Below are 52,126 nucleotides of genomic sequence, written 5' to 3'. Positions count from 1 at the left end.
TAGGTTGGGGAGCCAGTGCGTTGCGGGGGTCCCAAGAGTTGTAGCACCTGGCGTTTGAGGAACGTAGACGCGCCCTGCGCGGCTGATCGCAGAGTAACCCAACATTATCAAGGCTTTGTTGGGTTTCGCTTGCACTCAACCCAACCTACATTTCTTCTTAACTGAACTGTATTGGCGTATAAGTAAGTCGGTGAGAATAAATCAAACTATGTTAACAACGTCAAATTATTGCAATCAGTTCGTAGTAAGGACTTTAGTCCTTTCTTGAGGACTAAAGTCCACCCTGCGGGTAGACACAAAGTGGCTTCTGTTCCCCGAAGGGGTTCCCGTAGGGTAAGTAGCCGCTCTTACGAGCGTCTACACTACAAACTTTTGTTATTTGCACTGTCTTACTTATTCTTGAACTCATACTTCCCAAGTGGAGAATGAGATTAACAGCTGACATCCTCAAAACTGAAAAAATTTATTAACCCTGTCAAGGTGTAAGTCTCAAAGATAAGTTTTTCTTGGTGTCTTGGTGTCTTGGTGGTGAAAAAAATCATTTTTGAAACACTAAGACACTAAGACACTAAGAAGGAAATAGTTTTGTTTACTCAGACTTCTGAAGTCGGTGTATTCTTTGCCATAGCAAAGCAGCACTATCCCCATCTCCTTGATGTTCCTTAAGTAATGCCAAATGAGTAAGTGCCTCTTCAGAAGTTGGTTGTAGGTAAAGAGCTTTTTGGAAAGACTGAGCAGCCTGCTGATTCTGCCCCATCGCTTGCTGCACCTCACCGAGGGTGACATACGCCTCCGCACTGTCCGGAGTTTCACTGAGATAGTTATTGCACAATTGAGCCGCCTGAGCCAAATTACCTTGATTAGCTAAGGTTTTGGCTGTGGCTAATAAGTTCGGCTGGGAATCTTTTGGTAAATTTTCAGTATTGATTTTGATAGACTGTGGCTGCTTGATAGTCTGTTCCCCTATAGGGTTTAAAAACCCCCTGTTCCCCGATCCCCGTACTCTATGAGAAGCCGCTGACGCGTCTACGCGAAGCGTCTCCTCTGGAGAATCCCCGATCCCTTTTAAAGGTGTTTTTTGGAGAGTTGGGCGGTGTTTTTCCCAGGTAGGTTTGCGATCGCGTAGCGGCTCCTTCGGAGCATCGCTTGCTTGTATTACTGACTTGCGATAGGCAAATGCTCGTGGGTGACAAACTGGGATAAATCGCGTGTTGAGGAGTAACCCAGCTTCCGCATGTCCTAAAAACAGCAATCCCTCTGGGGTGACTAACCGTTCTAAAACTCGAAGCGTGCGCTTTTTTGTCGCAGGATCAAAGTAGATTAACAGGTTGCGACAAAAGACAATATCATAGGGCGATGTACCAGCCAGAAAATGAGGATCAGCCAGGTTCCCATATATGAAATTAACCATCTGTCTGATTTGCTCGCAGAGATGGTATCCTGTCTCTGTTGGCTGAAAATAGCGCTCTTGAAAACAGACGGTATTGCCGCGAAACGAGTTCTTGCCATAGATTGCTCGTTGGGCAGCGAGCAGAGAGTTTTTGCTAATATCAACAGCATCAATGTGAATCTTTGTAGCTGTTAACCCTGCTTCTAAAAGCGCGATCGCAATCGAATAAGGTTCCTCCCCGGTAGAACACGGGATACTCAGAACCCGCAATACACCCTTGGGTTGAGTTGGCAACCACTCAGAAAGCACATAACTCTTGAGAAAATTAAACGATTCCCGCTCTCGAAAAAACCAAGTTTCAGGAACAATCACGCTTTCGATCAGCGCCTCCCATTCCTGAGTTGATTCCTGCAAATTTCCCAAATAACTTTCGATCTCTGTGATTTTACAATGAGCCATCCGTTGAGCGATCGCTCTGGCAATCATCCCAGAGCTAATTGAACTGGCATCGAAACCTATCTTGCTTTTCAGTAAAACTTCGATAATAGATTGTGTCATTTACACACCTAAACCCCCACACCCTTACACCCCTAGTTTTTGTAAAAGATGAACTTGCTCAACATCTGATAACAAGGCATCTACGTGTACACACTGAATAATGCCTTGCTCGTCTACGATCATCTTACCCAAATAAGGTGCTGCGTCTATTTGGATATTTGGATCAACCAACTCAGTTTCAGACTTGTGTAAGGTTTCTACAACCCGTTCCGCCATCAAACCCAAAAGATAAGGTGTTTGGGATGGTGAGCTATCAGCCTGTTGCTTTACCTTGTAGTTAATCAGGATAATACGAGTACTCAAATGCTCAGAGCAGCGTTTCCCCCGAATCAACTGACACAAGTCAATGATTGGCACAATCCGCCCTCGGTAGTTAAAAACACCAGCAAAGTACTCAGGTGTATAGGGAAGGGTTTTGAGGACTACGAGCGGAAGCACTTCTACAACCTGCTGACTTTCCAAGGCATAGCGTTCATTGTCAATATGTAGCAACAAAAATAACATGACTTTACCTCTACAACGCAGCCTCAACAGCCTTTACCAGATTTTGATGTTGCTATATTAACAAAGCTTACTGAGAAACAGAAGAGAAAGCTCACGCACTAGACTCTAGTACTCCACCACACTAATTTTGATAGGTTTGTAGTGTAGACGCTCGTAAGAGCGGCTACTTTCAGAAGCCACTTTGTGTCTACCCGCAGGGTGGACTTTAGTCCTCATTTAAGCACGCGTATTGCTTACTACGAACTCCCTTAGCCTATCAAAATCTTTGTGGCAAACTAGTAGGTTGGTTGAGGAACGTAGACGAACTCTGCGCGGCTTCAAGATAGAGTAACCCAACATTTTCAAGGCTTTGTTGGGTTTCGCTATCGCTCTACCCAACCTACTATTATCTTTAACTGCGCCTTTGCGCCTCTGCGCGAAACTAAAACTCAGCGCTTTCTGGCGTTCTTGGGAAAGGAATCACATCGCGGATATTTCCCATCCCTGTCATAAATTGCACGAGTCTTTCAAATCCCAATCCAAAACCAGCATGAGGAACAGTACCGTAACGGCGTAAATCCAGATACCACCACAAATCCTCTAGTTTCATTCCTTGCGCGAGTACCCGCCTTTCTAACACTTCTAAACGTTCTTCCCGTTGAGAACCACCGACAATTTCACCAATTTTCGGCGCGAGAATATCCATTGCAGCGACGGTTTTTTCATCGTCGTTTAAGCGCATATAAAAGGCTTTAATTTGGGCTGGATAATCAGTTACAATGACTGGTTTTTTGAACAATTGTTCACAAAGATAACGTTCGTGTTCTGATTGTAAATCTAAACCCCAATTAACAGGATAATCAAACTGCACATCGGCTTTTTCTAAAAGTTTGATGGCTTCTGTATAGGTGATACGTTCAAATTGATTGTTGATAATATTATCTGCGATCGCTAAGACAGTATTATCAATGCGCTGGTTAAAAAATTCCATGTCTTCTGGGCATTTTTCCAGCACATATTTAAAAATATATTTGAGAAATTCTTCAGCTAAATCCATATCCCCATGGATATCACAAAAAGCCATTTCTGGCTCAACCATCCAAAATTCTGCTAAGTGACGAGAAGTGTTGGAATTTTCCGCACGGAAGGTGGGACCAAAAGTGTAGACGTTGCTAAACGCCATCGCCATGATTTCAGCTTCTAGTTGACCGCTAACTGTTAAATATGTTGGTCTAGAAAAGAAGTCTTTAGTATAATCTACTGTTTGATTTTCTGTGCGGGGAATATTTTTTAAATCTAAACTCGTGACACTAAAAAGTTCTCCTGCACCTTCGCAGTCACTAGCGGTAATAATGGGAGTGTGTACCCACATAAAACCGCGCTCTTGAAAGAATTGGTGAATAGCTGTAGCACAAGCATTACGGACACGGAAAACTGCACCAAAGGAATTAGTACGCGATCGCAAATGTCCAATTGTTCGTAAAAACTCAAAGGAATGGCGTTTCTTTTGCAGAGGATAAGTTTCGGGATCAGCTTCTCCGTAAACTTTGACGCTATCTGCTTTTAATTCCACACGTTGTCCTTTAGCAGGAGAAGCAACTAACACTCCAGCCACTTCCACGGAAGCACCTGTATTTAATTTTTTTAAAATATTTTCATAATCTGGTAAATCTTGATTAATTACCACTTGCAAATTTGCCAGAGATGAACCATCATTTACTTCTATAAAAGCAAAACCTTTTAATTCACGCTTAGTACGCACCCAGCCTTTAACTTCTAGTGAATCATCAGGCTGACCATTTCGTAATATTTCTACTATTCTTTGATTTGACATGTTTGTATCCGAACATAAAATCTAGAGTTTGACATTTTTAGAATTGTAGACTCTAAATTTTAATTTAAAAGATTTAGTTCTTAAATAAATCCCTGATCCCCGATCCCCGATCCCCGATCCCCGATCCCCGATCCCCGATCCCCGATCCCCGATCCCCGATCCCCGATCCCCGATCCCCGATCCCCGATCCCCGATCCCTACCCAGCACACGACTTAAATAACCAACCTATGATAACGCCTAATCCACCAAAGCGTATCGCTTGCCAAAAAGGCTCTCTAAAACTGCGCCAAGAAAACAGCTGACTCTCTAAGCACACTTCTAAAACTTCTAACTGCTGTTGAATTTGGCGTAACTCAGCTTCTATCTCTGGTGTTGGTTTTTTATCTTGACTGAGTTTATAAAGTTTATATTGTAATTGTTTTTGTTGACGGCGATCGCGTAGCACCTGTTGGTAACGTTCTTTTAAAGCCACAAGCGATCGCTCGACTTCTAACAGTTCTTGTTCAAAATCAAGTTCTTGATTATCCTCTTGTGGTGGTTCTGACGGTTTTTGAGGCTGCTTCATTAAAGTAGTAGAGTAAAGGTAAATGCGACAATACCTTGGAGTGTATGTCTCAATCTACACAGCCGCTTAAAAACAGTCAACTGAGTGAATTTACTACTGTAGAATTAGCTCAATCTCTCATGGAGAGATTGAGTATTTCTCCTAATGATTGGCATCGCCTCAAGTCTAACCGTAACGCTCGTGCTAGTGAACAACTAGCAGCAGCTCTTGTCTTCCTCCTTAAGGAAGAACCACAAGAAGCTTTAACAAGGTTAGAACAAGCGACAGGTTGGTTAGATCGCTCTATTTCTGCACCACCTTGTCCTACACACGGAAAAGGGTAATTGGTAATTAGTAATTGGTAATTGGTTTGCCTATTACCACTTACTAATCACCTATTCATTCTCTAATTTCGCAATAACGGTATACGCGGTCGAGCTTGCTCTAATTGCTTACAAAGTCTTAACTCAGTACCTTTGGTGTTCCACTCTACTTCGTCAAAAACAAGATGCAAAATAGATAAACCACGACCGTTTTCTGATTCATCTGGTGGTAGATACTCTGTTGGATCTATATCACAATTACAAGAAGGAGTAAAACCTCCCCCTTGGTCTGAGATGATCCACCAATATTTATTATCTATTAAGGAAAAACGTACTACTACCTTTTTACTAGGATCTAGATTATTGCCATGTTTAGCCGCATTAACTAGAGCTTCTTGGAGTCCTAGTCGTAATTCGGCTTGCATAGGCGTGGGAATTTCTGCCAGAAGTAAATCTAATATTGGACAGAGATATAGAGTTGAGGCAAAACTAATAGTACCCCAACTACGTCCTACTGGACGAAGTGAAATGGTGATCACAAGAGAAACCCCGCAGCTTCAGAGTTAGCTAGACATCAGTTTGCTGTCACAGGCACCCTGATAATTTGTGAGGTGGTCGTGTTGCCTTCAAACCTAACGTCTTTGGAACTAAATTTTGAAAATGCTAGGGAGCATTGGCTCTCCTAATGATTTTGGGCTGTCTCACATAAAACGGCTTAAGTAAACCTGCCCAAGCAGTTAGCAATTCAAAAAGTGCTGTGCATACGTAAAAGAGCATATTTATACTCTTTCATCTGCCGAACTTTAGTTTAGACGACCCAATTCATATTTGAGAATAGCCCATGCGGCTTCTATATTTTTGCACAATTAGAACTATATTTTTAGCTTAATTCAAGTTTAGCATTTTTACTATCTGCTAGACTACAAAATTCCAATTTGAGTTTTTTTTAAAAGATTTATATATATTTAACGCAACTGAAATGATGCGATGTTATGGATATCTGTGAATGGATTCATCGCACCTGTGCAACATAGCTATCGCACAAGAAAGGCTGCTGCTTCTACATGGGCGGTTTGAGGGAAAAAATCTGCTGGTTGTACACGTGTAAGAGTATATACACCATTTTCGCAAAATAATTTCAAATCACGCGCGAGAGTTGCTACTTTACAACTGACATAAACGATACGTTCTGGTTGAAATTCTAGTAAAGTTTCGACAACTTGGCGATCGCATCCTTTACGCGGTGGATCTAGTAAAACAATATCCGGTTTAATTTCCAGTTGCGGCAGTAATTTCTCGACTGCGCCTGTCATAAAAGTAACATTAGTAATTTGATTATATTTAGCATTGTCAATAGCCTGTTCTACCGCCTCCGGTTGTATTTCCAACCCAATTGCTTGACGAACTTGTTTTGCTAAGGGCAAAGTTAACGTACCAATACCACAATAGGTATCAAGTAGTATCTCAGTTCCTTGTAAGTGCAGTTCTGATTGAATAACCTGTAACAAATTTTCTGCTGTCTCCGTAGAAACCTGGAAAAACGTATCTGGACGTACACGAAATTCTAAACCTGCAAATTCTTCTCGCAGGTAAGCAATACCAGAAATACAACGAGTTTCAGATCCAAAAATAGTATTTGTGCGTTTTGGGTTATGATTTAAACAAACTCCTACTAGAGTAGGATAGTGCTTTAGCCATTCTTGTGCCTGATCTTTGATACCTGGTAAATTCCAATCTTTGACTACTAAAGTCAATAATATTTCTCCTGTCCGACGACCAATGCGTAAACCAAGATGACGAATTATTCCTGTGTGGTGTTGTTCGTTATAAATTGGCCAATTTCGCTTTTGAATATCTTGTTTAATTTTTGCCAATAAAGAATTTAATCGTGAATCTTGTACTGGGCATTGATTTAAATTAATCAATTGATGGCTACCTTTTTGGTAGTAGCCTGTTTGGACATTTCCAGTTGCAGATACACCCATAGGATAGGTGGCTTTATTGCGATAACCTAAAGCAGAAGCCGCTCTTAAAACCCTATCTACAGGTGGTTCCACAAAACCACCAATACGTTCTAAAGCTTGAATAACTTGATTGCGTTTTGCTTCTAGCTGATATTCATAATCTATATGTTGCCACTGACAACCACCACATTTATCAGCCACAATGCAGCTTGGTCGAATCCGGTAACTAGAAGGTTGTAATATTTGTTGCAGCTTGGCGTGAGCATGAGTAGATTTGACGTGTACTAGACGGACAAGAGCGCGATCGCCTGGTACAGTATCTGGTACAAACACCACCCGTTGGTGCGATCGTCCCACACCATCGCCCGTATCAGTTGTGTCTGTTATGTTAACTTCTATTAATTCACCTTGTTTCCAAGAAATATTAGTCATTTGTCAATAGTCAATGGTCAATGGTCAATGGTCAATAGTCAATGGTCAAGAGTTAATGGTTATTGGTCATTAGTTTTTCTGCGCGTCTATTTGTCCTCCTTGTCCTCCTTGTCCTCCTTGTCTCTCGTGTCCCTAATTCCTGATACCCAGTTCCTAATCCCCGATCCCCCTTCACTTGTGGACACAAGACTCGTTAAACTAGCAAATAATAAATCTCGTGATTCAATATCATGACTGTAGTAAGCCAAGTTATATTCAAAGCTGACGACGAACTGCGTTATCCTAGCAGTGGCGAACTCAAAAGCATCAAAGATTTTTTGCAAACTGGTGAACAGCGGGTACGTATTGTTAGTACCCTAGCTGAAAATGAAAAAAAGATAGTTCAGGAAGCTACCAAACAGCTTTGGCAAAAGCGTCCTGATTTTATCTCGCCAGGGGGGAATGCTTACGGAGAACGCCAGCGTGCTTTATGTATCCGTGACTTTGGCTGGTATTTACGCCTGATCACTTATGGCATACTTGCAGGCGACAAAGAACCAATTGAAACGATTGGTTTGATTGGTGTGCGAGAAATGTACAATTCCTTGGGTGTTCCTGTACCTGGAATGGTAGAAGCCATCAACTGTCTGAAAAAAGCCTCCCTTGATTTACTGAATGCAGACGATTCTTTGGAAGCAGCACCTTACTTTGATTACATCATCCAAGCGATGTCCTAATTCAAAGTGAGTACTCACGCTGTCTCAAGGTGTAATTCCACCTTAGTTGGTCTAAGTGGAAGATAGCACCTGCATATTGATCATCATTTCTTAATATCATCATACTCCCCACACTTGCTAGTGGCTCTGGCAAAATCTCTGTCAAGTTACCAACAAGTTGTGGGGATATTTTATTTGTCTTGGTTGGTGGTTGGTAGTTGTTTGTTTTTGGGAACAATCAACCAATAAAAATTCACAAATAAAAAGCCGACTGCCTTTTTAAAGACAGTCAGCAATTAGTGTGTTCCCTATTAATGACTCGGCTAGAGTTCAGTTGTCATTTATTATCTCTGTTTGGCAATTGCAGGAATAGGATCTTAATCATGAACGCTTGTGATTGTCATCACCAATTTATCTCAGTAAATTTGTATATGGCAAAACTTCTTGCCATCAAAACTGAAAATAAGTTTTGTATTATGACGATAATGAGGCTGCTTATTACATGATGAGATAGTATCAATCTTGCTGATATAAGCGGTATTTAGTGCTTCTGTTATGTTCTGAATTTGGGATAAGTATCCGGAATATTTTTCATTGAGGGAACACCCCCGAATGAAATTAGAGGGATTCGCCCAATTTATAGTAGCGGTGTTGTCTGGGTAATTGGTAATTAGAAGAACTGGAAGATTTTTCCCATTACCGATTACCGATTACCCAAAACCCTTATGATTTATAATAGGGAACAGAAATTATACTGAGTTTTTTAAGCGCAGAGCGCAGGCTACGCCAACAAAAATCAAATAGGAGTCTTATAGTCAAAATGGTTATCCTGCAAAAAGTGTCTTTGATACAAGCGATCGCTGTCATATTGTGATGATGTCGATACTTGCAAATAATAAATAGCAAGTGAAACAACCTGTTTGAATTCAGAACTGAGTTTTGACGAAGCCTTAAATAATGCGATGTTTACACAACAAACTCAGAGTTCAAGTTTTACTGGTTTGTGAATGTAGTAAATATATATATTATGAAATCGTCTTTATTTTTGGTATTCGTGAAAATACTGAAGTATTACTGATTGCCAGAACTCTAGCTAAAAAATTACGTATTTTTGCTATTGACCAATAAAAATAATTGTCTTTCCACACTAGCAACTAAAACTAACATAAGCAGTTAATACCAATTCTTCGTGAAGCTGCATAGAATTTTACCCCTCCCCCAACCCCTCCCCGCAAGCGGGGAGGGGTGGCGAAGCCGGGGTGGGGTCTTTGTATGCGTTTTCATATAGAATTGGTATAACCAGAAGATCAATAGCAAATTGACGCAGATTTGAGCATCTGTTGAGGATTTGCCCGTTTCCTATTCCCTGTTAAGAGTTCCCTATTTTCAATTGATTACGGGAATGGGACAGAAAATCGATACAATAATCATCTGTCCCCTTGGTGCATACTTCCATGACCACCGCTTGCGAACCTCCTTTTTCTCCTGAAGAAATTGCATCTGAAGGTCTTAAACTTGAAGAATACCAAGAAATAGTCCGACGACTAGGGCGTCATCCCAACAAAGCTGAACTAGGTATGTTTGGGGTTATGTGGTCGGAGCATTGCTGTTATAAAAATTCTCGCCCTTTACTGAAACAATTTCCTACCACAGGCGATCGCATCCTAGTTGGTCCTGGTGAAAATGCCGGAGTTGTAGACTTAGGTGATGGACTACGACTGGCTTTTAAAATAGAATCTCACAACCACCCTAGTGCAGTTGAACCCTTTCAAGGAGCCGCTACTGGTGTTGGAGGAATTCTGCGTGATATATTTACAATGGGTGCGCGTCCCGTAGCCATTTTAAATTCCCTCCGCTTTGGTTCTTTAGAAGACCCCAAAACACAAAGGCTATTTAGTGGTGTTGTTGCAGGAATAGCCCATTATGGTAATTGTGTGGGAGTACCCACCGTTGGCGGCGAAGTTTACTTTGACCCTGCTTACTCTGGCAATCCCTTAGTCAATGTCATGGCTCTGGGATTAATGGAAACCTCCGAAATTGTCAAATCTGGGGCATCTGGTATTGGTAATCCTGTTTTATATGTCGGTTCCACCACCGGACGCGATGGTATGGGGGGCGCAAGTTTTGCTAGTGCTGAACTCAGTGATGGATCAATGGATAATCGCCCGGCGGTGCAAGTCGGTGATCCCTTTTTGGAAAAATCTTTAATTGAAGCTTGTCTGGAAGCTTTTAAAACAGGTATAGTTGTTGCTGCCCAAGATATGGGTGCTGCTGGGATCACCTGTTCCACCTCAGAAATGGCAGCCAAAGGTGGTGTAGGGATTGAATTTGATTTAGATAAAGTACCTGTGCGCGAAATCGGGATGGTTCCCTATGAATATCTGCTTTCCGAATCTCAAGAGAGAATGCTATTTGTCGCCCAAAAAGGACGGGAACAAGAGTTAATTGATATTTTCCATCGTTGGGGACTTCATGCGGTTGTTGCTGGTACAGTTATTGCTGAACCAGTTGTGCGGATTCTATTTGAAGGTAAAATCGCAGCCGAAATTCCTGCGACAGCTTTAGCAGAAAATACACCTTTGTATGAGAGGGAATTACTCGCAGAACTACCGGAATATGTGCGTCAAGCCTGGGAATGGACACCAGATGCTTTACCTCCATGTACAACTGCTGGCATAGAAATTAAAGGAAAAGTTCATATTTGGAATGATATTTTGTTGCTTTTGCTCGATAATCCCACAATTGCTTCTAAAAGCTGGGTCTATCGCCAGTATGATCATCAAGTACAGAACAATACGGTAATGTTACCTGGTGGTGCTGATGCTGCGGTGATTCGTTTGCGTCCATTAGAAGAAATCCCCAATCTAAAATCCATAGACGCGTCAGCGGCTACCTACGGAAGCCACTCCGTGTCGAAGCGCAGGGTAATCCAAAATCCAAAATCGGGTGTTGCTGCTACAGTCGATTGTAATCCCCGCTACGTTTATCTTGATCCTTACGAAGGTGCAAAAGCGGTAGTCGCAGAAGCAGCACGCAATCTAAGCTGTGTGGGTGCAGAACCTCTAGCGGTGACAGATAACCTCAATTTTGGTAGTCCGGAAAAACCGATTGGTTATTGGCAATTAGCAGAAGCTTGTCGTGGTTTGGCTGAAGGTTGTCGGGAATTGGCAACCCCGGTAACTGGGGGTAATGTTTCGTTATACAATGAAACTCTTGATTCTCAAGGTAATCCCCAGCCTATTTATCCTACTCCGGTTGTGGGTATGGTGGGATTGATTCCTGATCTCAGTAAAATTTGCGGTCAAGCTTGGCAAACAGCAGACGATGTCATTTATTTGTTAGGTGGATTGTCTTCTGATTTAACTTTAGGTGGCTCAGAATACTTAGCTAGTATTCATGGTACTGTTGCAGGGAAACCACCACGAGCAGATTTTGACTGGGAACGACAGGTACAAAAAGCTTGTCGCGAGGGAATTCGCCAAGGTTGGGTACGTTCAGCTCATGATTGTGCTGAAGGTGGTTTGGTTATAGCTCTGGCTGAAAGTTGTATCACAGGTAAAATGGGTGCAGAAATTAGCTTAAACTTACCTGCAAATGATTCGCAGCGTCTAGACGAAGTATTGTTTGGCGAAGGTGGTGGACGGATTGTAGTTTCTGTAGCACCAGAACAACAAGAAATTTGGGAATCTTACTTACAGCAAAACCTGGAGCAAAAATGGCACAAACTAGGTAAAGTTGGGAATTCCGAAATCGGCTTGCGGGTTTTAACCTCTGATGGTCAAGCTTTAATCAACGCTAGGATTGAGGAAATGGGCGATCGCTACTCCAAGGCGATCGCAAAACGTTTAGCCATTTATACCAATACCCAAGAACGTTAAATAATCTAAAGATGAAGCGAATTTCATACTTTGGGCAGTTTACATTTCGCCCTTGATTAGCTTTTGCGAAAATAATAATTACGCTACTGTTTTAATAGATGGTTAACCATTTATTAATGTTTTTGCATCCATCTATTTACATAATCCTAGTCACTTGACACCCTCATCAGGAGCAAAGCTAGCATGATTCCCACCCATCCCATCACTGCGGATGACCAGCCTCTACCAATCAATAATCAAATGATTCATCAGGACACTCGATCAGATAAGCCAGAAGAAGCTTGCGGTGTTTTCGGCATCTATGCACCAGAAGAAGATGTAGCCAAACTCACTTATTTTGGATTATATGCTCTTCAACACCGGGGACAAGAATCGGCTGGCATTGCTACTTTTGATGGAGAACAAGTACATCTGCACAAAGATATGGGTTTAGTATCCCAGGTCTTTAACGAAGGAATTTTAAGCAACTTGCCTGGTCAGATGGGTGTTGGTCATACTCGTTATTCCACCACAGGTTCGAGCCGAAAAGTTAATGCCCAGCCTGCTGTGGTCGATACTAGTTTAGGGAAAATTGCGCTAGCACATAATGGAAATTTAGTCAATACAATTCAGTTACGTGAACAGTTGCTAGAGAATAACTGTAACTTGGTGACAACAACTGATTCCGAAATGATTGCTTTTGCGATCGCTCAAGAAATAGATGCAGGTCAAAATTGGCTAGAGGGCAGCATTAAAGCTTTTAATCGCCTGAGTGGAGCTTTTAGTCTCGCAATTGTTACACCTGCTGGTTTAATGGGTGTTCGTGATCCGAATGGTATTCGCCCTTTAGTAATTGGTACTTTGAGAAGCGATCCAGTGCGTTATGTGCTTGCTTCTGAAACTTGCGGTTTAGATATTATTGGTGCCGAATACTTACGGGATGTGGAACCAGGTGAATTAGTCTGGATTACAGAAGAGGGTTTGGCTTCCTACCACTGGAGTCCACAACAGCAACGCAAGCTGTGTATCTTTGAAATGATTTACTTTGCTCGCCCCGATAGTGTCATGCACAATGAAAGCTTGTACACTTACCGAATGCGGTTAGGGCGACAATTAGCAAAAGAATCACTTATTGACGCAGATATTGTCATTGGTGTTCCTGACTCTGGAATTCCTGCTGCCATTGGCTTTTCTCAAGCCTCCGGTATCTCCTACGCCGAAGGACTGATTAAGAATCGCTACGTCGGACGCACATTTATTCAGCCTACTCAAACCATGCGCGAGTCGGGCATCCGCATGAAACTTAACCCCCTCAAAGATGTACTCAATGGTAAACGAGTTATCATTGTCGATGACTCGATTGTCCGGGGAACCACTAGCCGCAAACTTGTCAAAACCTTGCGTGAAGCTGGGGCTACAGAAGTACATATGCGAATTTCTTCACCACCAGTGACTCACCCTTGTTTCTACGGCATTGATACCGATAGTCAAGAGCAACTAATTGCAGCCACAAAATCAGTAGCGGAAATTACCAAGCAATTAGAAGTAGATAGCCTAGCCTATCTGAGTTGGGAGGGAATGCTGATAGCAACGGGAGAAGATCCACAAAGCTTTTGTTCTGCTTGTTTCACAGGAGATTACCCCGTCGGTATACCAGAATCACTCAAAGCTTCTAAGTTAATGTTAGAGAAAGTGGTGATGTAATAAATTAGGTCAAAAATGTTTGAAGCACCTCAAGCTTAGAGGTGCTTTTTTAATCAATAATATCTGGATCTATCCCTAACTCGCGTAACTTCTCCGCCAGCTTTTCAACACGCTGCTTTGCTTGTTTAATTTGTTCTTCTGGCGTAGGATATCGTTTAGCTTCTTCGTCATACCAATACAACCATTCTCGCGTTACCCCGCTATAGCTTCCACGTTCGCAACCAATTCCTAAGCCAATTTCTGGTAGCCAAACAGGATTTTCTGCTTGCAATTCATACTTCCCATTTATTAACTTGTGTACTTCCAAACGTGGTTTGCGGCGACGACGAGAAGAATAAATTACGTAGTAAAGCACACCCAAAGCTGCATAATCATCCAACTTGGTAGTATATTCCTTGCGATAATTTTGAGAAACTACCTCTAGCACCAAAATCGGGACTACATTTTCATCCCAAAGCACGTAACTTGGACGTAATTCCTCATCATAAAATCGCTCTACGCCCAAACTTAAAAACCCATCTGGCACAATAGGAGGTTTATCAGGGTGATAATAAATACCCATATCTACCCCGAAAAACCAGTCCATGCGTTCTGCCCAGAGTAATAATAATATAGCTTTGAGTAAGCCTGGTATCAATTCTTGCAGTTCGTTATCCACAGGGGTTTCGTCAGAATCCGGTAGTTCTTCGGCAGAGGGTAAATAACTCGGCAGATTATACTCTAACATGGCTGTTTTTTCCCAAAGCTCATAAAAATTATAGCGATTCCCAGCTTACTACTTTGCCTACAACAGTCAAAAATCCAACTTTTTTGAAGACGCTATCTTTTGCCTGTCAACAACTCCAGGCATCATATAAGTTGAAGTATTAAAAGAGCAACTTTAAAATGACTATTTACTTTTACAAAGCTTACGAGCCTTATGGCTGTTTTTCTAACTTTTCTCCCCACGAGATTAAAATTGACGGTATTTATTGGCGGACAGTAGAGCATTATTATCAAGCTCAAAAATTTGTGGGAACACTAGATGCAGTCATTATACCCGTCATTCATGGGGTTGAGACGCCAGAAGAAGCAGCAGCATTAGGACGGTGTTGTACCCGCAAGGTACGTTTAGATTGGGAGATAGTTAAGACTAACATCATGCGAGAAGCTGTACTCAAAAAGTTTCTCACCCATGCTGATATTAGAGAAGTTCTGCTCACTACGGGCGATCAATTACTGGTAGAAAATTCTCCAAAAGATTATTTTTGGGGCTGTGGTGCAGATCAAACGGGTGAAAACCATCTAGGTAAAATCCTGATGAGTGTAAGAGAAGAAATTCGTGAACTTCCTACACTTACCTTACGGTAGAGTGTAGACTTCCTAATTTATTGGGGATAGCCTCAGTCGTCTTGACATCTCCCCCGGTTGAAACACGGGGGATTCTAAACTGATGTTGCTACGGGGTCTAGAAGACCCACTCCGCAACGTTTACGATATGATTTGGTTAATCCCTTAAACAAATCAACTCGTCTTGGGAGTGTCAATGCTCCCCTACCCAACTTGGCTAGATTTAAACCTAGCTGTGTGGCTACTTTTCTCGCAATATTAGCCGCGCCATTGCAATCAGCATTGATGACGTGACCATCACGACTTTTGTACAATCCACGTTTTACTCTTTTACCTGACGGTTTCCATCTTGTGGGTTTTTCACCATGCTTGTGGAGGCTATCGCCATCTAAGTAAGACGCTTTTGAGGTGTATGCTTCCTCAGTGATTGTTAACTTTATTCCGTACTCTGGACAAAGTTGTTTCAAGCGTTCAATCAATCTCCCTGTGGGGATGACCACAAAGTTTTGATTGCCGCGCTTGCCCATATTAGAACCATTCTTTTGTCCATCGTTCCAACCAATAACAAGGTTTCCTATGCGGTCATTAAGACATTGGTTGACAATGAATCGTGCTGCTTTGTTAACAGCGTCGCGCATCTGATTATTGCGTTTGCACTGCACTCTATCAAGGTTGCTGTCCCAGTAAAAATCTGATTTTCCTTGTTTGTACTTCGCAATTAAACGACAATAACCTTGGTTCATTGATTTAAGTTTGCGACCATCAATGATTAGGCTTTTACCACAAGTTGAAACACCTGTTAACCAGTTAGTGCCACCGTGGTCAAAACTCCATGCTTGGGTGTAATCAAGCTTGGGATTGTTGTCAATTGGTTCTTTGCCATCATCAATAACCCAATCAATCCAAAACTCACCAAGATAAGGACGTATTGTTACTTCCTTAACCCAATCTGAATCAATGAATTCAGGCAATTGTAGGGCAATTTCAGTTAGCAGATGTGGCTTAGTATCACGACTAATTGATGGGTAGAAGCAACCACCTTTGTAGTTGAGTGCTTGACGCGGAAACGTTACGGCAGCAAGACCACCGCGTTTTCTGTACTTTGGCAATGATGGTCTATCAACTTCACCTTTGTAATAAGCATTAACTAGTCCGTTATAGCTAGTGATTGATTCTCCAACCGTCTTAAGAGTTTGCTGTGCTGACTGTGCAGCCATCGCTTTGTAATGTGGATTCTCTTTAAGAACTTTGTCTAGTTCTGGGTAAGTCGTACTGCATTTATACGTCTTCCAACCGTAACGTAATTCATCACCACGCCAGTAAGTTGTAAACGCATCATCCGTCTGTTCAAGTCTGCTGTAATGAGTTTGGCGAGTGTGATAAATCGCTGAATTAATAAGACTATTAGCGTGTTCACACTGATCAACCCAAAATACCTTTTCTTCATCGGTAAACGTTGCTTTAAGGGGTATCGTTTTGTACAACTTGTCATCACCTTCTGTTGTTGATTATAATTGCTGCTATAAGTAAAGTCAACAATATTTCGGAAGATGGCAAAACTTTCTAAGGAAGACCACGAGTACAGGCGTACTGAAAATTCAGTATCTTCAATTAATTACCATTTTGTGTTTGTACCAAAACGCCGTAAACCAGTATTAACAGGGGATGTAGCGCGTAGATTACAAGAGATTATCTTTGAACTTGTCACTGAGCATGGGTGGAAGTTAATTGCTTTGGAAATTCAAACCGACCATGTACATTTATTTCTCAATACACCCACCCACGAATCACCCGCAGATATTGCAAGATGGGTGAAGGGTCGAGCATCACACCACTTAAGAAAAGAATTCCCAGAATTAAAAAAACTACCTGCTTTGTGGACTCCGACTTACTTTGTAGCGTCAACAGGTCAGGTCAGTACTGAGGTAGTTAAAAAGTATATTGAAAATCAACGTGGGAAGTAAGAAAAACGCCCGACTAAAGTCCTTCGGGTTGCGTTTCATCCCCTCCTTGAAAGGTAGGGGTTCTCACGCTCCCGTATTATTCTGATAGTTTTTTACCTTCAAGTCTCTGACAAAAGGTGAGACTTGTCCTGCATTTGTGTAGTATTTTTGGTGAAAGCCCGTCTTTATACATTCATCCAATGAAACAGTTTTTCTGCCAATTATTTAATTGGAAAAAACATATCCAATGGCTGATTCTGCCAGTGGTGATAATTCTAGTATCTGCATTTTTTGCTACACCTGCTTTTGCCACAGGTGTATATGAAATGCCAAATTTCACACCCAATACTTGGGTTGTAGACCAAGCTGAAGTTATTAGTCGTATCAATGAAGGCAAGATTAGTAGTGCTTCAGAGGATTTGGCAAAGAACACCAGGAACGAAGTAAGATTTGTCACGGTACGCCGCTTAGATTATGGTGAAACCCCGGAAAGCTTTACAAAAGCATTGTTTGAAAAATGGTTTCCGACAGCAGATGCCCAAGCCAATCAAACTTTATTAATGATTGATACCGTTACCAACGGTGCTGCAATGATTAGTGGCGATCGCGTCCGGTCTTTATTGACAGACGAAATTGCCAAAAGTGTAGTAGATGAAACCCTGATGGCGCCTTTGCGATCAGGTGACAAATATAATCAAGCGTTTTTAGATGCTAGTGATCGCCTAATCACTGTACTTTCTGGTGAACCCGATCCCGGCCCACCCCAAATAGTGGAAAAAGTACAGGTAGAAGGCACTTTTGGGAAAACAGAAGCAGCCGAAAAAGGTAATGCGATCGCCTGGGTTGTGGGACTTTTAATTGCTGCAACTGTCATCCCAATGGCGACTTACTACATTTATCTGGCTGTTCAACCATCTTCTTCTGATAGTTAGTAATTGTTTGTTCGTAGTTGTTTGTTGTTTGAAATACCACCAACAAACAACTAATCTTGAACATACTCTTGCCCTGTCACCAAAGCAATCTCAGCACGAACAAATTCTCGACCTAAATAAGCTGCGTGGTCTAGCTGAGTCACGGGACAGGGCTTTGTTTTTTCAAATATTTCCACAGATAATTCTTTTGCTGTCCTACCTGTAAATATTGTTGTGTGAGTTCGTGCTACTTTTCCTCGTGCAGGAATTACTTTTCCTGTTTCTGGATCTACTGCTAAACCATGCTCATCAATTACATTTGTGAAATGCTTGGCACAAATCAGCCCTGTTTCTTGCTCTAAGTAAATAATGAAATATCCACCAGGATCAAGATCAATATGACGCTGAGAAAGCTTATTATCTATTTGCGCTATATCTTCCAACTTCAAACCCATACTTACCGTAAAACGTAAACTTGATTCAGGAGTTTTTCATCCTTTCTCAAGTTTAATTCTGATCTAGCTCAAAATATTCCAGGACTTACGCAAAATAATGAAAAAACGTAGACGCACAAGCGGCTACTTTCAGAAGCCACTTCGTGTCTACCCGAAGGGTACCACAAAGGACACGAAGAACACAAAGGAAGAATAGTTTCACAGAGCTATTGCGTAAGTCCTATATTATTATGAAAGTTATTTTGAAATATCAATTATTTTTTGAGAAAATGGTATTTCTGCATTAATTGCCTCAATTTCTTGCTGTTCGAGTTCATTTACTTCATCAATATAAGAACACAAAATTTTTTGCAAACGGTTATTGTAAAAACGATGTAAACTGTGGTTAGGCTGTGCAGGAAAACCACGACGTTTTTTATGGCGTCCACCTGCACCGGGATCAAAGATTTGGATATCGTTAGCGATCGCCCATTCAATCGGGGCATAATAACAAGCATCAAAATGTAAACAATCTATTTCTTGAAAACTACCCCAGTAGCGCCCATACATTCTATCGCCCTTGAATAAACAAAAAGACATCCCCATTGGTTGCTGCTGATTTTGTTCATTATATGCAGCGAAAAATAAAACGCGATCGCGATAATTCTCGTGTAACTGCTCAAAAAATCGCTTTGTTAAATATTTGCTACCCCACCAGCCAAATTTATCGCAAGTATCTGCATAAAATTCGTACATTAACCCAAAAAAAGACTTGGGAATTTCCTCCCCACTCAAGGGTTGTAATCGTAAACCAGCTTTTTCTACTGCTTTACGTTCGCGCTTGATATTACGACGTTGGTTAGCATTAAATACTGCCAAATAATCATCAAAAGTTTGAAAGCCAAGATTTTCCCAAATATAGCTGTGGTGTAGCCAGGTAGTAAAACCACAGCGTTCTAAAACAGGACGCCATTGGGGATCTACATATAGAAAATGACAACCAGAAATATGGTGTTTTGAGCAAAAAGCGTCAATTTCATGTACCATAATTGCTGTGATCTCATCTTCATCTTCCCCAGGCGCTATTAAAAATCGATAGCCTTCCGCAGGAGTAAATGGTGTCATTCCCAACATTTTGGGGTAATATTCCACACCAATACGTTGTGCCAAATCAGCCCATTGGTGATCAAACACAAATTCACCATAACTATGTCCTTTCAAGTAAAGTGGTGCAACACCAACTAGTGTCCTATCTCGCCACAAAGTCAGGTGATTTGGTAGCCAACCTGTATTAGCTGTAGCACTACCTGAAGTTTCCAAATTGTTCAGCCAATTCCACTCTAAAAACGGTGTTGTCAGTGGTAGTGCTAAAGCATCCCAGGCTGATTCGGGAATTTCGGCAATTTTGTTAATCCAAGCAACAGAGTAGCGAGGTCTTAATTGTTCCACCATCGCGAGCTTCCGATACAAAAGTTAATAATCATTTTACCTATTATGGTGGGGCAACGGGGAAGGTGGGGCCCCCTCTGGGGATAAGGGGCAACGGGGATCGGGGATTGTGGGGAGACAAATGACAAATGACCAACAACTAATCACTAACAATTCGATAATGAAGAAAAACTTCTTGGTCTATCCTATCAACTTGTATAAGTTGCAAACGAGGAGCTAGTTGTGATGGAAATCCTTTACCTTCAACTGGTGTCGGCGCCGCAGCACCACCTAAAATCAAGGGACAAATAGTCAGCCAAAGTTCATCTATGAAATCTAATTCCAGCATCGAGGCGACTAGTTCACCACCACCAAGTATTGCTAATTGTGCTATTCCCAATTTTGATAGATGCTCCAGAGCTGCTGCAACATCAATTTTTCCCTCTTCTGTTTCAAAGACCATAATCTGATCAAATTCAGGTCGTTTCTGCCAAAAAACTGCCCCTGTGCTTGTGGTGAGTAACCAACGTTGAATTGGCTGTTGAAAAAAGCGAATTTCCGGATTTAGGTTGGCTGAGTGTGTAGTTACAATATGTACTGGTTGAAGGGGTTTACCCCCTTGTATCCGATTTTGCAGTAATTGTGGGCTTGTTACGGTTAGTGTCGTACCGTAGGCGCGGAGAGTACCAGCACCAAATAAGACTGCATCAGCAGCAGCAATTCTGTTTTCCAGATGTGCTTTATCACTCTTAGAGCCAAAACGAGCAGGCGATCGCGTAACATCGGCTATTTTGCCATCTGCACTCATGGCTAAAACCACAGTAGTATAAGGTCGATATTGCACCATTGTTTTGATTTGTATATTTTGTCTATATTTTGACTTGGGATTCTCAAAAAATAATGCTGGCAAACTCCTGTTTACAACTAATTTCACAACTTTATTTGCATCTGGTCAAAGTTGTAATTATAACTAGTTGCTTTCAGGGTTTGTATAATATATATTTTTTTGCTATCCAGCTATCTAATGGTTTAAAATTTTTGTCATCAACCAATATTTATCGTTTAAAAATAGTAGTAAATATAATTGCATTTGGTTGCTGTTGTGGTTTGCAAATGCCAAGTGAGAGTGCCGATGGCTAACCAGCGTCAATCCTCCTTTCGGCGGATTTTAGTATCAAAGATTTTGCTTCTGTCTGTTCCAGTTTTATTGATAGGTGAAATAGTTGCCTATCAAAAAGCACGTTACAGCCTTTTAGAAACTGCTCGTCAAAATTTAACAGCAAGTGCCGTTCTCAAAGGAGAAAAAATTGCAGATACAATCTCTGCTTTAAAAGCTAATTTACTTACTGCTGCTCAAACACAGGTGATTCAATCAGGTACACTTGCCCAAAAAGAAGAGTTTATCAATCAACTAGCGCAACAGCAAGCACGGCAAATTGAATGCATACAATTAGTAGATTCTAATAGCAATCAAATAAGTGCTAGTACGTGTGGTCAGGAACCTCTTAATCAGTCCAATCCTGATTTTTCTAGCGACGGATTAGAAGTAAAGCTGTTGTTACCAGGAACTTTAAACACAACCGGTAATAGAGATGAACAAAGTAAACTGAAATTATTGCTATCAGCGCCAGTCTATGATCGGGCTGGTCAATGGCGCCATAACTTAGTTTTCAAATCAGCATTATTACGCGAAAAAATCAAGAATAAACCAGGTTTACTAACAGGCTCTACAGTTGTTATTGCTGAAAACGGCATAATTTTAGCACATCCAATCGCCAGTCGAATTGGTAGTAATATTGCCCAGCACATAGATGCTTCACGTCTGCAAATGATAGTGAAAAATGCCATTGCTGGTAAACAAGATACTCTGCATCTATTTTTTGATAAACAGGGAGAAGAATTACTTGCTGGTTACACTGCTATTGACAGCCCAATCATTCAAGGAAAACAGCAAAAATGGGTGATTTTAGCGGTTACTGGTCTAGATAATGCTTTGTATGATTTAGGGCAAATCAAATTAATTTTGATCGTTTTGACAGTTGGCTTAATTGCTGCTAGTGTGTTGGCATCTTTGTATTTAGCTCGTTGTCTAGCGCTTCCGGTTGAAGAATTGCGTGACTATGCTCTCAATCTCCACAGTTACCACAGCACAGTACCAGTCCCGCACAACTTAAAAATTCGAGAGTTCAATCAACTAGCGCAAGCCCTAGATCAAATGCTAGAACGGCTCAAAGCTTGGGCGGAAGAAGTAGAAATAGCTTGGAAAGAAGCAAAAAACGCCAACCAGAGTAAAAGCCAATTTTTAGCAGCAACTTCCCATGAATTGAGAAATCCATTACACATTATTATTAACTGTATTCGCCTAGTTCGAGATGATTTGTGTGATAACCGCGAAGAAGAGCTAGAGTTCCTCAAGCGTGCTGATGAGACAGCAATTCACCTACTAGGCATCATTAATGAATTGCTTGATATTTCCAAAATAGAAGCTGGTAAACTCTCTGTATCTTTAGAACCAATTGAACTTCAGAAATTACTCAAAGAGGTCATTAATTTGCAATCTGTGAATATTCAACAAAAAGGATTGCAGTTAAATATTCCTCAACAGATGAGTGAGTTAATTGTGGTGAATGCTGATCCTGCCAAATTGAAGCAGGTACTAATTAATATTATTGGTAATGCCACTAAATTTACTGATGAAGGTAGCATCACAATTACAACAGAAATTGAACAAATTGATAGTAAATCCCAGGTAATTGTTGGTGTTCAAGATACAGGCGTGGGGATTGATCCCACCCAGCAACAAAAGCTATTTCGCCCATTTGTCATGGTGGATGATGCTACTACACGCAAATTTGGCGGCACAGGTCTGGGGCTAGCTATTTCACGGAACTTAATTGAACTAATGGGAGGTAGGATCACCCTTGAAAGTAGAGGTATCAATCAAGGTACAACAGTGAGTATTATTTTACCGTTGATAGATACCCGCCAGGAGACAACAGAAAATGAGGACAATGGGAAAGTCGGAGAACTAAACTCTGTTAGCCAAAAGCCAGAACTTAGTAAAGATTTGTGTTCAGTACAACAGGTTTGCCATCCTGGTTAAGTGATTCTGTCAGAGCAGCGAGAATATTTACTAACTGTGTCCCTACCCAACCAGATGAAACTGGACAAGGACTATTATTGTGGACACAGCTAACAAAGCGATCGCACACTCGTTTTAATGGTTCATTTTTTTCGATTTGCAGCACTTGTTGGCTTTGATTTATAGGAATATAATTACTCCCTTGCACTTCTAACTCCCCATGGAGCAGCGTTAAAGGTGATACAGCTGACATTTCATCAAAAATCAAACTACCTCGACTACCCACAACCACTAAACGTCGCTGCTTATCAGCATTCAGCCAACACAAATGAATATAAGCTTGAAAACCATTAGCGTAAGTTAGTGTCACCCAAACCAGATCGGCAAGTCTTTTAGATAAAGACAAGGGAGACAAGGGAGACAAGGGAGAAATACCTCCTTGTCCCCCATGTCCCCCATGTAGCCACACCCTACCCGAAGCCTTTACACTCACTGGTTGTTGACCTAACCAAGCATTGAATATTGCAATATCATGAACAGCTAAATCCCATAGTGCATCAACATCTTGGCGAACTGGCCCCAAATGGGTGCGACAAGCATAACCGTAGCGCAAATCCCCTAATTCTCCTGCTTGAACAAAAGTTTGCCCTCGTTCCACTGCTGGATGAAATAGATAAGTATGATCAACCATAAGTTGTCGTTGCTGTTTTTGGGCTAGCTGGCAAAGTTTATGGCATTCTGTTGGATCTAAAGTTAAAGGTTTTTCTGCCAAAACATGGTATCCCCAATCTAAAGCATCATGAATCAAGGAGTAATGTGTGCTGGCAGGAGTAGCAATGACTACTGCATCTAAATCTATGATTTGTTTAATTTCTAACCACTCAGTTGTAAATAAGACATGATTATTTGTAGTGTTATTGGAAAAATATTGGCGTTTTATCTTTGCTAAACACTCTGGATTCGGGTCTACCACGGCTGCAACCATAACTTGGGGATGCTCCAGAAAATTCCGCAGCAAATGTACACCCCAACGCCCCACTCCAACGACAGCGATTTTAATTTGATTTGTCATTAGTCATTAGAGACGCGATGTTCCTCGCGTCTGTACAAGAGTCAAGAGTAGAGACACGATGTTCCTTATGTCTCTACTCAATCCTCTGTAGGATTTATAACAATTGTCATTGTTAAATACCCTGAATATATAAATTTTGTCTGTGAACAAATTCAGTGTTCTTCCTGTGTACTTAAAGTTAAATAAGCAACTTTTGCGGCGGCTTGTTCGGCAGCTTTAATCGAACGTCCTTTACCTTCACCAAGTTTTTGTCCGTGTAGCCACACTTGAGCGATGAAACGTTCTTGATTATTATGAGGCTGACTAATTTCTACAACTCGGTATTCTGGTAAAACCTTAAAATGCGCTTGAGTCCATTCTTGGAGAGCAGCTTTATAGTTTAGTCTGGCTGGATCAAGGCGAATTTCTGCTGCTAGTTCTTTGAAGTGAGGGTCTAGCCAAGGACGAATTAAATCAAGATTGTTAGTACTAAGGTAAAGCGCTCCTAGAACTGCTTCAAAAGCATCTGCTAATCTCGATTGTTGACCAACTTTATCAGCAGTGGCACTGCCAGCCACAAGTAAATATAGTTCAAAACCGTAAGAGCGTGCTAACTGGGCTAAAATGCGATCGCTCACTAATACCGAACGAATTGCCGCAAAATCTCCTACCGGACAATTGGGATAATTTTCCCACAACACAATTGCTGACACCAACCGCACTACAGCATCACCAACAAATTCCAGATGTTCATAATTTGCTGAATCAGATACGGTCGGATGAGTCAGTGCTAAGTCCAGCAGTTCCCATTTAATTGGTCCTTCTACTGCCAAACCTAATTTTCTGACTAGACTTTCAAGTTGTCGTTGTCGGCGTGGATAAGCGAGGGTCATCCGATTTTGGATTTTAGATTTTAGATTTTAGATTTTAGATTTATCAGGCACAGGCATTACACTAAGTCCCACATTGAGTGCCGTTACAGTTGTGGAATCTAGAACCTTATACTCTCAAAAAAGTATAGGTCAATAATCATTAGTCCTGTTTTTTGTACAAATAAAGTACAACTTTAGTGTATACGGTCTTTAAAACATATAGCTTTATTTGATTCCATATAGGTTCATTATCTGTGTATTTTGGGAAAACTTCACAATAATAACCCCTCTATCTAGAGGGGCATAATTACTTATTGACCACTACCATGCTTCATAGTCAGTTTTTATTTAGCTAGTAATCTTTGACACTGCTCAAGCATGAGTTTTACACTCCACAAATCTAGAAGCTTCTGTTGATATCTTCTAGAATATTCATCTTTTAACCATTCGTTGTTTTTAGTAGCACGTATCAATGCTTTTTGAGTAACCGTAGGTTGACCGAGTAAATCAAGTGCAACATTAATTGCATGATACGCTTCTATTCCCGGTGAATGTATTCCGACTCCATCCCTCATTTGCTCAATAGCTTTGTATGGAAATGCAGCAAGCATATTTACCCAAGCTTCTTTTTTTCCCCAGTTACCTAGTGGCTGAATACCGTACTTTCTCCCCAGTTGCTGTAATTGTGGCAAGCTAAGGTTTTTGAGCGATTCTCTTGATAACATAATGATTGTCTGTTGATTTAAATTGACAGATTTGGGGACTAATAAGTTACCAGCCAAATAGTCCCCATTTAATTTATATATTGGTTAACTAGCTAATAAGTCAATATTTATGTAGTTATCTTAATGGCACGTAAAGGTGGTAATCCTGATTTAAAAAAATATGGTTTTACTCCTGAAGGAGAAGAATCATTAAATAAGATGCTCGCGGTGAAAGTGACCGAAACAATGTTTAACAAAGTAAAAAGCTTGCCTAACTCTGCTGAATTTATCAGACAAGCAATTCAAGAAGCATTAGATAAACTCGAACAACAATAAAATTAAATCTGTAAGTAAATCAGCGGAGATAAACCCAACCATGTTACGAAAAGTAAACAAGCCTAAAACCCTTACCAAGGACGAATAAGCAATGACAAATGACAAATGACAAATGACAAATGACAAAAAAAGAATGGAATGTAGCTTGTGATTGCTATCATTCCATCTTGGGAAAGAGTTGGTAGTAAGCCGGGTTCTGTTCTCTTAAATCAAGAGGGCGGTTATCTATCTGGGACGACTGTTACCAGACGCCTCTAGCGGCTCTTATTGTGAAACTGGTAAAAGACCAACCATAGTTCCATTCGCCTTGCTTCCAACCGGGGTTTACCGAGCCAACACCTCTCGATGTTGCTGGTGCGCTCTTAGTAGGGTAGGAACACAGCGCGTTACCGTATAGCACGTTTCTCCATTCCCCCCTCCAAACCGGACGTGCAAGTTTCCAAGCATCCGGCTTTCCATTTACTAGTCTGACTCAACCGTAGGTTTTCTTCTTATGACATGGGATACAAAGTGTTTGTAAGTTTTCCAGCCTATTAGCGTTTTCGGCTAACTTAAATTGACTAAACGGTTTAACGTGGTCAATTTGTGCTGTTTTACTTGTAACTTTGCACCCACAGGCTTGACAGATATAGTTATCTGTTTCCAGAACAATAGGTATTAAATCTGCCATACCTTTACGAGTTTCATGACCTGTCCAATACGTATCCTCTGGGAGATTTTCTCTTTGGATAACGGTATTTTCTAGGTATGGGTTCTGTTTGTAGAAAGCCTTGTTGTACCTCTGGGATTTTAATTGCTTCATCAGGGTGTATTTGCCTGTACCAAGCGTACCGTTTATTTTGTAGCGTCTGATTGTTTCTGGAATACTTAGTTTTTCTTTTCTGGCTATCCAGTGAGCTAAATTCCAAAATAAGTGATATTCCACTTCATTGAAAACGCTAGAGGCTCCGGTAGCATATTGGTAATAGCGACACCATCCACCGTAGATTCTATTTAGGGCAAGGATTTTAGTGGAAATTGAGTCATTGTAGGTACTCTTATCTGTGGCTGCCTTGATTTTGTCAAGAACATTCTTGATAGAATCCTTGGGGATTTCGACTTTAGTTGTCATCTTTCCCTTTTGACCTATTTCTCTGTTAATCCAGAACCCTAGAAAATTAAAACCGTCATTGAGGTGAGTGATTTTAGTTTTTGAGGGTGATAATTTTAGCTTCAGATTTGTCTGGAGAAAATTAGATAATTCCTCTTTCATATCTTCAGCTTGTTGTCTAGTTCCGTTGCACAATACAACCCAATCATCTGCATATCTGATATAGGCAAAATTGCTATGTCCTGACCTTCTCCTTACCTTCTTTTCCTTGGTGGATAATCCGGTATATTTCTCCATGTACTTATCAAGTTCATGAAGATAAATATTTGCCAGGAGTGGGCTAATAATGCCGCCCTGCGGTGTTCCCAATTGTGTGTCGCGGAAGGTTTTATTTTCCATGACACCTGCTTTCAGGAATTTCCAAATTAATTGGAGGATTTTCTCGTCTTTAATTCGATGTTTCAGAAGTTTCATCAACTTCTTATGGTTAATTGCATCGAAGTAGGACGATATATCGCCTTCAATTACCCAGAACATTCTCTTATTTTCTTGGGCGTACCACAGGATACATTTGATAGCATCCATTGTGCATCGATTCGGACGGAATCCGAAGGAATTTCGACTGAAATCTGCCTCATAAATTGGTTCTAAAACCATCCTCAAGGCTTCTTGTACAATCCTGTCCCGTATAGCAGGAATACCCAAGGGGCGTTTCTTGCTGTTAGGTTTAGGGATGTACACCCGACGTGCTGGTTGTGGTTCAAAGGCACACGACTTTAGTTCTTCGATTATTTCCTGGAGATTTTTCTCCAAATTTTCATCGAAGCTTGACATATTAATTCCATCGCAACCAGCAGTAACGCTGCCCGTGTTGGATTTAACTTTGTCGTGTGCCTTCATCAACCATTCCTTGTCATAGAGAAGGTGGTAAATGTCAAAGAATTTAAGTTCTTTGTCATTTGTAGCCCATTGGCTAAGTTTCCTCTGCATTTCACTGACATCCACGTGGAGATTCCTCCCTGTTTACATTCAGTTACATCAGCATTGGTCTTCTAGTAAACTGGTTCCCTTCGCCATGTGGCAGGCTTTCCCTGCCTCGGACTACTACGGAACCTCCGCCATTCACAGGAGTTTCATCGGTAGACTGTTTGCCTATTCTCCTGGAACTTCCCACGTTCACAGTGTGTGACTCAAGCAAGACGACTTAGGTGGTGCCTTATAGATTGACCAATCCCACTCTTTGTGGTATCCCGAACAGAAATAGGGTAGCCAGTTTTACCTATTTCAACCTTTGAGTTAGTAGCTCCATCTGACTAACTTTGGTAATCCCTAGCAGCGCGGTATGGCTTTTGGGATTTGTTCGCTATCCTACCTGGGGTAGCGGATAGGGGCTGCAATTTCCCGTAGGTCTTTTGGCACTTCCTTTTTTGTCACCATATCGTCTCTCAGCCTTGCCCCTCGTCTTGCCTTCCCAAGTTCGGCTCAAGGGTACTTGTTCAAGGTAGCTGTTTCACCTCCAGTTAACATCCACTGGACGCTGCACCTCTTAGGCTCATCGTCTGACTGGACAGACTATGGAACTTTTCACCTCCTTTTCGGTAATCGTTCATTCACACACTGCGCCTCGTGGCGCACCCGCACCTTTGCACCCTTACCTTTTCAGTTATCAGTTATCAGTTATCAGATATTAACTGTTCACTGATAACTGTTCACTGTTCACTGAAAGAAGGCGGTATTTTTCTGTGGCACTATCCTCGCGATCGCTCGCACTGGGCGTTACCCAGCAAGTTTGGTCTTTCGGAAGCCCGGACTTTCCTCAAATTAGCCACCTCTGGGCTAATCTGCAACCGCCTACGCCTACTCTCTCCCAATATTTAGTTTAGTCTTGAATGACTTTGTTCTGTTAACAACTCTGGCCTTAAATCCTCAACCCTTAAGAAATTAACGCCGTTTATTCCACGGCATTGCATAATACCAAGGTAGTTTTTTGATTGTAAAAGGACAATCGACAATACACATGGTGGGTTTATTCTCACCTGGAACTAAACCAACTCGCAATTCGGAGATTCTCAATACTAGCTGCAAGGAAAATTTTAATTCTTGTTTTCTATCTATAAAATCTTGATATAATAACCTCTGCGCTTTAACAGGACTTTTTTCCAAGGTCTTGATATTAATCAAAGGTGTATTAACTTGGTATGTTTTTGTTAACTCATCCAGTTTAAAAACATCTTCAGCGGCCACTGCTGCTGAAAGAGTTTTGGTAGGAGCAATTAAGCTAAGACTTTGCGGTACAGCAAGATCACGCGTTAAATCTGGTGATTTGCGAATTACTCGCCGCGATTGTTTACTATATTCAACTACTAAAGAGCAGTTGTCCCAGTCTACATACAAAGCTTGGTTTTTTGACTTATTCTCAATACTTACAGATAATTCCTTCAATTCATCAATAAAATATGAGGGACTAAGTCTAAAAGATATGCCGATATCATCTTGAAGATTTTTGTCTTTGAGTTGATCATCAACAATTTTTTTCTCATAAATAAACTTAATTTTGTCGTCGATGGACTCAATCATTTTCGTAAATGTATAAGCTACGCCAATAACATACAGCGTTAAAAAAATTAAATTCTGCTCATTTCTCGCTACCATATATATAAACTCCTGTCAAAACTTTTATGGGCAATTATTTGCTAAACAGTTATCAGTTATCAGTTATTGGTTCTATAGTAATTTACTGATCACTGTTAACTGTCAACTTATTTAACGGTCTAACCTCGAACTATTTTCTAGCCAACCCCTGCGCCAGAAAATGTATAGCAAGATAAAGGCTATTAGTGCCATCACTAGTAAACAAGCTGGATACCCCCAATACCAGTTCAACTCAGGCATATTATATGGTGATTTTTCTGTATTAAAGTTCATTCCATAAACGCCAGCAATAAAAGTTAGAGGAATAAAAATTACTGAAATCACGGTTAGCAATTTCATGATTTCATTCATTCTATTACTGACTGCCGAAAGGTAAACGTCCATTAAGCCCGATGCAAGTTCTCGATAGGTTTCTACCATATCTATTACTTGCACCGCATGATCATAACAGTCTCGCAGATACATACGGACTTCATGACTGATCATTTCACTGTCGTCTTGAATCAACCGATGAAGTGCATTGCGTTGGGGCCAGATTGCACGACGCAGTTGTAGTAATTCTCGTTTAACTTTATAGATTTTCCTTAATGTTTTTGGTGTAGGTTGAGCGATGACTTCATCCTCTAAATCTTCAATACGTTCACCATATTTTTCCAACACAGGAAAAAAGCCATCAATAATTGCATCTAAGAGAGCATAGGTTAAATAATCTGGTCCACTTTTGCAGATAATACCCTTATTTTTAAAAATGCGCGATCGCACTGGTTCAAAGCAATCTCGTTTTGGTTCTTCTTGAACCGTCAGCAAGTAATGTTTTCCTAATACAAAACTCACCTGTTCACTATGGAAACCATGAGATTTTTTTTTAGGTATAACCATACGCGCAATGATGACTAGTTGGTCTTCATAATCTTCGACTTTTGGGCGTTCTGGCACATTCACAACATCTTCTAAAACCAAGGGATGTAACTCAAAAACCTGGCCCAATCTTTGTAAAATATCTTCACTACCTAAACCACGCACATCTACCCAAGTTACTGACTTAGTATCTAGATAAGAAGCACACTCTTCTGGTATTTCTATTTCTTTGCTAATTGCTTCAATGGAATTATAGTCGATTAATACAATCTTTGATGGTGGCGCGTCTGCATCAACAATAATGGTTCCTGGTAAAGTTCCAGGATAATGATAAAAATCTTCGTGATCTGCTTCAGTTACTATTGAATTTGAGTGATGCTTTTTTTTAGCCATATTATTTTACCTAAATAGTTAGTATAGTTAATGGTCAAGGGTCAAGGATCAATAGTAGAGACGCGTAGCAAGATTCTCCAGGGTAATTTCGCATCTCTACATGACAAAATTATGCCGAAAAATCCTTAATCGAACCGTATTACCACTGTATGGGCCTACAGCTATGCACCCCTAATAACTACTAATTACTAAGATTACTAATTAAACCTCGTCCATCTTGAAAAGAGGAGTTTTTCAAAAAGGACATTATGTAGGTTGGGTTACACTCCGTTCCACCCAACCTACAAAACTACAAAACTATAGTTCTTAAAGTAGACGTGGTTTAAAATGAAAAAACAGTTTGCCTTGGTAAGACAAACTGCTTCAAAATCTGTAGATACAGACAGTATGAGACTACATCATACCCATACCCATACCGCCCATACCCATACCGCCCATACCGCCCATACCACCCATACCGCCCATACCACCCATATCGGGAGCGCCACCGGCGGGTTTCTTCTCAGGTTTTTCAGCAACAACAGCTTCGGTGGTTAAAACCATAGAAGCAATAGAAGCTGCGTTTTGTAGGGCATAACGCACGACTTTAGCAGGGTCGATAATACCTGCGGCAATCATGTCTTGAAATTCACCAGTAGCAGCATTGTAGCCGACGTTGAATTCAGTAGTACGAACTTTTTCAACGATGACAGCACCTTCGACACCAGCGTTGTCTGCGATTTGGCGCAGGGGTGCATCTAGCGATCGCTCAACAATATCAGCACCAATTTTTTCTTCGTCGTTGAGGCTGTTTTTAATTTCGGCAACTTTTGTAGATAGGTGAATCAACATCGTACCACCACCAGGTACTATACCCTCTTCTACAGCAGCTTTGGTGGCATTCAGAGCATCTTCAATCCGCAACTTACGGTCTTTGAGTTCAGTTTCTGTGGCTGCACCGACTTTAATTACAGCCACACCACCAGCCAGCTTGGCGATGCGTTCTTGCAATTTTTCCTGGTCATAATCCGAATCAGTTTCTTCCAACTGCTTACGAATTTGACCAATCCGCTTCTGCACGTCGCCTGAGTGTTCGCTACCAGCAACGATGGTTGTGTTGTCTTTGTCAATGGCAATTTTTTGGGCAGTTCCCAGCATTTCCAAAGAAACGATATCTAAGCTTAAACCGATTTCTTCGGAAATTAACTGTCCACCGGTGAGAATAGCAATATCTTGCAACATTGCTTTGCGGCGATCGCCAAATCCAGGCGCTTTAATAGCAGCAGCTGACAGCACACCACGCGCCTTGTTGACTACCAAAGTCGCCAAAGCTTCGCCTTCTACATCTTCAGCAATAATCAACAGGGGTTGACCCAAACGGGCAACTTTTTCTAAAACAGGTACTAAATCTTGAATATTGCTGATTTTTTTATCGGTAATCAGAATGCGGGCATTTTCAAATTCCACCGTCATCCGCTCATTGTCGGTGATAAAGTAGGGGGAAATGTAACCCCGGTCAATCTGCATACCCTCAACTACTTCTAATTCAGTAGTTAGGGATTTAGATTCTTCCACGGTAATTACACCATCTTTGGTGACTTTTTCCATGGCTTCGGCAATCATGGCACCGATTTCTTCGTCATTACCTGCGGAAACAGTTGCGACTTGGGCGATCGCACTTCCTTCTACTGGCTTGGCGACTGTGGCAATTTCCTTTACCAACTTTTCAACGGTTTTTTCAATACCGTGTCTTGTGGCGACTGGATTTGCTCCAGCTGCTACGTTTTTCAAGCCTTCGCGGATCATCGCTTGCGCCAACACCGTTGCTGTAGTCGTACCATCGCCAGCAACTTCTTTGGTTTTAGAAGCAACTTCCTGGATGAGTTTTGCACCTGTGTTTTCGAGGGGATCTTCTAGTTCAATTTCTTTTGCAACAGTGATCCCATCATTCACAATTTGGGGTGTACCAAACTTTTTTTCTAAAAGAACGTTGCGACCCTTTGGCCCCAGGGTAATTTTCACTGCATCAGCAAGAGTATTGATGCCCCTTTCTAAGGCACGTCGGGAATCTTCATCAAATGCAATAATTTTGGCCATATTTTTTAGTTTGGTTTAATTTGTGAGTTCTTCCATTAGACAATTTAGCACTCACAAGGCAAGAGTGCTAAGTCAACAAGCAATAAGCTGTTGAGTTTATTAATCTTTAACTAGGCTATAGGAGGATATAGGTTGATGGATGTAGGGGAATCCACCCATAAAAATCCAAATTTCCTCCTATTGCCTCAATAAATGCTACTGCAAGCAAAATAAGACACATCCATATACCCTCATATTTGTAGTGAGAAAAAAAAATGATTGTTATACACTTAATGCTGATGTTGGATACTGGCATTAATGGTGGAAGCGATAGATGAATATATACAGCTTCCTTGAGGCGCTTGGTATTGCTGAACCTAGCGGTTCCGGCTGGTTAGCAGTAGTGTTTACATTTCTTTTAGCATGGGTTGTGACGTGGCGTTTGATTCCGGCGGTACGTAAATTTGCCTTGCGAGTTGGTTGGGCTGATCAACCCAATGCACGGCGTTTGAACCGAGAACCTTTGCCCAATGCAGGGGGTCTGGCGATCTACGCGGGAGTACTAGCGGCTTTGATCTTAGCAAGCCTTTTAAGACCAATTGAACTTCAAGGGGTACTAGCTCAGGTTTTAACCATTCTTTTGGGAGGTTCGATATTAGTCCTAGTAGGCTTTATCGACGATCAATTCGGCTTACCTCCCTCAGTTCGCCTGTTAGTACAAATTTTGACGGCGCTACTGTTAGTTGGGAATGGCATTAGCATTCAAGTTACTTTTGGTACTCCCATTGACTCGCTACTCTCAACATTGCTAACGGTGTTTTGGGTGGTAGCAATTACGAATGCTATCAACTTGATGGATGGTATGGATGGTTTGGCGGGAGGTGTTAGCTTTATTACTGCTATGAGTTTACTGGCAGTTTCGGCACAGTTTCCTAACTGGGCAGCAGCGACACTAGTTTTGGCAGCCTTAGCAGGAGCAGCACTAGGTTTTTTACGCCATAACTTTCATCCGTCGCACATCATTATGGGTGATGCCGGAGCATACTTTTTTGGCTATGTACTAGCCGCAACTGCTATTGTAGGCGACCTACAAGCCACTACAATCTTTTCTTTAGTACCGCCTGTTTTGTTTTTGCTTTTGCCAGTGCTAGACACTACCCAAGTATTTGTGCGACGACTGTTGGCAGGTAAAAACCCCCTCAGTACTCCAGGAAAAGACCATTTACATCATCGCTTGCTAGCTTGGGGATTATCTCAGCGCCATGCAGCTCTGACTCTCTGGTCAATTGCTTTAGTTTGTAACTGGCTGGCGATGACAATACGAGGCATGAGTTTGGTAGTTATAATTGCCACTACCATCAGTATTATCACCCTGTTAGGTTTCACTGTTTGGCAGAGGATAAAGGCAAAATGAAAGTCAAAAGTCAAAAGTCAAAAGTCAAAAGAACGATCTTTTAACTTTTAACTTTTGCCTTTTCTATGCCATTACCATTCCACCATCTACGTTCAATACTTGTCCTGTAATGTAGCTTGCTGCGGGATCAGCAGCTAGGAAACGTACCATCCCAGCAACTTCTTCTGGCTGACCATAACGACCCAGAGGAATATATTTGAGAATACCTTCAGCATCAAGATCGCTGGTCATGTCCGTGGCGATAAAGCCAGGGGCGACGGCGTTAACTGTAATACCACGAGAGGCCAATTCTTTAGCAACCGTTTTGGTAAAACCAATCACACCTGCTTTGGCAGCGCTGTAGTTAGCTTGTCCGGGATTGCCCATAAGTCCGGCAATGGAGGTAATGTTGATGATCCGTCCGGCTCGTTGTTTTAGCATGATTTTACTGACGGCACGAGTGCATAAAAATACGCCAGTTAAATTGAGATCAATTACTGCTTGCCAATCTTCTGGTTTCATTCGGAGTAAAAGTGTGTCACGTGTGATACCCGCGTTATTGACCAAGATATCAATACGATTGAATTTTTCGATCGCAGCTTTTATTAAAGCATCAACTTGATTTTCCTTACTCACATCAGCCGCAAGCGCGATCGCACTTCCACCCGCTTGAATAATTTCTGACACTAACTCATCAGCCGCTTGACTAGAACTAGCATAGTTGACAACGACACTAGCACCGACTTTCGCCAATTCTCGTGCGATCGCTCTTCCTATTCCCCGTGAAGCACCTGTAACAATCGCTACTTTTCCTTGTAAAGTTTGTAAATTTTCTGGCAAAAGTTCCATTGTTTTTCCTGTTATGTACATTAAGATATTGCGCTAACTATCTTAATGGGGATCGGGGATCAGGAATCGGGGACAAGGAGGACAAAACAAGTCAAAAGTCATAGACGCGCAAGCGGCTTCCCGTTCGACAAAGTCGTTCCCGCAGGGTAGGGTAAGTCAAAAGTCAAAATTAAGAACTTTTGATTTGTTGCCCAATGCCCAATGCCCAGTATTGCAAACATGCTTTACAATCATCTGGGCTGCTAGGAACTACTATTAAAATCAAACAATAAAAAACTGGTGCGTATCACATGTCTACAAAAAAGCAATTCAATAGCTTTGAAGAGATGCTATCTGGTTCTGATGTACCCGTATTAGTAGACTTTTATGCTGACTGGTGTGGACCTTGCCAGATGATGGCTCCGATTTTAGAGCAAGTTAATGCCCAACTCCAAGGTCAAATCAGAATCGTCAAAATTGACACTGAAAAATACCAACAATTGGCTACTCAGTATAGAATTGAGGCTCTACCAACTCTAGTACTGTTTAAGCAGGGTCAGCCAGTAGATAGAATTGAGGGTGTTTTACAAGCACCGCAACTAGTACAGCGTTTGAGAAGTTTAATATAAGGTAGTACTCCACCACACTAATTTTGATAGGTTTGTAGTAAGCACTTTAGCCCTCATTTAAGCACGCTTAGTGCTGACTACGAACCTCCTTAGCCTGTCAAAATCTTTATGGCAAATTAGTAGTTAGTAATTAGAGATTAAGTAGGAACGTACTCTGCGTGGTTTATCGCAGAGTGCGTTTATTTCTAATATTTTTTTAGTTTGTTACTACATTAGAACGCCACGAATTTTTCACCACTTCAGTAGTCTTAGTTCGTCCATCTGGAGATGTGTAATTTTTTCTGGTTGTAGTACTACCAGAGTTTTGATCACCTTCATCGGAATCTTCACCAATACCCAATAGTCCAAGAACTACAAAAGGCTCAATGGCAAAAACATTATATCCACCTGATACTTTTTCGCTCTGGTCGTGGCTGAGTTCTTCAAAACACAAACCAATATTTTCCAATTCAGAAATGTTGAAGTTAAATTGATGACACATAACACGACTCCTAATTTAAAGTCAAAAGTCAAAAGTCAAAATTTGCTCTTTGACTTTGAGTAAACCATTAAATTTCCCCTCTACTTTAAGTAGTTGTTTGTCAAGTTTGAATCAAGGGTTTGTAGTAAGCACTTTAGTGCTTAAAAATAAGGAATGTACTACTTTGCACAACCCACAGAGTAGTTCTTATTACGGACTTTCTTGTACATCAATTTAAACTTGACAGATTAGTAGAGAGTAAAGATCAAAAAATTAACTACATTGTATAGGGAAAAATCAAAATTTTAATTTCTACCCCTAATTAAAATTTAATGTCAGTATCGTATATATTTCCAGGTAAATTGCGTAATTTAATTTACCTATATATGAAGAGGAAATTTCATTTTTCAGTAAAGTGTAATTGGTTAGTGGTTAGTAGAGATATGCTGCTGTGTTAATTTAAGAAAATTTTATAAAGGGTAGGTTGAAAACCCCGGATAAAGAGCAACGTAGTTGCAATTTTCGTGCTACCCTTCGGGAACACCAAGGCAGACCGAAAGTTAACGCTTGGGGAGAGTCCCACCTCTGGGTTAGATGACGCAAGGAGCCTAATCTAAGTGGTCTCGATGAACCAAGAATCCCTTCGCCTTTAGGCAAGGGAGTGTCAAGTGTCGTGGAATTTTTGGGAATTGGTATCACATGCGCCAAACCAAAATTCTTTTGTCGTAACCACCACTAGCAAGTAATTTTCCGTCGGGGCTAAAGGCGATCGCACTTACCCAGTCGCTGTGTCCCTCAAGCGTATTTATTAACTTTCCTGTGGTTAAATCCCATACTTGGATTACGCCTTGTTTCCCAGCACTAGCTAAAATACCTCCGTTGGGGTTAATAGCAATGGCATTAATCCAATTATTGTGATTCATAGAGTTGTTGTTGTTTGTCAGGATACTTGCAAAATTCCCTGTTTTGGCATCCCAGAGTTTAATCGTACCATCATGGCTAGCAGTAACTAGAGTTTGTCCTTCTGGGGTAAAAGCTAGACCACTGACTACTTGAGTGTGGGCGATTAACTTACGAATTAGTTGACCAGAATTTAAGTCCCATAGTTTCACTACACCCTGAGTGTCACCACTAGCGAGGATCTGACCATCTGGGCTAATCGTAATTTTAGAAATGTTGTTGTAGTGTACTAAAGTTGCTAGGGGACGCTTATTTACTAAGTCCCACAGGCGAATACCATCTAAACCACCACTAGCCAAAATTTTTCCATCTGGAGTTGTAGCCAAAGATAGGACATTGCTAGTGTGTCCAATGAAGGAACGAGTAAATTTGTTTGTTTTGAGATTCCAAAGATTAACAGTGTAATCATTACTACAACTAGCCAGAGTTTGACCATCTGGGGAAATCAGCACAGATTCCACAGCTGTTTTTTGGGCTTTACGGATAATTCCTATGAGATCACCATTCTTTATGCTCCATAAGCGAATCACACCATCGTGATCTGAACCGCCACTCACTAAAGTTTTGCTATCAGGACTGAAGGTTAAGGATTTAATGCTTGCGGAATTATTTTTGAGGGTATGAATTCGCTGGGGATTAACAAATTTATTGGTAGTTTCAGGATTTAGTTTGACTTCAACAGTAGCAGGATTTACGGGTGGTATTTGTACTAAAGAAGCGATCGCTACAGAACCTGCTATACTTACCACTGTCATTAAAGGAATTTTGAATCTGATACTTGTAATTTTGTCAAAAAGTTTACTATAACTATTATTCATATATTTCTAGATTAGAACTACGGGCGATCGCCTGACACCTACTTTCTTTTGTAGGTCATAAAAAATTACTCCACAAGAGTGAAAACCATAAATTTGGCGATGCTCCGTGAATTTTCTAATCTTAAATATAAAAATTAAAACTCCAACCCTAATGGGGTGGTTTTTTCTTAGCAATAGTCAGCATTGGTAAAGTCGGACTAGAAGAGCGCGAAGGTAAGTAATGTTGTACCACAGGCTCTTCAGCAGGTAGAGGACGACGCTGTTGACGTAGCCACAATTTTAATAAAAGCGTTACTCCTGCTGTTCCTAAACCAAAAGCGAATAAAGACCACTCATCGTCAAATCCACCGATCAGCGCGTCTACCACTCCCATCGTAATCAATACGCTGATTAGCGGTTCTTTTCGGTAGGCTGACTTTAAAAAACGAGGTAATACAGTATTTACAGCATTCATCACAGCTTGGTTGATTTCAGTTCACCTTTTGCGTAAATTTACTGAGAATTTTTCACCTACATTTAGCGCTCTAAATTAGAGCCTACATTTACATCATAATATTATATTTATTTCAATAAACCAGAGTACTTCTATAGACTACTTTTGGGCGGTTTTCCGAACAGCTATAGTACTGAATAAATACAAAATAGATCCCCGACTTTTGTGAGAAGTCGGGGATCTTGTTTATCAATTTCACTGACTTACAAGTGGTACATTCGTACTTGTTTGTGATTTACTTGAGACCGAGCCAGGATAACACACCCTTATCGGTGAAGTATTCAATCAACACCATGAGGATAAAGCCGATCATTGCAGCTCGACCATTCAAGCGTTCGGCATATTCACTAAATCCAAATTTTGGCTCTTCCAGCTTAGGGCTTACGCTTGGTTGTGGTTGTGTCATCATTTGAAAAAACCTCTTTGTTGGGAAATGTTAAGTTACTACACTTTTGTGGTATTACACATTGAGCTATATCACTCAACTAATGCTTTACATTTTTTTACTATTCTTAATATATTTTAGGAATACTCAGGAAATCGTCAAGTCCGTGTAGGGGATTAGGGAGGAAAAGGAAGACAAGGAAGACAACAGGGAAATCTATATTTGATTTTCCCAATGCCCAATGCCCGTTCCCTAATCCCCAAGTAAAGTCAATGTTAAATTGGTGATATCAGGGCAAACTCAGGTAAATTCGTATTTTTGGATTCAACATACTCAGGACAAGACTGACAAACTAAAGCTACACAAAAATTAATAAGGGGCAGTGAATGGATATAGGTGTTCCCAAAGAAACTAAAGACCAGGAGTTTCGAGTTGGGTTGAGTCCCTCTAGTGTCAGGGTACTAAAAGAAAGTGGTCACAATATATTTGTAGAAACTCAAGCCGGCGCAGGTGCGGGATTTACGGATGATGACTACAGAAATTCAGGTGCAGAAATTGTCCCAACACCGGAAGGCGCTTGGAATCAGGAGTTAGTGGTCAAAGTTAAAGAACCACTAGCAATAGAGTATAAATATTTACAAAAAGATCAGGTTTTATTTACTTATCTGCACTTAGCAGCTAATCGAAATTTAACCGAGAGTTTAATTAACAGTGGCGTTTGTGCGATCGCCTATGAAACAGTAGAGCAAACAGGTGTAAACAGACTACCCCTACTGACGCCGATGAGTGTGATTGCTGGGCGCTTGTCGGTGCAGTTTGGAGCAAGATTCTTAGAACGGCAACAAGGGGGTAGAGGCGTCCTTTTAGGTGGAGTACCTGGTGTTCAACCAGGTAGAGTGGTAATTTTAGGTGGCGGTGTAGTTGGTACAGAAGCCGCCAAAATTGCTGTCGGTATGGGGGCTAGGGTTCAGATTCTAGATGTGAATGTAGAACGCCTGAGCTACTTGGAAACTATTTTTGGCTCACGAGTAGAATTACTTTACAGCAATTCTGCTCATATCGAAGCAGCAGTTCGAGAAGCAGACCTTTTAATCGGCGCTGTTCTTGTAACAGGACGGAGAGCGCCTGTTCTTGTGTCTCGTGAGTTAGTTAAACAAATGCGACTGGGATCAGTCATCGTCGATGTGGCAGTTGACCAAGGTGGCTGTATAGAAACTGTGCAACCTACATCTCATACCAACCCTGTCTATGTTGAAGAAGGTGTATTGCACTATGGTGTTCCTAACATGCCAGGGGCAGTTCCTTGGACGGCAACTCAGGCACTTAATAACAGTACTCTACCATACGTGGTGCAATTAGCAAATCAGGGAGTGGAGGCACTAAAAAATAACCCTGCATTAGCCAAAGGTGTCAATGTACAGAATCACCGCTTGATACATCCCGCCGTGCAAGAGGTTTTTCCTGACTTGGTGTAGGGAGTGATTAAGGATAAGGGGGACACGGGGGACAACTTCTCAGTTATCAATTATCAGTTATCAGTTATCAAATTAAACTGGTAACTGTTAACTGTTAACTGTTAACTGATTCATCCCCGATTCCCTTTCCCCGATTCCCAATCCCTATTTCACCTTAATTGGCGTGAGGGCTACACCTTTGTAGTAATACCCTAAAATTTGCAGGTGGTTGGCTCCCTGTAAAGCCAAATTGTAAGCACCCCATTGACTCATGCCAATAGCATGACCAAAACCTAGTCCTTGGAGTGTGAAACCCCCGTTACCGTTGGAGACGTTAAAGCGGGTACTTTTTAGTTTCAAAGCTGTACGGACTTCTTCACCTCTTAGCACCTTTTCGCCTTTGTCGCCGACTATTTTCAGGGTTTTCACACTGTTAAAAGGCGATCGCTGTTCAATAATCATTTGCTTGGCGTTACCTATTTCTGGAAATTTGCTGCTAATTTCCGTGGGGCTAAAAGTTCTCATCCAGTAACATTCGCGGATATTTTGGTCAAAGTCGGGAACAGCACGTAGGTATGGTTCTTTGCTTAACCAAACATCTTCGACGTTCTCGGTGTGTCCACCCGAACAAGCATGAAAAACTGACAGGATAAGTTGGTTCTTGTAAGTTAGTACTTGTCCGGCGGTACCATCAACAGCCGCATAAGTGGGGCGAGATTCGCTAATCACACCTTTATAAATCTGCCAACGATCTGGGCTTGCACCCAAGTCGTAAATGGGATTATTGCGTTGTCTTGATCGCTCATAAAGAGCATAGGTACGGGCTGCGATCGCTTGGGCTTTGAGGGCTTCTAAAGGCCAACGGCTATTCATTTCACCACCCAAAACACTGTAGAGATATTCTTCTAAATCTACCCAGTTGACAGCAGTGACACCTTTATCTGTGGGGACAACTAAAGTTCTGCCTCGATACCAGCGATCGCCTATATAAACAAATCCCCCCTTACCCGATGGTTCAATCCAAAATAAACCAGAACGCCACTTATCTAGGGCGACTCCACCAGGAACCGCTTGGGCATAATACGCATTCATTGCTGGTAGTTGTCCCAGAGTACGCCCGCTACTATCCTTGACAACCGCAGCGGTAGAACTGCCAACTTTAACCTGTTTAGCATCCCGTTCAATTGCGACTCGCAGGATTACAGACGCTTCGGCTGGTAGACATAATGCAATCCATAAAAGTACACCCAGCCACCAATGGCGTCCTTTGATTTGGGAAAACAAAGAGGCTAATAACAGTTGGAATTTCATGCCGTTGATCATTGAGTTACAGTTTATATTTATCAGACGCTCATTTTTACAGTAGTTTCCCGGAGATAGTGTTTGCTCTCCAGATGCCAGAAATTGCTTGCATTGCATCAAATTAAGTGGCGATCGCTTTAGGGGTATCACCAATTAATGATTCTGGATTAGGCATCACTGATCAGCTTTTGCTTTCCTTGGATTTGATTTTGTCATAATCCATGATAATCAAATGAATCTTTGGTGAGTCTATTTTCTTTGAAACTATTCTGTCCAAGCTTTCTGATTTCAACAAGATTTTACAGATTCGATAACCAATGTTTTGTAGCTTGTGGCTAGTCGCATTTTAATCCAGCTCGTATTTCAACAAATCACCAGGAGTACAATTTAGAGCTTTGCACAGCAAATTTAGAGTGTCCCTGTCTAATCTTTTAGGCATTTCCCTGTATGCCTTTAGCTTTGAAATTGTGCTTGGGTGAAGTCCCGTGATTTGCGCCAGTTTCCCAGTTTTGATATCACGTTCAAGCATTAGATAAGCCAGGTTCCACTTGATTGTCATTTGTTAAAGATGCCATATACTGCATCTTTAAGTTACCTCTTAACGAGTGAAATCTAGTCTTATACTCGCTTTTATCATTACTAAGTCGATATTATTGCTTAAAAGCTTGTAATCTAGTCGAAACGACTATATTCTAGTTATAGAGAAAGCGCTACCGACTGGACATCTGAAAGCGCCTTTCTATTCCAAATATTCATGGAGATTTTGCTTTAGCCCAGGTACTTATTAAAGTAGATTTTAAAGTAGATTCCCACCCACACCCATTTCCAAGGTAGGTACTAAAAAAGTGGCCCTGAATTTCAGGGCCACTTTTATCTTCCCAGCTTATAACTTGATGAAGATTTAATGGGATACTTCAGTAATCGGAACCCATTCGGTGTGGAAAGAACCTGGCTTGTCAATGCGCTCGTAGGTATGTGCGCCGAAGTAGTCGCGTTGAGCTTGAGTGAGGTTTTGAGGCAAGCGATCGCGACGATAACTATCAAAGTAATCTAAAGATGCACTAAATGCTGGTACGGGAATTCCCAATTTAGCAGCAGTTGCTAATACTTCCCGCCAAGCAGCCTGTCTGTCAAGAATTGTTTGCTTAAATTCTGGTGCTAACAACAGGTTAGGTAATGCTGGATCTTCGTTAAAAGCCTTCTTAATCTTGTTCAAGAATCCAGCACGAATAATACAGCCACCTTTCCAAATTCGCGCCAATTCACTCAGCTTCAAATTCCAGTTGTATGTTTGTGAAGCTTTGGATAGCAACGCCATCCCTTGAGCGTAAGAACAGATTTTTGAGCAATACAGGGCATCACGCACCATGTTGACAAAATCTTTGGTGGCGCCGTTATATTTGCCACTAGGGCCTGTAAGTACCTTAGATGCAGCTACACGCTCTTGCTTGTATGAAGAAATAATCCGAGCGTTTACTGCTGCGGTAATTGTCGGTATGGAAACCCCTAACTCCAACGCTGTCTGTACAGTCCAACGTCCAGTACCCTTTTGTCCAGCCGAGTCTACAATCAATTCGACTAAAGGCAAATTCGTATCTGGGTCGATGTAGGGGAAAATGTTGGAGGTGATCTCAATCAAAAACGAATTGAGTTCGTCAGTAGTATTCCACTCTGTAAATACTTCATGTAGTTGATTGTGATCTAATCCACCAGCATTTTTCAGCAAATCGTATGCTTCAGCAATTAGCTGCATATCACCATACTCAATGCCGTTGTGTACCATTTTCACGTAGTGACCAGAACCACCAGGACCAATATAGGTAACACAAGGACCATCATCAACTTGAGCGGCAATTTTATTGAAGATCGGCGATAGATACTGATAAGAGCTTTCAGTACCTCCTGGCATTAAAGAGGGGCCATTGAGCGCCCCTTCTTCACCACCACTTACACCCATACCAATGTACCGGAATCCAGCAGGTTCCAGTTCTTGAGTGCGTCTGTCTGTATCTTCAAACCAAGAGTTACCGCCGTCGATAATGATGTCGCCTTCATCAAGCAAAGGTTTAAGCTGGGCAATCACTGCATCTACAGGTTTGCCAGCCTGTACCATGATTAGGATTCTTCTGGGACGTTCTAGAGAAGCGACAAACTCTTCCAGGGTAAAAGCAGCTTTAGCGTTTCTGCCCTGGGCACGCTCCGCCATGAACTTGTCGGTTTTTTCGCGTGAGCGATTGTAAACGGCAATTGGGAAGCCGTTACGCTCAACGTTGAGAGCGATGTTCTCCCCCATGACGGCCAAGCCAATCACACCAAAGCTTTGTAGTGTCATAGATTTTGTGGCTAACTTTTCGTGATCTTTTATCTTTAAGGGTAGTCCGAGATTTTCGCTTCTCCCCTAAAGAAGACATTAAAAGTTCAGCGACCGAGTAGAAATGCACAAAATACACAGATAATTAATTTTAATTTGTATCGAAATCAACACTTCTCTTGCAAAATTAGTTAATGGTTAATGGTCATTGGTCATTGGTCATTGGTCAAAGATTAATAACCGATCCTCAAACGCGAGTGCGTCTCCGTAAGGAGAATCCCTGATCCCCGATCCCCGATCCCCGATCCCCGATAATGACGTAGTTAAGGAGAAACACAAAAATGCTGGCAAATGTCCTAGCACTGACAGTCGGTCTTGGTAGTATAGCCATTTACTTAGCGGCTTTCTTTTTCCCAGAAATTCACCGTAAAAATGATTTTATCTGGAGTGGTGTAGGATTGTTTTACGCGTTGATGTTATGGGTGTTTGCGCCACGTATTACCGGAGGTCTTTTACTAGGTCATATTGCTAGTGTGGCGCTTTTAGTTTGGTTTGGTTGGCAAACACTTTCATTACGTCGTCAGTTAGCACCTTCTGCACAACAAACTCCTGTCCCTAGTACGGAAGCAGTACAAAATACTATTCAGGAACAGGTTACTAAATTGTCGCTTCCCCAACGCTTAGGGCAGATACAGAGTAGTATCGGTGGTATTTTCTCTGGTGCAAAGAACCGCGTCCAACAGACTGTCAGCAAAAAGACACTAGAAACTCCTCAACCAACAGAAAACTCAATGGTTGAAATTGTTGATAATCGTACTACTACAGATGAACTAACATCAGAAGCAGGCGCAACTGTAGAACCTACAGATACATCTGTGACTACTGATACTGAAGCTAAAACCGAGACTGTAGCAGAAGCAATTCCACCTCATCCCCCATCACCTGAATTGGTAGAAGCTGCGAAAGAAGCTGCTGTAAAAGCAGAAGAAGTGGTAGAAAAACTAGAAAATATTCCTGTTGAAGAAATTGCTCCTGATGCCGAACTTGCGCCACCAGCAGAAGCACCACCTGAGCAAATACCGCCGAGCGATCGCGCTAGTTAAATATGGTACAAAAAGGCAGAAAGCTGAAGGCAGAAACCAGAAGTTCATAAAATAGGGTTTTCAGCTTTCTGTCTTAATAAAAATTATCCTTGAATCTATTCGGATAGTTTATCCACATTATTTTATTGAGTTCAAAGTATCGGAATGTTGATTATAGGCAACGTATCATGCAGTATACAGTTTCAAAAGATACATTTAATTTACAACTTAAGTATTGAGCTTTATGCAAATCGTTAAAGCCACTCAACTTATACCGATCTCAATTGCAGCAAGATCACAATTAATAGAGTTTTTATTTAGTCGAGTCACGATTATTTCCCTGATCGCCGTTCATAATTTTCGCGATCGATTCTTTATGCTGACATGTATCATAAAGTGGGCAATTACAGGTTTTCGGTTTTGATGATGACTTTGAGCGTGGCGTAAAGAGCAGCACGAAACCAATGATTAGCGCGACCACGATAATTGATTCCATAATCGCAACAATTAGTATGTGATGTGGATTAATTTCTAGTGTAGCGAAAAAATACCTAAGAATAATTGCTATGAAATTCTTAATACTCAATATTAGTGAGTAAAGTTAGATAAATCATTTTTCGTACAGTGAAAATACGGATAATGTAAAATTAGATGCAAGTCGAATAGACTGCTCTTGTGATCGCAACTAGCAATATCAGCAAATACTATTTTTACAATGTCGTACTGTATCAATCCCCGTTGTCCAAATCCTCTTGATCCTGAGAACGCAAACAATGCAACTTGTCGCCACTGTGGCTCACAAATGCTACTACAAGGACGTTATACAGTTGTTGAAAAACTAGGACAAGGTGGTTTTGGTACTACTTTTGAAGTAAGCGATCGCAGCGGTAAGCGTAAAGTTTTAAAAATTCTTACAGATGAAAACTCAAAAGCTATTGAGCTTTTTCAACAGGAAGCACAGGTTTTAAACCAGTTGCAAAGTCCTGGTATTCCTCAAGTAGATGCTGATGGTTATTTTACAGTTAAACCTAACAATAGTTCTGCACCATTGCATTGTCTGGTAATGGAAAAAATAGAGGGGGTTGATTTAGAAAAATGGATGAAATCTCGTCATTGTCAACCCATTTCTCAAATTCAAGCTTTTGATTGGCTCAAACAACTAGTTAATATTTTATCTATAATACATGACCAACAGTATTTTCACAGAGATATTAAGCCTCAGAATATCATGCTGCGACCGAATGGGCAGCTAGTTTTGATTGATTTTGGAGCAGTGCGGCAAGTAACTACAACTATCTTAGATGGAGTTTCTCATACCAGAATTGTTTCTAAAGGCTATTCTCCACCAGAGCAACAAAATGGTTATTCTGTGCAGCAATCTGACTTTTTTGCTTTAGGACGCACTTTTGTTTTTCTACTTACAGGTAAAGAACCTCAAGATTTAGATATCTATAATCCTTTAACTAATGAGTTGGACTGGCGTCCTCATGCATTGCAGATTTCGCCGGTATTTGCAGATTTAATCGACTATTTAATGGCTGCTACAGCCAGTAATCGTCCTGAAAATACGCAAGTAATTTGGCAATTTTTGGAGAAGATTAAGCCAGATGTTAGCCAGACAAATATATTGTCACAAAGAACATTACTTCAAAAATTTCCAAATTCAGCTTTATCTTTTGCTACTACTGTTTTTTCTCATTCTGCTCATCAACAACATAAAGCTCGGAAAATTATCATTGGTTCAGGAGTAAGTTTATTTGCTGCTGCAACTGTGATTCTCAACCCACTCAGTACCACTAACCCAGTTACGACAACAAAAGCAGATTTTCTGAAAACTCCTATTGCTAATTCCTCAACAGTTCCTATCGTTATTCAGAAAGAGCAACAACCTAATACTAAAATAACGAAGGCGAGAAATATTAACCTATCTTCTGTTTCAATTCCTAAAAACACAAAAAACACGCAGTTGAAACCGGAAAAATTACAGAGTAACCAACATCCTATTCAAAAACATATTGCTGCTGGAGAAAATGAATCATCAATTGATGCTCCAAAAGATAATGTCTCAGATATCAATTTACATGCGGCAGATAGAGCGAGAAAAGATATCAAAAATAGTCTTTTAAAAACACAACCAAGAAGACATCCGTTACTTAACAATCAACGGAAAACAAGTAAGATTTTTGTAAACAAGAAATCGAAATGGCGAAAAGAAAATTCAATAAAAATCAAAAAGCAACAAAAAACAATAAAAATATTGTCTTCTTCAGCAACAAAGAATAAAAGACTAACTAATAAATTGAGGTACGACATCAAAGTAAAAATCAAAAGTCATCAACAGAATAAAAAACACTAAATCATGAATTAACCTAAAATTTATATTGCTAAAAATAATTTATAATTGATTTATTAGAATGCATCTTAAATTACTTATTCACGCAAAGTAATAAGGTGTAGAATAACACTGAAAGAGAATAATAGTACTTAGTTAGGGTGAATCTTATCTTTCGTTGTTTATGGTTCAATACGGTTCAGTTAAGAAGAAATGTAGGTTGGGCTTCTCGCAGAGTAACCCAACAAAGCCTTGATAATGTTGGGTTACTCTGCGAGAAGCCGCGCAGGGCGCGTCTACGTTCCTCAAACGCCAGGTGCTACAACGGAGGGGACCCCCGCAACGCACTGGCTCCCCAACCTACGCTAGTTTTAGTTTTTAGCCTTAACTGAACCGTATTGGTTTATGGTTAGTGAGGAATGCTCACTCCATAAAATCAATTCGACATTAGCCGTTCTGGGCATGTGGATTCTATAATTGTTGGAAAATCATTTGCTGCTAATTCAGGCATGAAACTGTGACAGAAACTGGAAGTTATAAAGATACTGTAAACCTACCCAAAACAAAATTTGATATGCGGGCAAACGCTAGCAAGCGTGAACCCGAAATTCAAAAATTTTGGGAAGAAAATAAAGTCTACGATCGCCTATCCCAAAATAATCCCGGCGAATTATTTATACTGCATGATGGGCCTCCCTATGCAAACGGCTCTCTGCATATTGGTCATGCTTTAAATAAAATTCTCAAAGATATTATTAATCGCTACCAACTGTTACGTGGTCGTAAAGTTCGTTATGTACCTGGTTGGGACTGTCACGGTTTGCCGATTGAGTTAAAAGTTTTACAAAACATGAAAGCCGCCGAACGGCAAAACTTGACACCTTTACAACTACGACAAAAAGCCAAAGAATTTGCCCTCAATGCTGTCAACGAACAGCGCAATAGCTTCAAACGCTATGGAGTTTGGGGTGATTGGGAACATCCATATTTAACTTTGACACCAGAATACGAAGCTGCACAAATCGGTGTATTCGGACAAATGGTGTTAAAAGGTTACATTTATCGTGGTTTGAAACCTGTACACTGGAGTCCTAGTTCTAAAACAGCTTTGGCAGAAGCAGAGTTGGAATATCCAGAAGGTCATACTTCCCGCAGTATCTACGCTGCTTTTCCGGTGACGAGTTTATCGGAGGCGAGTAAATCTAAATTATCAGAATTTATACCAAAATTAGGTGTAGCAATTTGGACAACTACACCTTGGACAATCCCTGGTAATTTAGCTGTGGCATTGAACCCGGAACTAAACTACGCAGTTGTAGAAGTTACCGCAGTACAGGAAAAACCTGGGTTTAAATACTTAATTGTCGCTGCGGATCTGGTGGAACGCCTGTCTGCCACACTGGAAACCCAGTTAACAGTAAAAACCACACTTAAAGGGAAAGATTTAGAACATTCTACTTACCGTCATCCCTTATATGATCGTGAAAGCCCGATTGTGATTGGTGGCGATTATGTTACCACAGAGTCTGGTACTGGCTTAGTCCACACGGCTCCTGGTCATGGTCAAGAAGACTACATTGTCGGTCAACGTTATGGTCTACCTGTCTTAGCGCCAGTTGATGACAATGGTAACTTTACCGCAGAGGCAGGACAGTTTGCTGGGTTGAATGTGCTTGGTGATGGGAATCAGGCGGTAATTGATGCTTTGACTGCTGCTGGTTCTTTGTTGAAAGAGGAAGCGTACCTGCATAAATACCCCTATGATTGGCGAACCAAGAAACCAACAATTTTCCGCGCCACAGAACAGTGGTTTGCTTCAGTCGAAGGATTTCGCGAAGAAGCACTTAGGGCGATCGCTTCTGCAAAATGGATTCCCGCTCAAGGTGAAAATAGAATCACACCGATGGTTGCAGACCGTTCCGACTGGTGTATCTCCCGTCAGCGCAGTTGGGGTGTTCCAATTCCAGTATTTTACGACGAAGCCAACGGTGAACCATTGCTGAATGAGGAAACCATCGCCCACGTACAAGCAATTATTGCTGAAAAAGGTTCTGATGCTTGGTGGGAATTATCAGTTGAGGAATTATTACCAGAAACATACCACAATAACGGCCGCACCTACCGTAAAGGTACAGATACGATGGACGTGTGGTTTGATTCTGGCTCATCTTGGGCAGCTGTACTCAAGCAGCGTCCAGAATTACGGTATCCTGCGGATGTATATTTAGAAGGTTCAGACCAACATCGGGGTTGGTTTCAGTCGAGTTTGCTCACCAGTGTCGCGGTTAACAACTGTGCGCCATACAAAACCGTGTTGACTCATGGCTTTACCCTCGACGAACAGGGACGGAAAATGAGTAAGTCTCTGGGAAATGTCGTTGACCCAAATATGGTGATTGAGGGAGGTAAAGACCAGAAAAAAGACCCTGCTTATGGTGCTGATGTGTTGCGATTGTGGGTGTCATCGGTAGATTACACTTCTGATCAGCGCCTGGGTAGCAATATCATCAAACAACTGGTTGATATCCGTAACAAAATTCGTAATACTGCCAAAAATCTACTGGGTAATTTACACGATTTTGACCCAGAAACAGATGCTGTACCCTATGAGCAATTACCGCAGCTAGATAAATACATGCTGCACCGGATGACAGAAGTTTTCCAAGAAGTAACAGAAGCTTTTGATAGTTTTCAATTCTTCCGGTTTTTCCAAACAGTACAAAACTTCTGCGTGGTAGATTTATCCAACTTTTATATGGATATCGCCAAAGATAGGTTGTACATCAGTAATGCTAATGCTTTGCGTCGTCGCAGTTGTCAGACAGTGTATTGGTATGCACTGGAAAATTTAGCTAGAGCGATCGCACCTGTATTATCTCACTTAGCTGAGGATATCTGGCAATATCTTCCTTACAAGACTCCTTACAAATCAGTATTTGAATCTGGTTGGGTGGAGTTGCAGCCAAACTGGCATAATCCAGAACTAGCAGCTTTTTGGCAACAATTGCGTGATATCCGCCTTGATGTCAATAAGGTGTTGGAACAAGCTAGGGTGGAAAAAATGATTGGTTCCTCCCTAGAAGCAAAAATTTTGCTCTACATCACTGATGCACAATTATTAAGTGCAATCAAATCACTAGAAGCTGGTAACAGCAACGGTGTAGACGAACTCCGCTACTTGTTCATTACCTCCCAAGTGGGATTAGTGGATACACCAGAAAAACTGCAAGGTTCAAAGTATAACTTGCAGGCTGATAAATGGAGAATTGGTGTACTAGAAGCAGAAGGGGAAAAATGCGATCGCTGTTGGAATTACTCTACTCATGTGGGAGAAAATACAGCACATCCGTTAATTTGTGAACGGTGTGTTGCTGCGTTAGCGGGAGAGTTTTAAGTCAGCTAATCACGGGAAAATCCCTCTAAGTAAAATGAAAATATAACTCCTCCTACACCCTTATACCCGCACACCCATTTTCAAGCTAGGTTGATTATGAGGCTTCTTGGACTACCCTAGAAGTATGACTGATGAGAAACCCTGCTATGAGCGTTGTCATCTCCGACGAAATCCTGCAAGCATCTGGGCTAACTCCAAGTGAGTTTCGCCAGGAAGTCGCATTACACCTGTTCCAGACAGGCCGTTTAACGTTAGGATATGCCAGTCAACTAGCCCAGATGCAGCCCAATGCTTTTCGTCAACTTCTCAAACAACGCCATATCCCCCTTTACTCCTACGATGTTGAAGACTTTGAACTGGACTTGAAAAACCTACGGGAGTTGGGGCGACTGTGATTATCATTAGTGATACATCAGTGATTACAAATTTGGCCGCGATTGATCACTTGCACCTCCTCCCGAAACTTTACGATCAAGTCAAAATTCCCGAAGCGGTGTATCGTGAACTTACAGACGTTGAACCTCCTGTTCCAGGAACTCTTGAAGTTCAATCTGCTTCCTGGATTGAAGTTAAACGAGTTGTAAATCATAATACCGTTGAACGTCTTCAGCGCGAAGTGAGGCTAGATCCTGGAGAGTCTGAGGCGATCGCTCTTGCTCTAGAACTCAATGCTGATTTGCTGTTAATCGATGAGCGTCGTGGTAGAGCAGAAGCTGACCGCTTGGGTCTAAGAATTATTGGGCTATTGGGTATTTTAGTTGAGGCTAAACGCCAAAATTTAATTGTTGCTGTCAAACCTTTGATGGATGCTCTGATTGCTACATCAGAGTTTAGACTATCTCCAGCTCTGTATAATCAGATTTTAGAAATGGTAGATGAAGCGTAAAAATTGATCAAAAAATTTATATCCTATTTCTTTTTACGGTGATCTGTACCCAGAACTACTTACTATTGGCTAATGACTAAGACGTAAACTCGCTACATTAGTAAAGTGAAGAAATAAAACACAGTTGACCCATATAGAGCGGGTGTTCACGTAAAACCATGAGTGTAAACGCCATTATTACAGATAATCCTTTATTAAAAGGTTCTGGTTTGCCTGACTTTGCAAACATTAAACCAGAACATGTGGTGCCAGCATTTAATCAGTTACTGGCAGAATTAGAACAAGAATTAACCAAGTTGGAAGCTGATGTTCAGCCTAGTTGGAATGGTTTAGTAGAACCTTTAGAAAAAATCACAGAACGTCTGAGTTGGAGTTGGGGTGTTGTCAACCATTTAATGGGTGTGAAAAATAACCCCCAATTGCGAGAAGGTTTTGAAACTGTGCAGCCTCATGTAGTCCAGTTTTCTAATAAGCTT

The 52,126-nt window shown here is 41.2% G+C and carries 45 protein-coding genes (1 of these 45 running past the window's edge); 19 read left to right on the top strand and 26 right to left on the bottom strand.

Translation table 11 applies throughout. The features are described from left to right. Positions 1–589: 589 nt before the first annotated feature. From ACE1AT_RS13740 to ACE1AT_RS13725, 4 genes are all read right to left on the bottom strand, one after another. Positions 590–1,948, bottom strand: a complete 1,359-nt coding sequence (locus tag ACE1AT_RS13740; protein WP_374869147.1) for a CheR family methyltransferase — start codon at positions 1,946–1,948, stop codon at positions 590–592. A 24-nt stretch (positions 1,949–1,972) separates the two neighbouring features. Further along, complete coding sequence (locus ACE1AT_RS13735; protein ID WP_374869145.1) at positions 1,973–2,452, bottom strand: chemotaxis protein CheW; 480 nt, start codon at positions 2,450–2,452, stop codon at positions 1,973–1,975. Positions 2,453–2,873: 421 nt separating this feature from the next. Next, positions 2,874–4,265, bottom strand: coding sequence for an asparagine--tRNA ligase (asnS, locus tag ACE1AT_RS13730; protein WP_374869143.1), 1,392 nt, complete (start codon positions 4,263–4,265; stop codon positions 2,874–2,876). 197 nt (positions 4,266–4,462) lie between these two features. Then, positions 4,463–4,831: a hypothetical protein gene (locus ACE1AT_RS13725; RefSeq protein ID WP_374869141.1), complete on the bottom strand. Its 369-nt coding sequence runs from the start codon at positions 4,829–4,831 to the stop codon at positions 4,463–4,465. A 44-nt stretch (positions 4,832–4,875) separates the two neighbouring features. Here ACE1AT_RS13725 and ACE1AT_RS13720 point away from each other — a divergent pair, with 44 nt between their 5' ends. After that, the gene (locus ACE1AT_RS13720) at positions 4,876–5,154 is read left to right on the top strand and encodes a DUF6439 family protein (protein ID WP_374869139.1); all 279 of its coding nucleotides are present in this window, start codon (positions 4,876–4,878) and stop codon (positions 5,152–5,154) included. Between the two features lie 62 nt (positions 5,155–5,216). On the opposite strand, the gene ACE1AT_RS13715 is transcribed toward ACE1AT_RS13720, so the two are convergent. Together ACE1AT_RS13715 and rlmD are read right to left on the bottom strand one after the other, a co-directional pair. Further along, the gene (locus tag ACE1AT_RS13715) at positions 5,217–5,672 is read right to left on the bottom strand and encodes an anti-sigma regulatory factor (protein WP_026722398.1); all 456 of its coding nucleotides are present in this window, start codon (positions 5,670–5,672) and stop codon (positions 5,217–5,219) included. Between the two features lie 495 nt (positions 5,673–6,167). Continuing rightward, a complete protein-coding gene (gene rlmD, locus ACE1AT_RS13710; protein ID WP_374869137.1) occupies positions 6,168–7,529 on the bottom strand; it encodes a 23S rRNA (uracil(1939)-C(5))-methyltransferase RlmD in 1,362 nt (453 codons plus the stop codon). A gap of 230 nt (positions 7,530–7,759) precedes the next feature. Here rlmD and ACE1AT_RS13705 point away from each other — a divergent pair, with 230 nt between their 5' ends. The 3 genes from ACE1AT_RS13705 (at position 7,760) to purF (ending at position 13,785) form a co-directional block, all read left to right on the top strand. After that, positions 7,760–8,245 (top strand): allophycocyanin, encoded by a 486-nt coding sequence (locus tag ACE1AT_RS13705; RefSeq protein WP_374869135.1) that lies wholly within the window; start codon positions 7,760–7,762, stop codon positions 8,243–8,245. Positions 8,246–9,678: 1,433 nt separating this feature from the next. Continuing rightward, positions 9,679–12,102: a phosphoribosylformylglycinamidine synthase subunit PurL gene (gene purL, locus ACE1AT_RS13700; RefSeq protein WP_374869133.1), complete on the top strand. Its 2,424-nt coding sequence runs from the start codon at positions 9,679–9,681 to the stop codon at positions 12,100–12,102. Positions 12,103–12,285: 183 nt separating this feature from the next. Next, positions 12,286–13,785, top strand: coding sequence for an amidophosphoribosyltransferase (purF, locus tag ACE1AT_RS13695; RefSeq protein WP_374869132.1), 1,500 nt, complete (start codon positions 12,286–12,288; stop codon positions 13,783–13,785). A 49-nt stretch (positions 13,786–13,834) separates the two neighbouring features. On the opposite strand, the gene ACE1AT_RS13690 is transcribed toward purF, so the two are convergent. Then, positions 13,835–14,512 (bottom strand): Uma2 family endonuclease, encoded by a 678-nt coding sequence (locus ACE1AT_RS13690; RefSeq protein WP_374869130.1) that lies wholly within the window; start codon positions 14,510–14,512, stop codon positions 13,835–13,837. Positions 14,513–14,670: 158 nt separating this feature from the next. On the opposite strand from ACE1AT_RS13690, the gene ACE1AT_RS13685 reads away from it, so the two are divergent. After that, the gene (locus ACE1AT_RS13685; protein WP_374869128.1) at positions 14,671–15,135 is read left to right on the top strand and encodes an NADAR family protein; all 465 of its coding nucleotides are present in this window, start codon (positions 14,671–14,673) and stop codon (positions 15,133–15,135) included. Positions 15,136–15,209: 74 nt separating this feature from the next. Here the strand turns inward: ACE1AT_RS13685 and ACE1AT_RS13680 are convergent, their stop codons facing one another. After that, positions 15,210–16,598, bottom strand: coding sequence for an RNA-guided endonuclease InsQ/TnpB family protein (locus ACE1AT_RS13680; protein ID WP_374869126.1), 1,389 nt, complete (start codon positions 16,596–16,598; stop codon positions 15,210–15,212). 66 nt (positions 16,599–16,664) lie between these two features. Here ACE1AT_RS13680 and tnpA point away from each other — a divergent pair, with 66 nt between their 5' ends. Both tnpA and psb32 read left to right on the top strand, forming a co-directional pair. Next, positions 16,665–17,078 (top strand): IS200/IS605 family transposase, encoded by a 414-nt coding sequence (tnpA, locus tag ACE1AT_RS13675; RefSeq protein ID WP_374869124.1) that lies wholly within the window; start codon positions 16,665–16,667, stop codon positions 17,076–17,078. 179 nt (positions 17,079–17,257) lie between these two features. Then, on the top strand, positions 17,258–17,989 hold the full coding sequence (psb32, locus tag ACE1AT_RS13670) for a photosystem II repair protein Psb32 (protein WP_374869122.1): 732 nt from the start codon (positions 17,258–17,260) through the stop codon (positions 17,987–17,989). A gap of 50 nt (positions 17,990–18,039) precedes the next feature. Here psb32 and ACE1AT_RS13665 read toward each other — a convergent pair whose 3' ends face one another. The 3 genes from ACE1AT_RS13665 to ACE1AT_RS13655 all read right to left on the bottom strand — a co-directional run bounded on the left by ACE1AT_RS13665 (position 18,040) and on the right by ACE1AT_RS13655 (position 20,677). After that, complete coding sequence (locus ACE1AT_RS13665) at positions 18,040–18,423, bottom strand: DUF4346 domain-containing protein (protein ID WP_374869120.1); 384 nt, start codon at positions 18,421–18,423, stop codon at positions 18,040–18,042. Positions 18,424–18,660: 237 nt separating this feature from the next. Continuing rightward, positions 18,661–19,854, bottom strand: a complete 1,194-nt coding sequence (locus ACE1AT_RS13660; protein ID WP_374869118.1) for a GNAT family N-acetyltransferase — start codon at positions 19,852–19,854, stop codon at positions 18,661–18,663. A 136-nt stretch (positions 19,855–19,990) separates the two neighbouring features. After that, positions 19,991–20,677, bottom strand: coding sequence for a RibD family protein (locus ACE1AT_RS13655; RefSeq protein ID WP_374869159.1), 687 nt, complete (start codon positions 20,675–20,677; stop codon positions 19,991–19,993). Positions 20,678–20,962: 285 nt separating this feature from the next. Between ACE1AT_RS13655 and ACE1AT_RS13650 the strand changes: the two genes are divergently transcribed. Continuing rightward, positions 20,963–22,933, top strand: a complete 1,971-nt coding sequence (locus ACE1AT_RS13650; RefSeq protein ID WP_374869116.1) for an ATP-binding protein — start codon at positions 20,963–20,965, stop codon at positions 22,931–22,933. Here the strand turns inward: ACE1AT_RS13650 and ACE1AT_RS13645 are convergent. The 3 genes from ACE1AT_RS13645 to ACE1AT_RS13635 form a co-directional block, all read right to left on the bottom strand. Next, a complete protein-coding gene (locus ACE1AT_RS13645) occupies positions 22,887–23,984 on the bottom strand; it encodes a Gfo/Idh/MocA family protein (protein ID WP_374869114.1) in 1,098 nt (365 codons plus the stop codon). The genes ACE1AT_RS13650 and ACE1AT_RS13645 overlap by 47 nt on opposite strands. A 152-nt stretch (positions 23,985–24,136) precedes the next feature. Further along, complete coding sequence (gene rnc, locus ACE1AT_RS13640) at positions 24,137–24,856, bottom strand: ribonuclease III (protein ID WP_374869112.1); 720 nt, start codon at positions 24,854–24,856, stop codon at positions 24,137–24,139. Positions 24,857–25,179: 323 nt separating this feature from the next. Then, the gene (locus tag ACE1AT_RS13635; RefSeq protein ID WP_374869110.1) at positions 25,180–25,560 is read right to left on the bottom strand and encodes a hypothetical protein; all 381 of its coding nucleotides are present in this window, start codon (positions 25,558–25,560) and stop codon (positions 25,180–25,182) included. Between the two features lie 123 nt (positions 25,561–25,683). Between ACE1AT_RS13635 and ACE1AT_RS13630 the strand changes: the two genes are divergently transcribed. Beyond that, positions 25,684–25,875 carry a hypothetical protein gene (locus ACE1AT_RS13630; protein WP_017311932.1) on the top strand — a complete coding sequence of 64 codons (192 nt, stop codon included), beginning with the start codon at positions 25,684–25,686 and terminating at the stop codon, positions 25,873–25,875. A gap of 472 nt (positions 25,876–26,347) precedes the next feature. On the opposite strand, the gene ltrA is transcribed toward ACE1AT_RS13630, so the two are convergent. Further along, positions 26,348–27,970, bottom strand: a complete 1,623-nt coding sequence (ltrA, locus tag ACE1AT_RS13625) for a group II intron reverse transcriptase/maturase (protein ID WP_374869108.1) — start codon at positions 27,968–27,970, stop codon at positions 26,348–26,350. Between the two features lie 737 nt (positions 27,971–28,707). Here ltrA and ACE1AT_RS13620 point away from each other — a divergent pair. Then, positions 28,708–28,848, top strand: a complete 141-nt coding sequence (locus tag ACE1AT_RS13620; protein WP_374869106.1) for a hypothetical protein — start codon at positions 28,708–28,710, stop codon at positions 28,846–28,848. Positions 28,849–28,906: 58 nt separating this feature from the next. On the opposite strand, the gene ACE1AT_RS13615 is transcribed toward ACE1AT_RS13620, so the two are convergent. From ACE1AT_RS13615 to groL, 3 genes are all read right to left on the bottom strand, one after another. Further along, positions 28,907–29,617, bottom strand: a complete 711-nt coding sequence (locus ACE1AT_RS13615) for a hypothetical protein (protein ID WP_374869104.1) — start codon at positions 29,615–29,617, stop codon at positions 28,907–28,909. 111 nt (positions 29,618–29,728) lie between these two features. Beyond that, positions 29,729–30,868, bottom strand: a complete 1,140-nt coding sequence (gene corA, locus ACE1AT_RS13610) for a magnesium/cobalt transporter CorA (protein WP_374869102.1) — start codon at positions 30,866–30,868, stop codon at positions 29,729–29,731. Positions 30,869–31,261: 393 nt separating this feature from the next. Then, the gene (gene groL, locus ACE1AT_RS13605; protein ID WP_374869100.1) at positions 31,262–32,944 is read right to left on the bottom strand and encodes a chaperonin GroEL; all 1,683 of its coding nucleotides are present in this window, start codon (positions 32,942–32,944) and stop codon (positions 31,262–31,264) included. Between the two features lie 313 nt (positions 32,945–33,257). Between groL and ACE1AT_RS13600 the strand changes: the two genes are divergently transcribed. Beyond that, positions 33,258–34,337, top strand: a complete 1,080-nt coding sequence (locus ACE1AT_RS13600; protein WP_374869098.1) for an MraY family glycosyltransferase — start codon at positions 33,258–33,260, stop codon at positions 34,335–34,337. A 63-nt stretch (positions 34,338–34,400) separates the two neighbouring features. Here ACE1AT_RS13600 and fabG read toward each other — a convergent pair whose 3' ends face one another. After that, a complete protein-coding gene (gene fabG / locus ACE1AT_RS13595) occupies positions 34,401–35,165 on the bottom strand; it encodes a 3-oxoacyl-[acyl-carrier-protein] reductase (RefSeq protein WP_374869096.1) in 765 nt (254 codons plus the stop codon). Positions 35,166–35,455: 290 nt separating this feature from the next. Between fabG and trxA the strand changes: the two genes are divergently transcribed. Next, the gene (trxA, locus tag ACE1AT_RS13590; RefSeq protein ID WP_374869094.1) at positions 35,456–35,773 is read left to right on the top strand and encodes a thioredoxin; all 318 of its coding nucleotides are present in this window, start codon (positions 35,456–35,458) and stop codon (positions 35,771–35,773) included. A gap of 196 nt (positions 35,774–35,969) precedes the next feature. Here trxA and ACE1AT_RS13585 read toward each other — a convergent pair whose 3' ends face one another. From ACE1AT_RS13585 to ACE1AT_RS13570, 4 genes are all read right to left on the bottom strand, one after another. Continuing rightward, positions 35,970–36,254 carry a hypothetical protein gene (locus ACE1AT_RS13585; protein ID WP_374869092.1) on the bottom strand — a complete coding sequence of 95 codons (285 nt, stop codon included), beginning with the start codon at positions 36,252–36,254 and terminating at the stop codon, positions 35,970–35,972. A gap of 674 nt (positions 36,255–36,928) precedes the next feature. Beyond that, complete coding sequence (locus ACE1AT_RS13580) at positions 36,929–38,011, bottom strand: WD40 repeat domain-containing protein (protein ID WP_374869091.1); 1,083 nt, start codon at positions 38,009–38,011, stop codon at positions 36,929–36,931. 148 nt (positions 38,012–38,159) lie between these two features. Further along, positions 38,160–38,465, bottom strand: coding sequence for a hypothetical protein (locus ACE1AT_RS13575; protein WP_374869089.1), 306 nt, complete (start codon positions 38,463–38,465; stop codon positions 38,160–38,162). Positions 38,466–38,739: 274 nt separating this feature from the next. Next, positions 38,740–38,913 (bottom strand): hypothetical protein, encoded by a 174-nt coding sequence (locus ACE1AT_RS13570; protein WP_374869161.1) that lies wholly within the window; start codon positions 38,911–38,913, stop codon positions 38,740–38,742. Between the two features lie 362 nt (positions 38,914–39,275). Here ACE1AT_RS13570 and ald point away from each other — a divergent pair, with 362 nt between their 5' ends. After that, positions 39,276–40,364, top strand: a complete 1,089-nt coding sequence (ald, locus tag ACE1AT_RS13565; protein WP_374869087.1) for an alanine dehydrogenase — start codon at positions 39,276–39,278, stop codon at positions 40,362–40,364. Positions 40,365–40,508: 144 nt separating this feature from the next. Here ald and ACE1AT_RS13560 read toward each other — a convergent pair whose 3' ends face one another. From ACE1AT_RS13560 to gndA, 3 genes are all read right to left on the bottom strand, one after another. Further along, a complete protein-coding gene (locus tag ACE1AT_RS13560) occupies positions 40,509–41,666 on the bottom strand; it encodes a SpoIID/LytB domain-containing protein (RefSeq protein ID WP_374869157.1) in 1,158 nt (385 codons plus the stop codon). A gap of 325 nt (positions 41,667–41,991) precedes the next feature. After that, complete coding sequence (locus ACE1AT_RS13555; RefSeq protein WP_374869085.1) at positions 41,992–42,204, bottom strand: helix-turn-helix domain-containing protein; 213 nt, start codon at positions 42,202–42,204, stop codon at positions 41,992–41,994. Between the two features lie 342 nt (positions 42,205–42,546). Beyond that, positions 42,547–43,977 (bottom strand): NADP-dependent phosphogluconate dehydrogenase, encoded by a 1,431-nt coding sequence (gene gndA / locus ACE1AT_RS13550; RefSeq protein WP_374869084.1) that lies wholly within the window; start codon positions 43,975–43,977, stop codon positions 42,547–42,549. 320 nt (positions 43,978–44,297) lie between these two features. On the opposite strand from gndA, the gene ACE1AT_RS13545 reads away from it, so the two are divergent. The 6 genes from ACE1AT_RS13545 to ACE1AT_RS13520 form a co-directional block, all read left to right on the top strand. Beyond that, a complete protein-coding gene (locus tag ACE1AT_RS13545) occupies positions 44,298–45,059 on the top strand; it encodes a Ycf66 family protein (protein WP_374869082.1) in 762 nt (253 codons plus the stop codon). A 694-nt stretch (positions 45,060–45,753) separates the two neighbouring features. Beyond that, positions 45,754–47,394, top strand: coding sequence for a serine/threonine protein kinase (locus ACE1AT_RS13540; protein WP_374869080.1), 1,641 nt, complete (start codon positions 45,754–45,756; stop codon positions 47,392–47,394). Positions 47,395–47,887: 493 nt separating this feature from the next. Next, a complete protein-coding gene (gene ileS / locus ACE1AT_RS13535) occupies positions 47,888–50,764 on the top strand; it encodes an isoleucine--tRNA ligase (RefSeq protein ID WP_374869078.1) in 2,877 nt (958 codons plus the stop codon). A gap of 146 nt (positions 50,765–50,910) precedes the next feature. Further along, positions 50,911–51,159 carry a UPF0175 family protein gene (locus ACE1AT_RS13530; RefSeq protein ID WP_374869076.1) on the top strand — a complete coding sequence of 83 codons (249 nt, stop codon included), beginning with the start codon at positions 50,911–50,913 and terminating at the stop codon, positions 51,157–51,159. Further along, positions 51,156–51,650, top strand: coding sequence for a DUF3368 domain-containing protein (locus ACE1AT_RS13525; RefSeq protein ID WP_374869074.1), 495 nt, complete (start codon positions 51,156–51,158; stop codon positions 51,648–51,650). Before ACE1AT_RS13530 ends, ACE1AT_RS13525 begins: the two co-directional genes overlap by 4 nt. A 158-nt stretch (positions 51,651–51,808) precedes the next feature. After that, positions 51,809–52,126: the beginning of a M3 family metallopeptidase gene (locus ACE1AT_RS13520; RefSeq protein ID WP_374869072.1), read on the top strand. 1,785 nt of this gene lie beyond the right edge of the window; 318 of the gene's 2,103 nt are visible here — the first part of the coding sequence; its start codon is at positions 51,809–51,811; its stop codon lies off the right edge, out of view.

Source organism: Pelatocladus sp. BLCC-F211, from assembly GCF_041928655.1.
GTDB lineage: Bacteria > Cyanobacteriota > Cyanobacteriia > Cyanobacteriales > Nostocaceae > Pelatocladus.
This window is presented reverse-complemented; position numbering and strand designations above follow the sequence as displayed.

Coding starts and splice junctions, on each gene's coding strand:
- ald (WP_374869087.1), top strand. CDS start 39,276: ATGGATATAGGTGTTCCCAAAGAAACTAAAGACCAGGAGTTTCGAGTT.
- ACE1AT_RS13545 (WP_374869082.1), top strand. CDS start 44,298: ATGCTGGCAAATGTCCTAGCACTGACAGTCGGTCTTGGTAGTATAGCC.
- ACE1AT_RS13540 (WP_374869080.1), top strand. CDS start 45,754: ATGTCGTACTGTATCAATCCCCGTTGTCCAAATCCTCTTGATCCTGAG.
- ACE1AT_RS13615 (WP_374869104.1), bottom strand. CDS start 29,617: ATGGTAGCGAGAAATGAGCAGAATTTAATTTTTTTAACGCTGTATGTT.
- ACE1AT_RS13635 (WP_374869110.1), bottom strand. CDS start 25,560: ATGTTATCAAGAGAATCGCTCAAAAACCTTAGCTTGCCACAATTACAG.
- corA (WP_374869102.1), bottom strand. CDS start 30,868: ATGGCTAAAAAAAAGCATCACTCAAATTCAATAGTAACTGAAGCAGAT.
- ACE1AT_RS13600 (WP_374869098.1), top strand. CDS start 33,258: ATGAATATATACAGCTTCCTTGAGGCGCTTGGTATTGCTGAACCTAGC.
- ACE1AT_RS13665 (WP_374869120.1), bottom strand. CDS start 18,423: ATGGGTTTGAAGTTGGAAGATATAGCGCAAATAGATAATAAGCTTTCT.
- ACE1AT_RS13580 (WP_374869091.1), bottom strand. CDS start 38,011: ATGAATAATAGTTATAGTAAACTTTTTGACAAAATTACAAGTATCAGA.
- asnS (WP_374869143.1), bottom strand. CDS start 4,265: ATGTCAAATCAAAGAATAGTAGAAATATTACGAAATGGTCAGCCTGAT.
- purF (WP_374869132.1), top strand. CDS start 12,286: ATGATTCCCACCCATCCCATCACTGCGGATGACCAGCCTCTACCAATC.
- ACE1AT_RS13645 (WP_374869114.1), bottom strand. CDS start 23,984: ATGACAAATCAAATTAAAATCGCTGTCGTTGGAGTGGGGCGTTGGGGT.
- ACE1AT_RS13705 (WP_374869135.1), top strand. CDS start 7,760: ATGACTGTAGTAAGCCAAGTTATATTCAAAGCTGACGACGAACTGCGT.
- ACE1AT_RS13740 (WP_374869147.1), bottom strand. CDS start 1,948: ATGACACAATCTATTATCGAAGTTTTACTGAAAAGCAAGATAGGTTTC.
- fabG (WP_374869096.1), bottom strand. CDS start 35,165: ATGGAACTTTTGCCAGAAAATTTACAAACTTTACAAGGAAAAGTAGCG.
- ACE1AT_RS13630 (WP_017311932.1), top strand. CDS start 25,684: ATGGCACGTAAAGGTGGTAATCCTGATTTAAAAAAATATGGTTTTACT.
- ACE1AT_RS13735 (WP_374869145.1), bottom strand. CDS start 2,452: ATGTTATTTTTGTTGCTACATATTGACAATGAACGCTATGCCTTGGAA.
- ACE1AT_RS13560 (WP_374869157.1), bottom strand. CDS start 41,666: ATGATCAACGGCATGAAATTCCAACTGTTATTAGCCTCTTTGTTTTCC.
- ACE1AT_RS13720 (WP_374869139.1), top strand. CDS start 4,876: ATGTCTCAATCTACACAGCCGCTTAAAAACAGTCAACTGAGTGAATTT.
- ACE1AT_RS13655 (WP_374869159.1), bottom strand. CDS start 20,677: ATGGTGCAATATCGACCTTATACTACTGTGGTTTTAGCCATGAGTGCA.
- ACE1AT_RS13685 (WP_374869128.1), top strand. CDS start 14,671: ATGACTATTTACTTTTACAAAGCTTACGAGCCTTATGGCTGTTTTTCT.
- ACE1AT_RS13530 (WP_374869076.1), top strand. CDS start 50,911: ATGAGCGTTGTCATCTCCGACGAAATCCTGCAAGCATCTGGGCTAACT.
- tnpA (WP_374869124.1), top strand. CDS start 16,665: ATGGCAAAACTTTCTAAGGAAGACCACGAGTACAGGCGTACTGAAAAT.
- ACE1AT_RS13555 (WP_374869085.1), bottom strand. CDS start 42,204: ATGACAATCAAGTGGAACCTGGCTTATCTAATGCTTGAACGTGATATC.
- ACE1AT_RS13585 (WP_374869092.1), bottom strand. CDS start 36,254: ATGTGTCATCAATTTAACTTCAACATTTCTGAATTGGAAAATATTGGT.
- rnc (WP_374869112.1), bottom strand. CDS start 24,856: ATGACCCTCGCTTATCCACGCCGACAACGACAACTTGAAAGTCTAGTC.
- gndA (WP_374869084.1), bottom strand. CDS start 43,977: ATGACACTACAAAGCTTTGGTGTGATTGGCTTGGCCGTCATGGGGGAG.
- ACE1AT_RS13650 (WP_374869116.1), top strand. CDS start 20,963: ATGGCTAACCAGCGTCAATCCTCCTTTCGGCGGATTTTAGTATCAAAG.
- ACE1AT_RS13725 (WP_374869141.1), bottom strand. CDS start 4,831: ATGAAGCAGCCTCAAAAACCGTCAGAACCACCACAAGAGGATAATCAA.
- ACE1AT_RS13690 (WP_374869130.1), bottom strand. CDS start 14,512: ATGTTAGAGTATAATCTGCCGAGTTATTTACCCTCTGCCGAAGAACTA.
- ACE1AT_RS13570 (WP_374869161.1), bottom strand. CDS start 38,913: ATGATGACACAACCACAACCAAGCGTAAGCCCTAAGCTGGAAGAGCCA.
- ACE1AT_RS13575 (WP_374869089.1), bottom strand. CDS start 38,465: ATGAATGCTGTAAATACTGTATTACCTCGTTTTTTAAAGTCAGCCTAC.
- trxA (WP_374869094.1), top strand. CDS start 35,456: ATGTCTACAAAAAAGCAATTCAATAGCTTTGAAGAGATGCTATCTGGT.
- rlmD (WP_374869137.1), bottom strand. CDS start 7,529: ATGACTAATATTTCTTGGAAACAAGGTGAATTAATAGAAGTTAACATA.
- purL (WP_374869133.1), top strand. CDS start 9,679: ATGACCACCGCTTGCGAACCTCCTTTTTCTCCTGAAGAAATTGCATCT.
- psb32 (WP_374869122.1), top strand. CDS start 17,258: ATGAAACAGTTTTTCTGCCAATTATTTAATTGGAAAAAACATATCCAA.
- ACE1AT_RS13660 (WP_374869118.1), bottom strand. CDS start 19,854: ATGGTGGAACAATTAAGACCTCGCTACTCTGTTGCTTGGATTAACAAA.
- groL (WP_374869100.1), bottom strand. CDS start 32,944: ATGGCCAAAATTATTGCATTTGATGAAGATTCCCGACGTGCCTTAGAA.